The organism is Vibrio sp. 10N.261.46.E11 (assembly GCF_041472735.1).
In the GTDB taxonomy this organism is placed as follows: Bacteria; Pseudomonadota; Gammaproteobacteria; order Enterobacterales; family Vibrionaceae; genus Vibrio.
In genome coordinates this window covers 1-41,771 of record NZ_JBFRQW010000068.1, presented here as the reverse complement: position 1 = coordinate 41,771, position 41,771 = coordinate 1, and the positions used below count along the sequence as shown (strand labels likewise).

General features: G+C 44.6%; 39 protein-coding genes. 30 read left to right on the top strand and 9 right to left on the bottom strand.

Annotation, left to right across the window (positions count from 1 at the left end; genetic code table 11):
* From AB4407_RS19035 to AB4407_RS18975, 13 genes are all read left to right on the top strand, one after another.
* Positions 1–917: chemotaxis protein CheW (locus AB4407_RS19035; protein WP_372121640.1), on the top strand; the 917-nt coding region annotated here is incomplete at its 5' end.
* A 218-nt stretch (positions 918–1,135) separates the two neighbouring features.
* Positions 1,136–1,630, top strand: a complete 495-nt coding sequence (locus tag AB4407_RS19030) for a chemotaxis protein CheW (protein ID WP_009848530.1) — start codon at positions 1,136–1,138, stop codon at positions 1,628–1,630.
* Complete coding sequence (locus AB4407_RS19025) at positions 1,630–2,142, top strand: DUF2802 domain-containing protein (RefSeq protein WP_372121639.1); 513 nt, start codon at positions 1,630–1,632, stop codon at positions 2,140–2,142. Before AB4407_RS19030 ends, AB4407_RS19025 begins: the two co-directional genes overlap by 1 nt.
* 278 nt (positions 2,143–2,420) lie before the next feature.
* Positions 2,421–3,038, top strand: coding sequence for a cytochrome c biogenesis heme-transporting ATPase CcmA (ccmA, locus tag AB4407_RS19020; RefSeq protein ID WP_372121638.1), 618 nt, complete (start codon positions 2,421–2,423; stop codon positions 3,036–3,038).
* Between the two features lies 1 nt (position 3,039).
* A complete protein-coding gene (gene ccmB, locus AB4407_RS19015) occupies positions 3,040–3,708 on the top strand; it encodes a heme exporter protein CcmB (RefSeq protein WP_372121637.1) in 669 nt (222 codons plus the stop codon).
* A gap of 174 nt (positions 3,709–3,882) precedes the next feature.
* Complete coding sequence (locus AB4407_RS19010; protein WP_372121636.1) at positions 3,883–4,623, top strand: heme ABC transporter permease; 741 nt, start codon at positions 3,883–3,885, stop codon at positions 4,621–4,623.
* Positions 4,624–4,637: 14 nt separating this feature from the next.
* Positions 4,638–4,844, top strand: coding sequence for a heme exporter protein CcmD (gene ccmD / locus AB4407_RS19005; RefSeq protein WP_009848525.1), 207 nt, complete (start codon positions 4,638–4,640; stop codon positions 4,842–4,844).
* Complete coding sequence (gene ccmE, locus AB4407_RS19000) at positions 4,841–5,323, top strand: cytochrome c maturation protein CcmE (RefSeq protein WP_372121635.1); 483 nt, start codon at positions 4,841–4,843, stop codon at positions 5,321–5,323. The genes ccmD and ccmE overlap by 4 nt, the downstream gene beginning before the upstream one ends.
* A complete protein-coding gene (locus AB4407_RS18995; protein ID WP_372121634.1) occupies positions 5,320–7,290 on the top strand; it encodes a heme lyase CcmF/NrfE family subunit in 1,971 nt (656 codons plus the stop codon). The genes ccmE and AB4407_RS18995 overlap by 4 nt, the downstream gene beginning before the upstream one ends.
* 5 nt (positions 7,291–7,295) lie before the next feature.
* Positions 7,296–7,847 carry a DsbE family thiol:disulfide interchange protein gene (locus tag AB4407_RS18990; protein WP_009848522.1) on the top strand — a complete coding sequence of 184 codons (552 nt, stop codon included), beginning with the start codon at positions 7,296–7,298 and terminating at the stop codon, positions 7,845–7,847.
* On the top strand, positions 7,844–8,332 hold the full coding sequence (locus AB4407_RS18985; RefSeq protein WP_372121633.1) for a cytochrome c-type biogenesis protein: 489 nt from the start codon (positions 7,844–7,846) through the stop codon (positions 8,330–8,332). The genes AB4407_RS18990 and AB4407_RS18985 overlap by 4 nt, the downstream gene beginning before the upstream one ends.
* Positions 8,332–9,552, top strand: a complete 1,221-nt coding sequence (gene ccmI / locus AB4407_RS18980; protein ID WP_372121632.1) for a c-type cytochrome biogenesis protein CcmI — start codon at positions 8,332–8,334, stop codon at positions 9,550–9,552. Before AB4407_RS18985 ends, ccmI begins: the two co-directional genes overlap by 1 nt.
* A 118-nt stretch (positions 9,553–9,670) precedes the next feature.
* Positions 9,671–10,456 carry a VacJ family lipoprotein gene (locus tag AB4407_RS18975; RefSeq protein WP_372121631.1) on the top strand — a complete coding sequence of 262 codons (786 nt, stop codon included), beginning with the start codon at positions 9,671–9,673 and terminating at the stop codon, positions 10,454–10,456.
* Between the two features lie 106 nt (positions 10,457–10,562).
* Here the strand turns inward: AB4407_RS18975 and AB4407_RS18970 are convergent, their stop codons facing one another.
* From AB4407_RS18970 to AB4407_RS18955, 4 genes are all read right to left on the bottom strand, one after another.
* The gene (locus tag AB4407_RS18970) at positions 10,563–11,825 is read right to left on the bottom strand and encodes an outer membrane protein transport protein (protein WP_372121630.1); all 1,263 of its coding nucleotides are present in this window, start codon (positions 11,823–11,825) and stop codon (positions 10,563–10,565) included.
* A gap of 297 nt (positions 11,826–12,122) precedes the next feature.
* Entirely contained in the window at positions 12,123–13,361 is a 1,239-nt protein-coding gene (locus tag AB4407_RS18965) for an outer membrane protein transport protein (protein WP_372121629.1), read from the bottom strand.
* A 297-nt stretch (positions 13,362–13,658) separates the two neighbouring features.
* Complete coding sequence (locus tag AB4407_RS18960; RefSeq protein WP_372121628.1) at positions 13,659–14,387, bottom strand: DUF3379 domain-containing protein; 729 nt, start codon at positions 14,385–14,387, stop codon at positions 13,659–13,661.
* Positions 14,380–14,928 carry a sigma-70 family RNA polymerase sigma factor gene (locus AB4407_RS18955; protein ID WP_017060646.1) on the bottom strand — a complete coding sequence of 183 codons (549 nt, stop codon included), beginning with the start codon at positions 14,926–14,928 and terminating at the stop codon, positions 14,380–14,382. Before AB4407_RS18955 ends, AB4407_RS18960 begins: the two co-directional genes overlap by 8 nt.
* Positions 14,929–15,478: 550 nt before the next feature.
* Between AB4407_RS18955 and fadI the strand changes: the two genes are divergently transcribed.
* Both fadI and fadJ read left to right on the top strand, forming a co-directional pair.
* Complete coding sequence (fadI, locus tag AB4407_RS18950; RefSeq protein WP_372121627.1) at positions 15,479–16,786, top strand: acetyl-CoA C-acyltransferase FadI; 1,308 nt, start codon at positions 15,479–15,481, stop codon at positions 16,784–16,786.
* Positions 16,786–19,002, top strand: a complete 2,217-nt coding sequence (fadJ, locus tag AB4407_RS18945; protein WP_372121626.1) for a fatty acid oxidation complex subunit alpha FadJ — start codon at positions 16,786–16,788, stop codon at positions 19,000–19,002. Before fadI ends, fadJ begins: the two co-directional genes overlap by 1 nt.
* Positions 19,003–19,212: 210 nt before the next feature.
* Here the strand turns inward: fadJ and AB4407_RS18940 are convergent, their stop codons facing one another.
* Positions 19,213–21,990: an insulinase family protein gene (locus AB4407_RS18940; RefSeq protein WP_372121625.1), complete on the bottom strand. Its 2,778-nt coding sequence runs from the start codon at positions 21,988–21,990 to the stop codon at positions 19,213–19,215.
* Between the two features lie 305 nt (positions 21,991–22,295).
* On the opposite strand from AB4407_RS18940, the gene sixA reads away from it, so the two are divergent.
* Entirely contained in the window at positions 22,296–22,760 is a 465-nt protein-coding gene (gene sixA, locus AB4407_RS18935) for a phosphohistidine phosphatase SixA (RefSeq protein WP_012603460.1), read from the top strand.
* A 135-nt stretch (positions 22,761–22,895) separates the two neighbouring features.
* Here the strand turns inward: sixA and smrB are convergent, their stop codons facing one another.
* On the bottom strand, positions 22,896–23,426 hold the full coding sequence (gene smrB, locus AB4407_RS18930; RefSeq protein ID WP_009848510.1) for an endonuclease SmrB: 531 nt from the start codon (positions 23,424–23,426) through the stop codon (positions 22,896–22,898).
* Positions 23,427–23,488: 62 nt separating this feature from the next.
* On the opposite strand from smrB, the gene prmB reads away from it, so the two are divergent.
* The 10 genes from prmB to hflX all read left to right on the top strand — a co-directional run bounded on the left by prmB (position 23,489) and on the right by hflX (position 35,738).
* Entirely contained in the window at positions 23,489–24,421 is a 933-nt protein-coding gene (gene prmB / locus AB4407_RS18925) for a 50S ribosomal protein L3 N(5)-glutamine methyltransferase (protein ID WP_009848509.1), read from the top strand.
* A gap of 261 nt (positions 24,422–24,682) precedes the next feature.
* The gene (locus AB4407_RS18920) at positions 24,683–25,324 is read left to right on the top strand and encodes a LysE family translocator (protein WP_372121624.1); all 642 of its coding nucleotides are present in this window, start codon (positions 24,683–24,685) and stop codon (positions 25,322–25,324) included.
* Positions 25,325–25,858: 534 nt separating this feature from the next.
* Entirely contained in the window at positions 25,859–27,316 is a 1,458-nt protein-coding gene (locus tag AB4407_RS18915) for a protein adenylyltransferase SelO (protein ID WP_372121623.1), read from the top strand.
* Positions 27,317–27,467: 151 nt separating this feature from the next.
* Positions 27,468–28,196, top strand: a complete 729-nt coding sequence (locus tag AB4407_RS18910; RefSeq protein WP_372121622.1) for a response regulator — start codon at positions 27,468–27,470, stop codon at positions 28,194–28,196.
* A 44-nt stretch (positions 28,197–28,240) separates the two neighbouring features.
* A complete protein-coding gene (locus AB4407_RS18905; protein ID WP_055318372.1) occupies positions 28,241–29,686 on the top strand; it encodes an ATP-binding protein in 1,446 nt (481 codons plus the stop codon).
* 110 nt (positions 29,687–29,796) lie between these two features.
* Entirely contained in the window at positions 29,797–31,044 is a 1,248-nt protein-coding gene (locus tag AB4407_RS18900; RefSeq protein WP_048664276.1) for an ABC transporter substrate-binding protein, read from the top strand.
* Between the two features lie 144 nt (positions 31,045–31,188).
* The gene (locus AB4407_RS18895) at positions 31,189–32,127 is read left to right on the top strand and encodes a carbohydrate ABC transporter permease (RefSeq protein ID WP_009848503.1); all 939 of its coding nucleotides are present in this window, start codon (positions 31,189–31,191) and stop codon (positions 32,125–32,127) included.
* The gene (locus AB4407_RS18890) at positions 32,124–32,981 is read left to right on the top strand and encodes a carbohydrate ABC transporter permease (RefSeq protein ID WP_048661487.1); all 858 of its coding nucleotides are present in this window, start codon (positions 32,124–32,126) and stop codon (positions 32,979–32,981) included. The genes AB4407_RS18895 and AB4407_RS18890 overlap by 4 nt, the downstream gene beginning before the upstream one ends.
* 6 nt (positions 32,982–32,987) lie before the next feature.
* A complete protein-coding gene (locus tag AB4407_RS18885; RefSeq protein WP_132743500.1) occupies positions 32,988–34,100 on the top strand; it encodes an ABC transporter ATP-binding protein in 1,113 nt (370 codons plus the stop codon).
* A gap of 270 nt (positions 34,101–34,370) precedes the next feature.
* Entirely contained in the window at positions 34,371–35,738 is a 1,368-nt protein-coding gene (gene hflX / locus AB4407_RS18880) for a GTPase HflX (protein ID WP_372121621.1), read from the top strand.
* Positions 35,739–35,833: 95 nt separating this feature from the next.
* On the opposite strand, the gene minE is transcribed toward hflX, so the two are convergent.
* The 3 genes from minE to minC are packed head-to-tail and all read right to left on the bottom strand — an operon-like array spanning position 35,834 to position 37,601.
* Positions 35,834–36,097 carry a cell division topological specificity factor MinE gene (gene minE, locus AB4407_RS18875; protein WP_009848499.1) on the bottom strand — a complete coding sequence of 88 codons (264 nt, stop codon included), beginning with the start codon at positions 36,095–36,097 and terminating at the stop codon, positions 35,834–35,836.
* A gap of 6 nt (positions 36,098–36,103) precedes the next feature.
* Positions 36,104–36,916, bottom strand: a complete 813-nt coding sequence (gene minD, locus AB4407_RS18870) for a septum site-determining protein MinD (protein ID WP_009848498.1) — start codon at positions 36,914–36,916, stop codon at positions 36,104–36,106.
* A 22-nt stretch (positions 36,917–36,938) separates the two neighbouring features.
* Complete coding sequence (gene minC, locus AB4407_RS18865) at positions 36,939–37,601, bottom strand: septum site-determining protein MinC (RefSeq protein WP_009848497.1); 663 nt, start codon at positions 37,599–37,601, stop codon at positions 36,939–36,941.
* 219 nt (positions 37,602–37,820) lie between these two features.
* Between minC and AB4407_RS18860 the strand changes: the two genes are divergently transcribed.
* The 4 genes from AB4407_RS18860 (at position 37,821) to AB4407_RS18845 (ending at position 41,618) form a co-directional block, all read left to right on the top strand.
* The gene (locus AB4407_RS18860; RefSeq protein ID WP_009848496.1) at positions 37,821–38,111 is read left to right on the top strand and encodes a YcgL domain-containing protein; all 291 of its coding nucleotides are present in this window, start codon (positions 37,821–37,823) and stop codon (positions 38,109–38,111) included.
* A 30-nt stretch (positions 38,112–38,141) separates the two neighbouring features.
* Positions 38,142–39,140, top strand: coding sequence for a lytic transglycosylase domain-containing protein (locus tag AB4407_RS18855; RefSeq protein ID WP_372121620.1), 999 nt, complete (start codon positions 38,142–38,144; stop codon positions 39,138–39,140).
* A gap of 152 nt (positions 39,141–39,292) precedes the next feature.
* Complete coding sequence (locus tag AB4407_RS18850; protein ID WP_372121673.1) at positions 39,293–40,213, top strand: LysR family transcriptional regulator; 921 nt, start codon at positions 39,293–39,295, stop codon at positions 40,211–40,213.
* Positions 40,214–40,418: 205 nt separating this feature from the next.
* Positions 40,419–41,618, top strand: coding sequence for a NupC/NupG family nucleoside CNT transporter (locus AB4407_RS18845; RefSeq protein ID WP_372121619.1), 1,200 nt, complete (start codon positions 40,419–40,421; stop codon positions 41,616–41,618).
* The last annotated feature ends 153 nt before the right edge of the window (positions 41,619–41,771 follow it).

Sequence of the window (41,771 nt, the reverse complement as noted above, 5' to 3'; positions counted from 1 at the left end):
CAGAGCCAGAGCCAGAGCCACAATTAACGACAAGTCATTATTCAAGCTACGCTGAAATACGCGCCGCAGAATTTGAAGTGCCTAATCTTGAGGATGTTCAGAAACTTCTGAGTCGGTTAGAATCAACGAATGTTGTTGATGAGCTGAATCTAGATGAGTTGATGGATCAGAACACGCAGCAAATTGCTCAGCAGGCAGACATGCAAATGTTTGATGCTGCAGTTGAGTCTGTTCAAGTGACTGTAGACCCTGAAATTCAAGATTGGGATCTTCCTGAACCAGAATTAGCCGTTGAAAGCGAACGGGTCGTCGAAGCTGAAGCGCTTGAAACTGAAGTGCCCGTAACTGAATATTTTGAAGTTAAGGCGGCTGAATTCGATCTTGAATCTCCTCAAATCGATCCAGTTGCCGAACTTGAAACCCAAGCCGGAGGAGCCGGTCAGTTGACATCTTGGGAAACGACGGCTAGAACTGAAGACTTTCAAGTACTGTATTTTGATGTGAACGGTGTGACGTTTGCGGTGCCACTTGATGAACTCGGGGGGATCCATCGCCTTGAAGAGGTAAGTCATATTATTGGTAAACCTGCTTGGTATTTGGGGTTGCAAACTAATCGTGATAGTCAGCTGGATGTGGTCGATACCGCAAAATGGGTAATGCCTGAAAAGCTATTATGTGATGATTATAAAGATAACTATCAATATATAGTCATGCTTGGCGAAAGCTTGTGGGGGCTTGCGAGCACAGAGCTCAAAGGTACCGAACTGCTTAATACAGATAAAGTACGCTGGCGAGAAACGGCAGGGAAACGGCCATGGCTCGCTGGTATGGTAAAAGAAAAAATGTGTGCTTTGATCCATGTTGAAGCATTAACCGCCATGCTAAATGCAGGGCTAGACGTAAAATCATTGGGCTAATACCAATCACAGTAAGTAAGTGCACAAAAATAGTGTAGGAAAAAGGCTTGAGAATAAGGCGGAAATTTTTTGATAAGTAGTTATTCTACTATCAAAAATTCTAACGCTGTTATCGAGCACTTTAACAAGCTAGGATGAACAGTTATTTACTACGATTGATATAACAATAAGCATCAAGTTAATAATAGTGGTCGGTAACGACGGCAAGAGGATTATCTATGTCTCATATGAGTGAAGTTGAAGTAAGAAAAGATCAAACTAATGATGAAGTGCTTCAATGGGTAACATTTCAACTAGAAGAAGAAACTTACGGCATCAATGTAATGCAAGTACGTGAAGTATTGCGTTATAGCGAGATTGCTCCAGTACCGGGCGCTCCAGACTACGTTTTAGGTATTATCAACCTGCGTGGTAACGTTGTTACTGTTATTGACACTCGTTCTCGCTTTGGTTTGATGCAAGGTGAAATCACCGATAACACTCGCATTATCGTTATTGAATCTGAGCGCCAAGTAATTGGCATCCTAGTAGATAGCGTTGCTGAAGTGGTTTACCTGCGTTCTTCTGAAATCGACACAACACCAAGTGTTGGTACTGATGAAAGTGCTAAGTTCATCCAAGGTGTTAGTAACCGTGATGGTAAGCTGCTTATCTTAGTAGATCTAAACAAACTACTAAGCGAAGATGAGTGGGATGAGATGGCTCATCTGTAATGTTTGAAGCGCTTCCTTTAAGCCCTGTCGCTCTGATATCTGGCGTTGGGGTTTTTACGTTATTCATTGTGATTTTGATTAGCAAAGTAAAAAGTGCGATTCAAAAGCAGATAGATAAGTCACGCCTGCAAGTTCGTAACTTAGACAAAGAGCTTCAAAAGTCGAGTAAGCAATTACTCGAGGTTCGCTCTGTTGTGGTTGGTCTTGGCCAGAAAGTGACTGAACAGCAAGATCTGATAAAGCATTTGAATGAACGTATTGTCGAGTTGGAACATGCGGACACCGACGGGCGTCTGTATACGCGTGCAACAAAAATGGTTCAGCTTGGTGCTGGGATAAACGAACTGATCGAAGAGTGTGAACTACCTAAAGCGGAAGCTGAGCTGATGATGTCTCTGCAGAATAAGCTCGCAGGTAAAGAAAAAATTCCTTCGTTAAGAAGTAACCCTTCACCGTATGACGAACAACCTGCACCCCCTCGTGATCGCAGAAACCCGACTCGACGTCGTTAAATTGAGCGCTTACTGCGTAATAAGTAATTGATGTTTATCACGCAACTCTCTTAAAAGAAGCTTCGGCTTCTTTTTTTATGCCTGTTATATCTATATAGAATGATGTTTGTAAGTATTTGTATCTAATGCAATATCTTGTTTGTTTGTGAAAATGTGTAAATTGTGATGCGGTGGTAACAGTTTCTTACGGAGTTTGTTCTTTCAAAAAGGCCTAGTCCTGTTTTGTCACCTTATTGGTGTGCTACTATAGCCCTCTCATTACTCGACTAAATTTACCTATGCTAGAAGTCTCAAATTTAACTGCTATTCGTGACGACAGGGTTCTGTTTGAATCGTTGTCTTTTCAATTGAAACCCGGAGAACTGGTTCAAGTTGAAGGTCGTAACGGTACTGGGAAAACGACACTCCTTAGGATTATCACTGGGCTAGGCGATCGCGATGACGGCACCATCTCTTGGGATGGCGAATCTATTGAGTCGAGTCGAGATGTGTATCACCAAAATTTGCTTTTCTTGGGGCATCAAACCGGTGTGAAGCGTGAGCTTAGTGCCTATGAGAATCTGAGCTTCTATCAATCGATTCACAGTAGCGGAACGAGTAAGGATGAACTTTACAATGCATTGGCTCAAGTAGGGCTTGCTGGTAGAGAAGACGTACCAGCAGGGCAACTTTCAGCGGGGCAACAGCGCCGTGTGGCATTGGCTCGCCTGTGGTTGAGTAAGCAAATGTTATGGATTTTAGACGAACCACTGACTGCAATAGATAAGCAGGGTGTTAAGGTTCTGGAGTCTCTTTTTTCTCAGCATGCAGATAACGGTGGCATTGTGTTATTAACCACACACCAGGATATGTTTGCTGATAGCCCGAAACTAAGAAAAATAAAGTTGGGTGAGTAATATGATCTCTTCAATGATAACGATCATCCGACGTGAGCTATTGATCGCATTTCGTCGCCAAGCCGATATCTTTAACCCTCTGTGGTTTTTTATTATTGTCATCACCCTTTTCCCATTGAGTATCGGCCCTGAGCCAAACCTACTTGCGCGTATTGCTGCGGGTATTGTTTGGGTAGCGGCTTTGCTCTCTGCTTTGCTCTCTTTAGAGCGTTTGTTTCGTGATGATTTTCAAGATGGCGCGCTTGAGCAGATGATGTTGATGCCCATCCCGTTGCAGTTGGTAGTCTTGTCTAAGGTCATAGCACACTGGTTATTGACAGGGTTACCATTAATACTGATCAGTCCGTTGTTAGCGGTACTGCTGTCTTTGGATTTCGATACTTGGCTATCGGTGGTCTTAACGTTATCGGTTGGTACGCCAGCATTAAGCTTTATTGGTGCGATTGGTGTGGCTCTAACGGTTGGATTACAAAAAGGTGGTGTGCTGCTAAGTCTGCTTATTTTGCCGTTGTATATCCCAATTCTTATATTTGCTACATCAGCGATTGATGCCGCAGCACTAGGCGTTGCGTATAACGGACAATTAGCTGTGTTAGGGGCAATGTTAATGGGCGCGATGACGCTCACCCCATTTGCCATCAGTGCAGCACTGAGAGTGAGTGTTAACTAGTTAATTACTTGGTTAAGGTTAACTAAGCACTCACCAGCACTTTGCATGTTCAAAGTGAACGATTTAAAGCCTTCAAACTCCTAGAGTCACTGAAAGCAGCAGTAAGCCAAATAAATTATAATAATTATAGCTGTTATAGCTGTAAGCAATATGAAGTAAGAGTGAGATTACAACATGTGGAAATGGCTCCATCCCTACGCCAAAGCAGAAACCTCTTATCAGCTTGCTGGTAAACTTTTGCCATGGTTTTCGATCCTAGCGCTATTGTGTCTATCCGCCGGTACTGTATGGGGGCTTGCATTTGCCCCTTCGGATTACCAGCAAGGCGATAGTTTCCGAATCATCTATATCCATGTTCCGTCTGCAATTTGGTCTATGGGTGTATACATGTCGATGGCAATTGCTGCCTTTATCGGTTTGGTATGGCAGGTAAGGTTATCAGACATGGCTGCGTTGGCTATGGCGCCTATCGGTGCTGTATTTACCTTTATTGCGTTATTAACTGGCGCAGTTTGGGGTAAACCAATGTGGGGGGCTTGGTGGGTTTGGGATGCACGTTTAACTTCAGAGCTGATTCTTCTATTCTTATATTTAGGTGTGATTGCACTTCACCACGCGTTTGACGACCAAAAAACCGCAGCAAAAGCAGCCGGTATTTTGGCGATCGTTGGTGTAATTAACCTACCTATCATTCACTTTTCAGTAGAGTGGTGGAACACACTCCATCAAGGCGCGACAATTACTAAGTTTGATAAGCCTTCTATTTCAAGTGATATGCTATGGCCGCTTCTTCTTAACATCTTCGGTTTTGCCTTTTTCTTTGGTGCTGTGACTATGGTGCGTTTTAGAAACGAAATCATCAGTAAAGAGAGTCATCGTCCATGGGTTCGCAAACTAGCGGCTAAAAAAGCTTAGTAGGGTAGGTAATTATGTATTTTGAATCTCTGAGTGATTTCTTTGCCATGGGTGGCTACGCCTCATATGTATGGAGTGCATTTGGAATCACATTCCTCGCGATGATCATTTTACTGGTCGTAAGCGTTCGTCGTGGTAAGCAATTATTAAATGAAGTACAAGCTAAGATTGACCGTCAAGCTCGTATTGATGCAGCAAAAAATATGGAGAACACTCTATGAACCCAAGACGCAAAAAGAGGCTAGGCATTATCTTAGCGATCTTTTTTGGTATCAGTGCAACTGTTGGATTGATGGTTTATGCACTTAACCAGAACATGGATCTGTTTTATACACCAACCGAGCTCGTCAACGGCAAAGATGGTAAAAAACCTGAAGTGGGTCAACGCTTACGTATTGGTGGCATGGTTGTAGTTGGCTCTGTAAGCCGTGACAATAAATCATTGCGTGTAAGCTTCGATTTGGCTGATGTAGGCCCTAAAGTGACGATTCTATATGATGGCATCCTTCCTGATCTTTTCCGTGAAGGCCAAGGTATTGTTGCTCAAGGTGTCCTTAAGGATGCCACGACAATTGAAGCGTTTGAGGTGTTGGCAAAGCACGACGAAGAATATATGCCTTCTGAAGTTGCTGAAGCAATGAAGAAAACTCATGAGCCTTTGCAATACACGACTGAACAAAAAGAAGGAAATGCTCAATGATAGCCGAGATCGGCCATTTTGCGATGATCCTGTCTTTGGGACTTGCACTGCTGCTAAGCGTGCTCCCACTGTATGGAGCCGCTCGAAACAACACATTATTGATGAACAGTGCACGACCGCTGTCGTGGGGTATGTTCGGATTCCTAACGATTTCGTTCTTTATATTGTGTTACGCGTTCTACACTAATGATTTTACGATTCAATACGTAGCAAGTAACTCGAATAGCCAACTGCCTTGGTACTACCGAATCACTGCGGTTTGGGGGGCTCATGAAGGCTCACTACTGCTTTGGGTTCTAATCCAAGCGGGTTGGACGGTAGCAGTTGCTACGTTTAGTCGTGGTATGCCTCAAGAGTCTGTGGCTCGCGTACTGGCGATTATGGGTTTGATTACTGTCGGCTTCTTGTTGTTCATTATCGTAACGTCTAACCCGTTCCTACGTACACTGCCTTTCTTCCCTGTTGATGGCCGTGACTTGAACCCACTACTGCAAGATCCGGGTTTGATTATTCACCCGCCAATGCTTTACATGGGGTATGTTGGTTTCTCCGTTGCGTTCTCTTTCGCAATCGCTTCTCTAATGAGCGGTCGTTTAGATACGGCATGGGCTCGTTGGTCTCGTCCTTGGACAATCGCTGCTTGGTTATTTCTAACAGTAGGTATCGCTCTAGGTTCATGGTGGGCATACTACGAACTTGGCTGGGGTGGCTGGTGGTTCTGGGATCCAGTAGAAAACGCTTCATTCATGCCTTGGTTGGCTGGTACTGCTCTGATGCACTCACTAGCGGTAACAGAAAAGCGTGGCACGTTTAAAGCTTGGACAGTATTGCTTGCTATCTCTGCATTCTCACTAAGCTTACTAGGTACGTTCTTAGTTCGTTCGGGCATCTTGGTATCGGTTCACGCGTTCGCGTCGGATCCGGCTCGTGGTATGTTTATTCTAGGTTTCCTAGTGTTCGTTATCGGTGGTTCACTGTTGTTGTTTGCTGTTAAAGGCGCATCGGTTCGTGTCCGTGGTAACTTCGATTTGGTTTCTCGTGAAAACGCGCTACTCGGCAACAACATCCTATTGATTGCTGCACTTGTGGTTGTGTTAGTCGGTACCTTGTTGCCATTAGTTCATAAACAGTTAGGCTTGGGCTCGGTATCTATCGGTGCACCGTTCTTTGATATGTTGTTCTTCTGGTTAATGACCCCGTTCTCGTTCTTACTTGGTATCGGTCCTCTGATCCGTTGGAAGCGTGACAACCTATCTAAGCTCGTTAAACCTATGCTGATCTCGGGTGCATTCTCATTGGGCTTAAGTGTGCTAATGGTGACGATGCTGGCTGACCGTTTCAGCGGTACCGCTTTTGCTGGTTGGGTCATGGCGTTTTGGATCATCTTCATGCATGGCTTTGAGCTTCATGAGCGTGCGACACACCGTCATACATTCCTGAAAGGCCTGACTAAACTACCTCGTAGCCACTGGGCGATGATGTGTGGTCACATTGGTTTGGCTGTGACAGTGATTGGTATTGCGATGGTGCAAAACTACAGCATCGAACGTGACGTACGCTTAGCACCTGGTGAAAGCTACCAACTTGAAGAGTACAGCTTCCTGTTTACAGGGGTTCGTGACAAAGATGGTCCTAACTACGATGGTTACATTGCTGACTTTGAAATTACTAAAGAGGGCAAATACATCAACACGCTTCACGCGGAAAAACGTTTCTACACTACTGCTAAGTCTATGATGACAGAAGCGGCGATTGACCGTGGCGTAACACGCGACCTATACATCGCAATGGGTGAGCGTTTGGACGACAACAAGTCTTGGGCTGTTCGTATCTACTACAAACCGTTTGTACGTTGGATCTGGGCGGGTTCTCTGATCATGTCGATTGGTGGTGTTATTGCTATCAGTGACCGTCGTTACCGTTTCCGTAAGCCAACGAAAAAGTCGGCTAAAGAGCAGGAGGCTTAATTCGAATGAACAAGAAGATTTTATTCATTCCATTGATTGCGTTCATGGTTCTAGCTGGAATCTTTGCGACTCAATTGATGCGTAACCAGTCGGGTGATGACCCGACTAAACTTGAATCTGTATTGATTGGTAAGCCAGTACCTGAGTTTGGTTTAGAAGACTTAGAGCAACCGGGTAAGTTTCATGATCAAGCTATCTTTAAAGGTGAGCCACTGCTTCTTAATGTGTGGGCGACTTGGTGTCCTACTTGTTATGCAGAGCACTCTTATTTGAATAAGTTAGCGGGTCAAGGCGTTAAGATTATTGGCCTTAACTACAAAGATGATCGCAATAAAGCGGTTGGTTGGTTAAAAGAGCTGGGCAATCCATACTTGATCAGTTTGTTCGATGGTAATGGCATGCTAGGTCTTGACCTTGGTGTGTATGGTGCTCCAGAGACTTTCCTTATTGATGCTAACGGCGTGGTTCGTTACCGCCATGTTGGTGACGTGAACCCAACTAACTGGGCATCGACGCTTGAGCCGATGTACCAAGAGTTGTTGGAGGAAGCGAAATGATTAAGAAGGCACTGATTACTCTGTTCGCTACGTTTGCAATCTCAGCGACTGTTTCTGCTGCGCCTATCGAATTTCATGAATTTGATACCGTTGATCAAGAGCAGCAGTTCAAAGAGCTTAGCAACACGCTGCGTTGTCCTAAATGTCAGAACAACACCATTGGTGATTCGAACGCAGAGCTTGCGGTCGATTTACGCCAAAAAGTGTATGAGATGACAAAAGATGGCAAGTCGAAGCAAGACATTATTGATTACATGATTGCTCGCTACGGTAACTTTGTTACTTACAACCCACCACTCACATTAGCAACATCAATCCTTTGGATTGGTCCGTTTGCGGTAGTCGTGTTTGGTTTCGGTTTGATCATTTTACGAAGCCGAAAGTCAAAGTCGAAAGCAGTAGAGTCAGATAAAGGCTGGGATGCAGACAAAGAAGCTCGTTTAAAAGCGTTACTCGATGAAGAGAACGACGGAGATAAGAAGTAATGACTCTATTTTGGATTTCTACCATTATCCTTTCGCTAGCGGCAATTTTCTTAATTGTTCTGCCCTTCATTAATAAGAAGGCGAACAATGATGAAATGCTTCGCGACGAGTTGAACAAAGCATTCTATAAAGATCGTCTCGTTGAGCTAGAAGTAGAAGCAGAAGAGGGCCTTGTTGATAATCAACAAGAGCTGATCGCTGATTTGAAGCAGTCTCTACTTGATGATGTACCTGCGCAGCAAGAGATGAAGAAGACCCAAATCTCAACGTTGGGTGTCGTTGTGCCATCGATTATTTTAGTCGTGGTTGTGACATACGGTATGTACTTTCAGTTTGGTGCGTTGGATAAAGTTCAACATTGGCAAGAAGTGAGTTCGAACCTTCCTGAATTGTCTAAGAAGCTAATGTCATCGGAAGGTGGTGCATTAACGGATGATGAACTAGAAGATTTGACTCTGGCACTTCGTACTCGTCTGCATTATCAACCAAAAGATTCGACAGGTTGGTTACTGTTAGGTCGTATTGCATTGGCTAACCGCGATGCTGAGACTGCGAAAGATTCGATGCAGCGAGCTTACAAGCTTGAGCCAAAAAATGAAGATGTTCAGCTAGGTTATGCACAAGCATTGATGCTTTCACCAGATGAAGCGGATCAAAACCAAGCTCGTCTGATTTTGAGCCGTTTGATTCAAAACGACTATGTTGATCTTCGTGTGTTCTCGTTGCTAGCGTTCGATGCGTTTGAGCGTCAAGATTACCCTGGTGCTGTTAAGTACTGGAGCATCATGCAACAGATGATTGGTCCAAAAGACAGTCGCTACGAAATGTTGTCGCGCAGTATCGAAAGTGCACAGAAAAAAATGGGCAATGCTATGGGCGTGGACCAAGGCAAAACTGTTGCTGTAACGCTTGAGTTATCAGGTGATGTGAATGCGGCCCCTAGTTCAGTGTTAGTGGTATCAGTTCACAGAGCAGACGGTTCACCAATGCCGATTGCTGCGGCTCGTTATCCGCTAGGAACTTTCCCTCGTACTGTCGTTCTTGATGATGGCAATAGCATGTTGGAAGGGCAGAAACTGTCTAGCCTTGAAACTTTGATGGTTAGAGCTAGGCTTGATACGGATGGTAACGTTTCAACTCGAGACGGTGATTGGTACGGTGAAAGTGAAGTGGTTGAGCTCGGTGAGCCCGTCACTATCGATATCAATAAGCAATATTAATCATTACTTTGCATAGGTGTTAGCTATTCCGATTTATTGAAAAACGGTATAGACTTACGCAACCAATTGAGGCCAGCGATTGCTGGCCTTTGTTATTATTCCTTATGGAAAAGGTGCTATGTCTATCAGTGTTTTAAGACTCTCGGGTTTACTTTTCATTGCAAGCTTAACGGTGGGTTGCTCCAGCGTACCAAGTGAAAGCAATACCGGTGATACTCTCGAAACCTCAGAATACGTCGAAGAGTCCCATCCGAATGACCCCTTTGAAAGTTTTAACCGAGCGATGTGGGAGATCAACTACGAGTATCTCGATCCTTATCTAGTTCGTCCTGTTTCCCTCGCTTATGTTGGCTATACTCCTGTACCTGTGCGATCTGGTATTTCCAATTTTCTATCCAACTTAGATGAGCCATCGAGTATGATCAACAATCTCATTATGGGTAATGGTGGGAAAGCACTCGATCATTTCAACCGTTTTTGGATTAACTCTACCTTCGGTCTTTTGGGGCTGATTGATATTGCCAGTGAAGCGGGGATCACCAAGTATGACGAAAAGTCGTTTTCTGATGCGATTGGTCACTATGGGGTAGGGAATGGGCCGTATTTTATGTTACCTGGCTATGGCCCTGTGACGACTCGTCAAGTGACAGAGCAAGTGGATAGTTTATACGTACCTTTGTCTATGTTTACCTTTTGGGCAAAACTAGGAAAGTGGGCATTTGAGGGTATGGAAACACGTGCTCAGTTGGCCTCGCAAGAAGCCTTACTAGATGACTCTCCTGATCCATATGCATTGACTCGTGATATTTACATCCAACGTCAAGATTTCAAAGCTGAGGTTGAGCCTGAAAAGGTTGATCTTGAGGAAGAAGATTTCATTGATGACTATCTCGAAGATTACTAGAGACAAAGTTTAGATAAGCAGATAGAGAAAGACTCGATGTTAATTCAACATCGAGCCTTTTTAATGCTTTTGACTTTATCTACTTTTCGGGAAGTCGGTAAGAAACTTAGAAGCGGTAGTTGGCTTGGATACCGACTAACCAGATGCTGCCTGAAACTTCGCCTTCGAAGCTACCACCAAAGTAATCTGCTTTTGGGTCTTTTTCATGCATTTTCGCATCTTTCGCTAGAATGTAAGTGAAGCCAGCATCCAGAGTTAGCTGCTCAGACCATTGGTAGCCCGCACCAATACTTAACCAAGTGCGGTCTGTTTCTGGGATCGTCGCAGTACGGTGCTCTTCGCTTACCGCTGAAGTATCGTAGGCAATACCAGAACGCAGTACTAGTTTAGGGGTCATTTGGTAAGTAGTACCGATTGCAAAACGGTAGTTGTCTTCCCAGTTCTCTTGCTTGATCTCTACGCTTTTTTCGCCAGGGAAATCAGCAACAAGTTCTTTAAAGCTGCTCCAGTTCGTCCAGTTAATACTTGCGTGAACCGCTACAGTGTCTGTCAGCTGGTGGAAGCTAGCAAGTTCAGCTGTTGCCGGAAGAGCGAGATCCATTGAACCACTTTTGTGTGCTTCTGGTTTTGTTGGGTTGAAACCAAAACCTTTAGCGTAACCTTCTAGAGTCAGGTCAACTTCTGATTTGTAGGTGAAGCCTAGGCGGTTGTCTTCATTAATATCCCAAGCGGTACCAACTTGCCAGCCCCATGCCTTGTCATCACCTTCCATGTATTTCAGAGTTGTTCCCACCGGTAAAGTAGAAGCAGCAGTCGCACCAAAGCTACCTTCAGCCATGATGTAACGTACGCCACCACCAATAGAAACACTCTCTAGCACTTGGTATGCAGCATTCAGGTTCAGCTCCATAGTAGTCACACTTGCTTCGTTACCATGGTTTGCACCGCCGAAGTCTTTACCTAGGTCCGTAGCCATGCCGTAGTTAGTACCAGCAGCAAAGCCTAACGCAAATTTTTCGTTGTACTTATGAGAAACATAAAAGTTTGGAATAAAAGCACTGTGCGCGAAGTCACTAGAGTTAGATGTTGTTTTTCCGCGAGGAGTTGTAGAAGTTCCTTCAATATCAATATTTGGGTCTACGTAGATACCACCAACAGACACCTGAGTGCCTTCTAGGTAAGTTAACATTGCAGGGTTACGCCATTGTGCGTCTGCACCGTCAGCCATTGCTGCTTCACCAGCGTAAGCACGGCCTAAGCCTGTTGCTGAGTATTCTGCTAGTTGAAAACCTGCCGCGTTAGTTACGGTAGAAGTCGAAAGTAATCCAACTGCCACTGCAGAAGAGAGAAGAGTTTTATTCATTTTCATTATTATGTTCGCTGAATCATACGTATTTAGTGGCGTGATTCTACGTTTAGAGTTATTACTTTAAAAATGAAATTCGAATAAAACAGTGTTTTAGGTATTAAATGAGAAAAAATGTTTAATTATTAGAGAAATCATCTAAATGTTTCGGCTGTGTTGCGAGGTTTGAGCGTACACCTGTAGCTGTATATTTGCTCTGCAGGCTACAGTTGTAAGCTTAAATTTAGGTTAGTCAGTGGTTTAGGCAAACAAAAAAGGGTCGCACAACGCGACCCTTATGGGATTATAGCTAACTTTATATTAGAAACTGCGGCTGTACTGAAGACCTAATAGGATTGCATCAGCATGTGTTGTCGCTGTTAGTGGCGTCTTTGAAGAGTTTTCTGAAACCTTCACGTCGTCACCTAACAAGTATGTAAAGCCGAAGTCTACGTTTGAAGCGGTATCAATGTGGTAAGTGAAACCAGCAGAGAACCACTGACGGTCAGAATCTGGAACAGAAATAGACGTCAGTTCGTCTTGTGCACTGGTGTCATACATATAACCGGTACGTAGTGTCCACGTATCGTTTAGGTAGTAGGTACCACCAATTGCGTAGTGCCAGCCATCTTGCCATTTGTATTCTTTATTGTAAGCACCTTTGATCGCACCTTGAGATAGGTTTTGGAATTCGATCTGGTCGAAGTCACCCCAGCCGATCCACTGTACAGAGTAGTGAACTGCGAACTTAGTATCTTCAATTTTGTGGAAACCAGAGAATTCAGCGATGTCTGGTAGTGGCAGCGTGATTTCTTGGCCCTTGTCATCTTTAGCGGTGATTTCAGGGCTGTAACGGTAAGATAGACCAAAACGGTTGTTTTCATCTAGCTCATACACGGTACCCACGTTAAAACCAACAGCCCAACCATCAGCTTTGTCGACGTTTAATAAAGGAGTACCAACTGGAACTCCACCAGCTTGCATACCTACACCAGAGGTGCGCTTCATCGTGCCTTGACCATAAATAAGGTCTAAACCTGCACCGAAGCTCCATTGGTCGTCTAGTCGGTAAGAACCTGCAAGACCAAAGTTAACGCTCTTAACATCCGTTAAGCCGCCGTATTCTGCTGCTGGGTAGTTGTTGTCAAACTCTGTTTTAGTACCGAAGTTTGAGTAGGCATTGATACCCCAAGCAAATTTTTCATTTACCGGAACGATTAAGTGGATGTTAGGTGCGATTGATGTGTCACCTACATCATCAGTATTATTTACCGGCACTTTGCCACCAACGTAGTTAACGTCGTTGACTTCAATCATTGAAGTGATGCTTTCAAAACCAAGAGATAGCTCAGTTTTATCAAATAGTGCCATTGCTGCAGGGTTACGTGCCATTACTGACGCGTTATCTGCGATTACTGCATCACCAGCAAAAGCACGGCCGATGCCGGTTGCTGATTGTGCGTTAAGTTGGAAACCTGCTGCCATCGCTTGCGAAGACGCCAGTGTAATTGTTACTGCTAAAAGAGACTTTTTAAACAGACGCGTGTTGTTGGTAGTCATTCATTTATTCCTTTATATATCCGCCTCTACAGGGCGATTAATTTGAGCAATTGCTCAATGGTGGCTGATCCTATTCGCAAGTATACGATATACAAATCCGACCATTGGAAATTTTGAGTGGAAAATTATGGAAATGACGCCTATCTGGCACGAAAATGGAGAGAAATGCTGTTTTTTAGAGTTTTAACTCTAGAGTTATTAGCTTGGTGAATGTTTGTGCTGTTTATCTATAAATAAAGCCCAGCAATATCAAGAATATAGTTGCTGGGCCTTTTGTGACGGGGCTTTGAGTGCGAATTAGCTCATCGGTTTGATCATTTTTGTCAGCTTTTCGGCGATTTTAGAGACATCCTCGCCATCTTCCCCTACAAGGATCAAACTGCTACCATCGATCGGTGTTACCGAGCCTGACATGCCTTTTTCATCAAAGTCGATAGACTTGTCAGTCGGAATGCCAGTTAAAAACAGCGTGACTTTGCCTTTTTCGCCTTGGAAAACCATGTGCATTGCGTTGGATTTGCCAAAACCACAGTGGTTCAGGTAATAGACGTGGTAAGGGAAGGCTTCATCAAACTGAAAAGCAAACGGGTTCATTTTTGCGTTGATTTGTTGAGATGATACATTTTCATCAAGTGCACTAACGAAGCTCTTTTCATCAACAACATGTTTCATTGCAGTATCCGCCAAGCTTGCTTGAGCTGGAGAGACTAACGCATTTCCCCAGTTAACTTGGCCAACGAGTAAACCGGCAACAAACGCCACAGAAGCAGCCATTGCCATCGCTCGTCGAGCAAAAGTAGGCCTTACTACTTTGCTTTCTTCGCTTGAGGTCTGATTGAACAGAATACGATCTGCGAGATCGTCTGGCACATCCACATTCAATGCTGAATGGATCTGCTTATCAAGCGATAGTACATCGTCTAAGAAATTGCTATTGGTTTCGCTATTCGCAGCTGCATCAATAATGTCTTGTGTACGTTGTTTAGGTTCCGACAATACACGACGACGAAATTCCAAATCATCCATTATGTTGCCCCCTCTCTGCCTCTTCTGTATCCAACAGCTCTTTCAACTGATTTCGAGCTCTGAATAAACGTGTCATCACCGTGTTTTTGTTGAGATCGAGAATATCGGCAATCTCATCACCACTAAAACCACCAATCACTTGTAAGAAGAGAGGTTCACGGTAATCGATTTCAAGTTTCATGATCTGGGCTTGTAACCACTGGTGCTGATGGTGCGGGTCATCACTGACACTAGCATCGTTACCGTGATCGTCGATATCAACCAGATCAAACTGTTTGCGTTCAAAACGTCGAGCGTTCTCGCGTCTCAAGATGGTAATCAGCCAAGATTTCGCGGCTTTTTCATCTTGAAGGCTATCGAGTGACTTCCATGCACGAAGGCAAGTCTCTTGTACTAAGTCTTCGGCAATGCTTTTGTCTTTGCATAGCCAGTAGGCGTAGCGAAAGAGGTCACGATGATAGGCACGCACGAGTGCTTCGTATTTTCTTTGTTTGTCCATATCAGAGTTGACCGGACGCTTGGCTGTTTTCTTTCCAAACATTTTTATTATTGACACACGAGCCTCCATAATTGCTCTGCGTATAGCTGTCTTCTATACGTTGTGCTTCGTTTTTATATTTTTAGAGCTAACGATCGGCAGGAAATCGTAAAATCACATTAAAATTGATCTACTTCAAAATCTAAGGCCTCGAACAAGCTATAGTACACCTTGTCGTCTAGTTAGTCATTCGTGGCTAGCATGTTGAGCAAGACGACACTTCCTTTTGAAGGCTGACTTTACTTTCTCCTAATCAGGAAACTGATTATTTCAATTGGCGTTAAGTTAATTGCTTTATATACATTCCGACCACACAGTTTTGTGTGGTTTTTTTTGCCTTAAGAAAACCATTCCTCACATAGCGATAAGAGCTTTGCTTGCAATAGTTTAGTATCTTACGACAACCTTTCCCTCAAAAAGGTTCGCCTGAATGTGCAGTTAGATTTTCAAGCAGTGGGATACCCGTATCACGTTTATTTAAACGCCCGTTTGATTTAGTTAACAACTTGTTTACAATACTTCAGGTCAGACCTCTTAACTTTAAGGAGAAACCATGGGCAAACAGGAAGTCAAAACGCGTTCTGGAGAACGTGTTGCCGTTGTCGCTGGACTACGAACCCCATTCGCTCGTCAGAGCACAGAATTTAGCCAAGTGCCTGCGGTTGACCTAGGCAAAATGGTGGTGAGCGAAATGCTTGCAAGAACTGATGTCGATCCTGCGCTTATCGAACAAGTCGTGTTCGGCCAAGTAGTGCAAATGCCAGAAGCACCGAACATTGCACGTGAAATCGTATTGGGTACAGGTATGGACATTAATACCGATGCCTACAGTGTGACGCGTGCATGTGCGACTAGCTTCCAAGCTGCAGTCAACGTGACCGAGAGCATTATGGCTGGCACGATTGATGTTGGTATTGCGGGTGGTGCGGATTCGTCTTCTGTATTGCCAATCGGTGTTTCGAAAAAGTTAGCGGCAAATCTATTAGCGCTGAGTAAAACCAAGACCATGGGTCAAAAGCTGAAAATTCTTAAAACGCTTTCAGTCAAAGATCTTATGCCAGTGCCGCCAGCCGTTGCTGAATACTCGACTGGTTTATCCATGGGACAAACGGCTGAGCAGATGGCGAAGACACACGGAATTACTCGCGAAGCTCAAGATGCACTTGCTCACCGTTCTCACTCTTTGGCTTCTCAGGCATGGAAAGAAGGCAAGATCAAAGACGAAGTAATGACGGCGTTCCCGGCGCCTTACAAAAAGTACCTAGCAGAAGACAACAACATTCGCCACGACTCGACGGTTGAAGGTTACGCTAAACTGCGCCCAGCATTCGACAGACAATACGGCAGTGTAACGGCAGCCAATGCCACGCCTCTCACCGATGGCGGTGCCGCAGTGATGTTGATGCGCGAAGGAAAAGCGAAAGAGCTAGGCTTAGAAGTACTTGGTTACATTCGTGGTTACGCGTTCTCAGCGATTGGTGTTGAAACGGATATGCTGATGGGGCCGACGTACGCGACTTCTCAAGTATTGAAGAACACAGGACTAGAATTATCAGACCTAACTCTAATCGAGATGCACGAAGCATTCGCAGCCCAAGTTCTAGCGAACGTCAAAATGTTTGCAAGTGACGAGTTTGCTCAGAAGAATCTTGGCCGTGACAAAGCGATCGGTGAGATTGATATGGAGAAGTTTAACGTGCTGGGTAGCTCAATTGCTTACGGGCACCCGTTTGCTGCGACTGGTGCGCGCATGATGACTCAAACACTGCGTGAACTGAAACGTCGCGGTGGCGGCTTGGCACTGAACACTGCTTGTGCAGCTGGTGGTTTAGGTGCGGCAATGATCTTGGAGGTAGAATAATGTCTACGACTCTTGATGCAACAACAGAAAAAGAAACAGTCGCTCAACCAGATACAACGTCTGCGACTGAATCAACCAAAAAGAAAGCGACAGCATTCTCTTTAAATATCGATGACCAAGATATTGCATGGCTTGCGATCGATGTGCCAAACGAGAAAATGAACACACTACAAGCGGCTTTTGCTGAAGAAATGAAATCCATTTTCGAGCAACTAAAAGAAAAGCAAAGCCGAGTTAAGGGTTTAATCGTTCATTCATTGAAGCCAGATAACTTCATTGCGGGGGCTGATGTTCGAATGCTGGATGCTTGCAAGACAGCAGATGAAGCGCAATCTCTTGCTCGTCAGGGGCAGGAGATGTTCCAAACTCTGTCGGATCTACCCTACCCAGTAGTCGCAGCGATTCACGGTCCATGTTTAGGTGGTGGCTTAGAGCTCGCTCTGGCGTGTGATTACCGCGTATGTACTGATTCAGATAAGACTCGCCTTGGCTTGCCAGAAGTTCAGCTCGGTCTGTTACCCGGCTCTGGTGGGACGCAGCGTCTTCCTCGTCTTATCGGTTTACTGCCATCTCTTGATCTTATTCTTACGGGTAAGCAGTTGCGCGCTAAAAAAGCGAAATCGCTCGGCGTTGTGGATGCTTGTGTGCCAGAAACTATCTTGCTTGAAGTCGCTAAGAGCTTTGTTGAAAAGAATACGGGCAGCAAAAAAGGTAAACGTCTGGCATCTAAAAGCCAAGCTTCGACTAAAGAGAAACTGATCTCACGTAATGGCCTTGGCCGTAAAGTGATTTTTGAACAAGCGTCGAAGAAGACCAATCAGAAAACTCGTGGTAACTACCCAGCAGCCGATGCGATTCTTGATGTGATTCGTTATGGCCTAGAAAACGGCTTTGAAAAAGGCCTTCAGTACGAAGCGAAGCGTTTCTCTGAATTGGTTATGACTTCAGAGTCAAAAGCGCTTCGTTCAATCTTCTTTGCAACGACTGAAATGAAGAAAGAACACGGTGCAGATGCAGAACCGAAAGCGGTTAAGCGCGTTGGTGTGTTGGGTGGTGGTCTTATGGGCGCAGGTATCAGCCATGTCAGCGTAGCTAAAGCAAAAGTACCGGTTCGTATTAAAGATGTATCAAATGATGGTGTCTTGAACGCGCTGAACTACAATTACAAGTTGTTCGATAAGCAGCGTAAGCGTCGTATTCTGAGCCGTGCTGGCCTTGAAAGTAAGATGCTTAAGCTGTCTGGTGGTATCGACTTTACGAGTTTTAACCACACAGATGTAGTGATTGAAGCGGTGTTTGAAGATCTCGACCTTAAGCAGTCGATGGTTGCGGACATTGAAGCCAATGCCAAGCCAGAGACTATCTTTGCGACCAACACGTCTTCACTGCCGATCCATAAGATTGCAGAGAAGGCGCAGCGACCAGAAAATGTGGTCGGTCTTCACTACTTCAGCCCGGCAGAAAAAATGCCGTTAGTTGAAGTGATCCCTCATGAAACAACGTCAGAAGAGACTATTTCGACGGTGGTTGCACTAGCGAAAAAGCAAGGCAAAACACCGATTGTTGTTAAAGATAAGGCAGGTTTCTATGTGAACCGTATTCTTGCTCCATACATGAATGAAGCGGCGCATTTGTTACTGGTAAATGAGCCGATTGAAAAGCTCGACAGCACATTGTTGGACTTTGGTTTCCCGGTTGGCCCAATTACTTTGTTAGACGAGGTCGGCGTTGATATCGGTGCGAAGATTATCCCGATTCTGGTTAATGAATTAGGCGAACGTTTCCAAGGCCCTGATGTGTTCGACATTCTGTTGAATGACAACCGAAAAGGCCGTAAGAGTGGCAAAGGTTTCTACACTTACAAAGGTAAGAAGAAAGAAGTCGATAAGTCAGTTTACAAGCTGCTTAAGCTACAACCTGAACCTAAGCTAAGCGATAACGACATCGCAATGCGCTGTGTGTTACCGATGCTCAACGAAGCGGTTCGTTGTTTGGATGACGGCATTATCCGTAGCCCGCGAGATGGCGATATTGGTGCTATTTTCGGTATCGGTTTCCCTCCATTCCTAGGTGGTCCGTTCCGTTATATGGATCAGATCGGTATTAAGTCATTGGTAGAGATGATGAACGACTTTGCTAAGAAGTACGGTGATCGCTTTGCGCCATGTGATGGCCTACTGACACGTGCTGGCTTGGATGAGTCTTTCTATAAGTAACTCTCTCTATAAGTAACGTCCTAGCACATTAATTATGAAGCCCGTATCAAACAATTGATGCGGGCTTCATTTTTATGGGAGTATGCAAAAGAAAGGCGATTTCCGACTCAGTCGTTCCTCCTTGTCGGGAATGACGGGGAGTTATGTGATTCACCCAATAAAAAAGGTTGATGCTTTCACATCAACCTTATGACTTTTCTAGCGGGTTTATCAGCCAAGTTCGCAGTCTTTAGGACGCAACTGAAACTCATCAATTGAGCCTATCTCAACACCTGCCGACAGCTTCTCTTCGTCCTGATGTGCATTACCGTGAGCGTGCATAATCAGACGATTGGCTGTACGAGGTTTAAGTTGGCTAACCACAAAGCGCATCATGTCTGAGCGAGTCAGACTTTTGAGCTCTTCTAACACACGATCCCTCTGATTGAATTCTAAATCCTTATTGCCTATGGCAACCCATAAGCGCTGAGCACGACCACGCAAGGTGGTATCTGGCGTTGAAATTTGATTCCAGAGGCCGCGTTTACTGCTGTGCCATTGATAGTCGCTAAGCTCTAACAGCACCATATAAAAGGCATTAAGGAACTCGTCTATTGAAGCCAACAGATCGGCTGGGGCTGCATTAGGCGATTGCACATACAACACAATTCCGGGGTGTCGGTTAAGCGGCATATTACCCGTGCCGACCATATAACCTAGCTGCTGCTTAGTACGAATCTCGTGGAAGAAAGTGGCTGACATCAAGTGGTTTGCCAATGAATACAGTGCAATATTTGTAGGTGATATATTTGAACATTGGTAGTAAACCACGATAGCTGAATCATCTTGATTACACACCACTTCGCGTTGGAAACTACCGTTATCACCCAGCATAATTAATGGTCGCAGTGACTCTTCGTAAGCCTGATCTTGAACACGCAATGCATCTTTTAGCGTTTCAGCCATCTTGTTCGCATCGGCTTTTTTCCAGTCACCATACACAAACATTTCGACATGCAGTTCAGCCAAAATAGCTTGAACAAAAGAAGAAAGCTCATCGACTTCTATTGTTTCCAGCGCTTCAATTAAAACGAAATAGGGCGGGTTATTTGGCTGTAAGATTCCCGTCATCGCATTGAACAGCTGAGAAATAGGACGGTCTTGCGATGCGTTATTCCAGTTTCTGAGCAATTGATGCTTAATCGTTTCGAAACGTGTTGGACTAAAGTCGCGTGCTTGGAAGCGTTCAAGAATCATATTGAGCAGCTGTGGCTGTTTCTCGCTAAATCCAGACAGAGTCAGTGTGACACCACCTTGATGGGTATACATGTTGTAACCCATGCCAGCAATTTCAGCTTGATACGTATCTTTTTCAAGTGAGTCTAAGAACATCTCTACACACAAGCGTGTTTTAACAATATTCCTGGGACTAGCGACCGAGTGCGGGCTATCTATAGCGATATACACCACACCTTTGGGCACTCGAAATTGATGATCTTGCAGATGCCACAGTTTAAAACCGTCTAACTCTTCTAATAGTTGCGGGTACTTAGCATCACCTTCGAGTTCCGCTGGATCTAAATCGTAGCAAATAAACGGGTTTTTATTGGGAAGCTCAAACTGCCATCCGGGGTTGATGCATGTAAAGCATTGGATTTGTTCAGCGCTAAAAGGCGTAACGGAGTAGGGGGTAAAGTACCACATCGCTTCTCTGTCATATTCGAACCCTTGAGCAACAATGGTGCTCCGCATATTGTCGACAGATAAGTAGGGAAGCAAAGAGCGTTGTAATTCTTCGTCGAAATGCGACATTTTATAATCTCCATACACCACATCTTGTTTTTGGTAATGCTGCATGTTGATCACGAGATGACTGACGACATCAAGTGGTCTTGAAGGCTCTTGAAAGCGGAAGGCTGATTCCAAAACAGCCCGTTTCTCGAGGTAACGCCACTCTTCAATACCTTGTTGTTCAATCAACTTAATGTACTGGAACACCGCTTGGGTGATGTTATCGGTTTTGGTTAAACCTTCGATGGTCAATGAGCAACTGACTGTGAAATCACGATAGTTACTGCCACTTGCGCCGCCACCTGCGGAGAGTGAAGTAATCCAACCTTTTTCTTTGAGTTGCATCATCAAACTGCCTTCGCCTTCGTAACCGATAAGGTGTGCAAAGAACGATAATGGTTTAATACCGTAGTGTTCATCCATGCTTGGCATGGGGAAGGTTAAGATAAGTTTGCGTACTTCTTTGATCGGTTTAACGTGTACTTGGACGCCAGTACTTAATTCGCCAATAATCGGTACGTTAACCTTCTTGCCTTGTAGTTTGTGATTGGTAATCGAGCTAAAACGCTCCTCAACCCAATTTTGCATTTCGTCCAGTGATTGATTGCCAGACAGTGTCAGCGTCATTAGATCGGCAGAATATTGTTGCTGGTGGAAAGCCAAGATCTCTTGTCGAATCGTCTCGCCGTTTCGGTCACCCAACGTATCGATATTACCGACAGAAAACTTCGAGAATGGGTGATTGTGATTTACCAATTCTTTGGTCACTTGGTACAAGCGTCGCGAGTCGTCGTTGAGTTTCATCTTATACTCTGAATCAACAGCTTGGCGTTCTTTGTCTAATGCTTCTTCGTTGAACAGGGGGGCGGTAAAAAATTGGCTGAAGCGATCGAGTGCATTTTCAAAAGCATTCAATTCAACATCAAAAAAGAAGCAGGTGTGTTCGGTTCCTGTCCAAGCGTTGTTGCTACCGCCATGTTGGCTGATGAAACTTTGGAACTCTCCGACCTTTGGATACTTTTCAGTTCCCAAAAATAGCATATGCTCTAAGTAGTGAGCTAAACCTTCTCTGTTTGTAGGGTCATCAAAATGCCCGACATTTACGGCAAGTGCGGCCGCAGCTTTTTGAGCATTTTGGTCCTGAACTAACAGCACGCGTAGCCCGTTATTTAAGGTTATGTAACGGTATTGATGTTCATCATTAGGGCTTAAATGCACAGAAGCATCTCCAGAGCGGGTGGTTTTTAAATTATGTACGCGATGATTTAAGGTGCAAACCTTGCGATCATATTTTGGGATATGAGGAGCTTTTTGGCGACTTCTAAATCACTTTTATCGATTTTTATCAGTAATTTATTTTCTTTTAACAAGATTGTTAAGAAAGTCGAACTCTTTGGCAAGTGACTTGATATAATTATTTATATTGACTGCGGTTTCTCTGGATTGAGAACCAAACCTAAGTAGCGTTTCGTTGATATATAGGATATATCGATTTTCGACATGTTACGAAGACAGGATTGAACATGAAAATATTCATAATGCGGCACGGTGAAGCAGAACATTTTGCTAACTCGGATGCAGAACGAGCGTTAACTAAGCGCGGTAAAATGGCGTCTCTTGCGGTAGCTCAAGCTGCAAATGAGCAAGGGTTTAGCCAGTTCGATAAAGTGCTTGTGAGCCCATACTTGAGGGCACAAGAAACGTGGTTAGAAATCTCTCAAGCGTTTTCTGGAAAGAAAGTAGAAACCTGTGATGATATTACGCCTTACGGAATGTCTGACGATGTGTTTGATTTGACCATAGCAATGGCTGAAGTAGAAAAGCTAGAGACCATTTTATTTGTTTCTCATTTACCTCTAGTGGGCTATTTAACGGCTGAATTTGCGACGGGCATGGCGCCACCTATGTTCCCAACATCAGGGCTCGCGTGTATTGAATTCGACCTTGAAAAACAAAAAGGCGAGTTGCTTTGGAACATTAATCCATAGCTGAGACCGTTTTCTCAAGATAAATTTAAGGGCATCTCATGATTATTGAGATGCCCTTTGTTGTTTCTAACGGATTATTTCGACCAAACGACAAGGTGCTGGACGTACTTTTTAGAACAAAGAGCAAGTCGATGGCTATTTATCTGGGATAGCAAGTAAAACCAGTAGCGCCCCATGGCCACCGAACTCTAAAGGTGCTTGGTGAAAAGCCATCACATCTGGGTGCTGTGCTAACCACAAAGGCACTTTCTGTTTAAGGATGTGTTTACCAATGCCGTGCTGTACACAGGCACAAGCTACGCTCTCTTTCACGCAGTGCGCAATCATCGCGCCAAGTTCACGTTTGGCTTCTTGCTGCGTCATACCGTGCATATCAAGATACACATCCGGTACATAGACACCACGACGTAAGCGCTTCACCTCATATTTAGAGACATCATCGCGCGCATAACGTGTAGGCCCCTCTTCGCTAAGATGCGGAATGAACTCATCTGAGAAATAAAACTCGCTATCACTGGCTTGTCTTGCCGTTCGAGTAATTTCTTTTTGCTTGGCATTTCTTTTTGGCTGCTGGACTATGGTATCCTGTTGCAACTTTTTAACGCCCTTTACTGCATCGTTGAACAGGGCGAAATCGTCATCGAAGTCGGTGTCTTTTTTGCTCATCAGGTTATGAATTCTAATTAGAAACGTAATTAGCAGTATTGTAGCGCTTTTCGGAGACAATTTTGGATAAGATTTTTGTAGAAGAAGCGGTATCAGAACTACACACGCTTCAAGATGTGATTCGTTGGACTGTTAGTCGCTTTAACGCAGCGGGCCTATTTTATGGTCACGGCACTGATAACGCGTGGGATGAGGCGGTACAACTAATTTTACCTACTCTTTATCTGCCGATTGATGTTCCTTCGCATGTGATGAACTCTCGTCTAACGAGTAGCGAACGTCTGCGTATTGTTGAGCGCGTAATCAAGCGTATCAATGAGCGTACACCAACGGCTTACTTAACCAACAAAGCTTGGTTCTGTGGCCTTGAGTTCTTCGTTGATGAGCGCGTTCTTGTGCCTCGCTCTCCAATTGGTGAGCTGATCGAAGCTCAATTCCAACCTTGGTTAATTGAAGAGCCAACTCGCATCATGGATATGTGTACGGGTAGTGGTTGTATTGCTATTGCTTGTGCTCATGCATTCCCTGACGCAGAAGTAGATGCGATTGATATCTCTACAGACGCACTGCAAGTTGCAGAGCAGAACGTTCAAGATCACGGCATGGAGCAGCAAGTGTTCCCAATTCGTTCAGATCTTTTCCGTGACTTGCCAAAAGAGAAATACAACCTGATCGTATCTAACCCACCTTACGTGGACGAAGAAGATATGAACAGCCTGCCAGATGAGTTTACTCACGAGCCAGAACTTGGCCTAGCAGCGGGTACTGACGGTCTGAAATTGGTTCGTCGCATCTTAGCTAACGCACCAGACTACCTAACTGACGACGGTATTCTGATCTGTGAAGTGGGCAACTCAATGGTTCACATGATGGATCAGTACCCAGAGATTCCATTCACTTGGATTGAATTCTCTAACGGTGGTCATGGCGTATTCATGATCACTCGTGAGCAGCTTGTTGCTTGCGCGGATGAGTTCTCTATCTACAAAGACTAGGTTACTGTTCGTTTTTAGCTTACGGATTTAGCTTAGAGATTAAGCTGGAAACTTAAGGTTAGAACCTGATAAGACGTTCTATTTGAAACGTTTGAATTTAAACGCCATGCAGTGATGCATGGCGTTTTTTATTGCCGAAATTTAAGGGATAAGTAATCAGATCAGAGTGAACGTGCTCAATATTTAGTTGCTTAATATGAATGGTTATTACATATTGGTGTTCAATATTTAGTCGTTTTAGTGAGTTAAGGAGAATTCGCGATGAGCTTTGATACATGGATTTATTATTTATTAGCGGTGTTGATCTTAACGGCATCACCAGGGCCAAGTTCTTTATTGTGCATGACCAAAGGTGTGCAATCGGGTTTTAAATTATCAATATTTACTGCGCTGGGCAGCTTAACGGCGATCACCGGAATCTTAACGTTATCGTTCACCGGTTTAGGGGTGATTATTGCTTCATCAGAAGTGGTGTTTAATATCATTAAGTGGACGGGTGCTGCTTACCTTATTTATCTCGGTTGGAAGTCTTTACGTTCTAACCAGCAAGATTACGACAAGCTATCGAATCAACAAACAGGCTCTCAACCTGTTAAAGAAAGCGCTGCGCAGCATTATGTCAGTGGTTTTATTGTTGGGGCGAGTAACCCAAAAGCTATCCTGTTTTTTACCGCACTTTTCCCACAGTTTATTGACCCATCGATAGCGCTATTTCCTCAATTTGTGGTGTTCGCTTTGACCTTCGTTGTGATGGAATTATCTTGGTTACTGGTTTATGCCTACCTAGGTGCGAAATCATCAAATTGGTTGTTTGCTAAAGGTAGAGCCAAGGTTTTTAATCGTGTGACTGGTGGTGTCTTTATCGGTGCTGGGGCGCTGCTTTCTACGACAAGCAGAGCGTAATTTTTAATTTATCAAAGGCCTGAATAGTTACAGAAAATTATTCAGGCTGTCATAAAAGGTTAATATTAATGTGCTTGCTGATATCGGCATAAAGTCGATATATTGGTGTTACACCATCACATTCTCAGGAGAGATATATGCAGCATCAAGAAATGATTCAACACAGTAATTTTGGCGTAATCAGTCGTACTTGGATTTTCTCTACCCTTTCTCTTCTGGGTATTCTCGCGCTAATGTAGTCAGCTTCATGTCTCTATATTTTCAGTTTTATTATGAACACACTTGTTAAAAAGTCTTCAAAGTTAGAACTCTTGTTCTCTTAAATGTGGCTCTTCTCATCAGGCTAGCCACTTAACCTTTTCTTAGTTGTACCTTCCTCTCAGTAACCTTTTTCTCTGAAGAATCTCTATTCTCTGAATAACCTATTGGCCTGATTAACCCCTTTATCTCAATAGACTCACTGCATAACCTGATCTGAAGTTGTTATCAAACTGTGATAATCTTAAGTTATCTTTTATCTACAGTGTATCTCTCATGTCTGTCTGGGATTCTATTTCATTTAACAATCGATTTACGGCATTACCTCGATTGTTCTATACCCCAATTCAACCTACACCTTTAAATAATGTCCAATGGCTTGCATGGAATCAAAACCTTGCGAGTGAACTTGGCTTTCCGTCATTTGAGGACGTCTCTGATGAGTTGCTTGAAACGCTATCGGGCAACGTTGAACCTGAGCAATTCTCACCAGTCGCAATGAAATACGCAGGCCACCAGTTTGGCTCTTATAACCCTGATTTAGGTGATGGAAGAGGGCTGTTATTAGCTCAAGTTGTCGCTAAAAATGGCGAAACGTTCGATTTACACCTTAAAGGTGCAGGTAAAACCCCCTATTCACGTATGGGCGATGGCCGTGCGGTTATTCGATCAACCGTTCGTGAGTACTTATGTAGCGAAGCGATGGCGGGTCTCAATATCCCAACCACACGTGCGTTGGCGATGATGACCAGCGACACGCCGGTTTATCGTGAGAAGCAAGAGTGGGGCGCATTATTGGTGCGTGCTGCTGAGTCACACATCCGTTTCGGTCACTTTGAACATCTGTTTTATACCAATCAGTTGGCCGAGCATAAATTGCTGGCCGACAAAGTCATCGAATGGCACTTCCCAGAATGCCTCGATGAAGAGAAACCCTACGCTGCTATGTTTAATCAGATTGTTGATCGCACTGCGGAAATGGTCGCGCTGTGGCAAGCGAATGGTTTTGCTCATGGGGTGATGAACACCGATAACATGTCGATCATCGGCCAAACCTTCGATTATGGCCCGTTCGCCTTCCTTGATGAATATGATCCAAGATTGATCTGTAACCATTCGGATTACCAAGGTCGTTACGCGTTCAATCAACAACCTAGAATTGGTATGTGGAATTTATCTGCATTGGCACACTCGTTGTCACCGTTGATAGAGAGGGCTGACTTAGAAGCGGCACTTGAACAATACGAACCACAAATGAATGGTTATTTCAGTCAGATGATGCGTCGTAAGTTGGGGCTGCTTTCGAAACAAGAAGGTGACAGTCGTTTGTTTGAATCTATGTTCGAGCTGATGTCGCAAAACAAAGTCGATTACCCAAGGTTCTTTAGAACGCTGTCGAACCTAGATACCTTGCCTGCGCAGGAAGTGATTGATTTGGTTATCGATCGTGATGCTGCGAAGCTATGGTTGGATAACTATTTGCAACGCTGTGAACTCGAAGAGAGTTCAGTAGCCGAGCGCTGCGAAAAGATGCGACAAGTAAACCCGAAATACATCCTCAGAAACTACCTAGCTCAGCTGGCTATAGATAAAGCTGAGCGCGGTGATAGCAGCGATATTGATGCACTAATGGTGGTGCTGGCAGACCCTTATGCGGAACACCCTGACTACGAACACCTTGCTGCGTTACCACCAGAGTGGGGCAAAGCGATGGAGATAAGCTGCTCGTCGTAAATCGATTCGCTTAATCAAACGAGTAGATGGAGGTCACTTAGTTGTGATCTCTGTCTGTTTGTTCTTCTAATTTTACAAACATATCAATAATCAAACACTCGACCTACCTATACACTATGTGAATGAGTTGTAAATTTAATAGGTTTGGGCGATGCCAACAAATACTCGAATTCTCGTGGTGGATGATGATCAAGAAATCTGCGAGCTGCTGGAAGAGTACCTCACAAAATCGGGTTTCGATGTTTCTTCGGTGGGAGATGGTGTTGAACTCGAAACTCATCTGCAAAACAATGGTTATCCAGACCTGATTCTGCTTGATGTGATGCTCCCCGGTGACGACGGTTTTACCTTGTGTCAGCGAGTCCGAAAACAATCCAATGTGCCTATCATTATGCTGACAGCGGTATCGGATGAAACCGATCAGATTATCGGCTTAGAAATTGGTGCCGATGATTATATTGCCAAGCCATTTAGTCCACGTCAGTTAATGGCGCGTATCAAAGCGTTATTGCGCCGCGTTCAAGTGGTGGATGACAAGCCGAGTGATGCACTGCCAAAGCAGATTATTTTTGGTGATTGGACGCTTGATACGCTTGCACACCGAATTTCCCACAATGAACACTCAGAAGAGATGGACTTGTCGGGCAGTGACTTTTCTCTGTTGATGCTGTTCTTAACTCGTCCTAACGAAGTTCTCGACCGTGACACCATCTCTTTCGCTACCAGAGGCCGCGAAGCGTTGCCTTTTGAACGAGGCATTGATGTGCAGCTTAGTCGTCTGAGAAGCCGATTGGGCGACAGCGGCAAATACCCTCACTACATCAAAACCATGCGTGGCAATGGCTATATTCTCGCTGTGCCTGTTCAGTATGAGCACTGAGCATGATCTAATGTTTATCAAGTAATGCTAATGAAGTATTTCGTATGAAATGGTTAAGTCGATTAAAACCAAATTCCTTGGTCGCAAGAACCTTGTTGTTGACTCTGTTAGCGGTGGTGATTGCTCAAGGTATCGCAACCTCTATTTGGTATAGCGAATCTAAACATAAAGAACTGGAAGGGATTCGCTCGGCCTCATCTAGCATGGCGAACATGTTTGCTTCAACGGTGACTTTCTTTCAGTCTTTACCCGTCAAATATCGCCACATCGTGTTAGACCAAATTCGAAATATGGGTGGCACGCGATTTTTTGTCTCTTTCAATAAAGAGGCTTTGATTGTTGAATCGATCCCCGATACTCGCTTAAAAACCGCCTCGATTGAAGCGATAGAAAGTGTTTTGAGTAGCAAGCTCAATAAAGTGGAATCAGTCCGTGTTGATTTCTCTCGCCCTGAACATCTCCGTTTACTTAAAAATGACATATATTTAAGCGATCTCCCGCGATCGTGGGCACATCATACTTTAACGTTAGAACCTCTTAATCCACCTATTTTGGTCGTTCAGATAGAGCTAGCCAGTCACGAATGGGTGTATATTGCCGCATTGTTACCAGCTCCCTATGTAAAACTTGATGACACCATTCTTGGTCGTGAACAGGTGATCTTCTTGCTCTCTTCAACGCTGATTCTATTGGTGTTGACCTACTTAATGATTCGCCGCCAAGTTCGCCCGCTTAAAAAGCTAGCAAGGGCAGCCAACGAAATGAGCATGGATATTCAGCAGCCTCCACTTAACGAAGAAGGTGCGACAGAACTGGTTACCGCAACCCGAGCATTCAACCGCATGCAGCAGCGGATTCGCCGTTATGTTGCCGACCGTGAGCACCTTTTCTCTGCTATTTCTCATGATTTAAAGACACCAATAACACGTCTTAGATTGCGGGCTGAATTGTTGGAGAGTGAAGTAAAGAAAGACAAATTCAATAAAGACTTGGATGAGCTGGAGATGATGGTCAAAGGTGCATTACAAGCGGTAAGAGATACTGACCTTCACGAAAACAACGCTATTATCGACCTCAATGAGATGATGCTCTCTGTGATTGAATTGCACAACCAACATCAGACCTTGGTTGAGTTTGAGCCCACTGTGGTTGAACCGCTAGTCGCCAAACCATTAGCTATTAAACGTGTGCTAACCAACCTTATCGACAACGCTGTGAAATATGGAACATCAGCTGAGGTTGGTATCAACAGTGATTCGGTGTGGGTTATCGTGACGATTCAAGACCACGGGAAAGGTATCCCTGAAGACAAGTTAGAGTTGGTGTTTGAACCTTACTTTAGGCTTGCCACCGACGACCAAGGACACGGTTTAGGACTCGGGATCTGCCGAAATATCCTGCACGGACACGGCGGAGATCTCATTATTCGTAACTCCCCTCAAGGCGGCTTAGAAGCCAAAGTCTATATCCCTAGAGGCCTAGAAGTGTAATGTAACAATTGTGTTACATTGGGCTTACCTTTTGTTTCAATCTTACAAATCAGAATAAGTAGACTCTGTATTGAACCGGACGTCGAGTCCGCTAAACATGGAAGATAATAATGAAAATCAATAAAACCCTACTTACTCTATCTCTTCTTGCTGCCTCAACATTTTCTCAAGCTGGTGAAGTAGAAGTGCTTCACTGGTGGACTGCTGGTGGCGAAGCAAAATCCGCTGCGGTACTGAAAGAGATGATTGAAGAACAAGGCCATACATGGAAAGACTTTGCAGTGGCTGGTGGCGGCGGTGAAAGTGCGATGACCGTTTTGAAAACGCGAGCAGTATCAGGCAACCCACCATCTGCAGCGCAGATCAAAGGTCATGATATTCAAGAGTGGGGTGGTTTAGGTTTTCTTACGTCTCTCGATGCAACAGCAAAACAAGAACAGTGGGATGAGTTACTGCCAGAGGTTGTGACCAAAGTGATGAAGTGGGACGGAGAATATGTGGCGGTTCCTGTCAACGTTCACCGTGTTAACTGGCTTTGGGCGAATCCTGTTGTTTTAGAAAAATCAGGTGTTACCGTTCCAACCACATTAGATGAGTTCTTTGTGGCGGCAGACAAGATCAAAGCGGCTGGCTTCATTCCACTGGCTCACGGTGGCCAACCTTGGCAAGACGCGACAGTCTTCGAAGCGGTGGCGCTTGATGTACTAGGCAGTGAAGACTACAACAAAGCATTCGTTGATCTTGATATGGACGTTTTATCTGGCGACAAAATGGTGGAAGTATTCACCAAGTTTAAAAAGATGCGTGACTACATCGACAGCAACTCGCCGGGTCGTGATTGGAACGTAGCAACTTCAATGGTTATCAATGGTGAAGCTGCGATGCAGATCATGGGCGACTGGGCGAAAGGTGAGTTTACTGCAGCAGGTAAAGTACCGGGTAAAGACTACATCTGTGCACCAGCTCCGGGTACTGATGGCCAATTCACTTTCAACATCGATAGCTTTGCGTTCTTTGAACTAAGTGACAAAGAGAACCAAAAAGCGCAACAAGACCTAGCAAAAACCATTCTTACTAAAGATTTCCAAGAAGTCTTTAACCTAAACAAAGGTTCTATCCCTGTACGTCTCGATATGGATATGTCTAAGTTCGACCAATGTGCGTTGGACTCTATGGCAACCTTCAAAGCGAGTGCGGAATCTGGCGATCTTGTTCCGAGTATGGCTCACGGCCTAGCGACGACAAGTTACGCGCAAGGCGCGATTTACGACGTGGTAACCAACTTCTTCAATGAGAAAGATGCCGATCCAAAAGAAGCGGCAGCTAAGTTAGCGAAAGCAGTGAAAGCGGCTATCTAATCTAACTTGGTCTAACACCAAACCCCCAGGGTGGGTAGGCTCGTAGGGAGCCTATCTACTCTTCACTCCCAATTCTGATATGCGTGATGCTGATGTGGTGCCGAAAGGTAAGCCATTGGCTCGATTGTGCAACAAGGATAAGTTATGGAGCATGTTTTGACTGAGTCGACTCCAAAGCCCACAAGGAGCCAGCCTGCACCGAAACCGAGTTTTGCTGACAGGTTGCAACATTGGCTACCTAAGATTGTGCTAGCGCCGACCGCGTTAGTGACCGTGGTGTGTATCTACGGCTACATTTTTTGGACGGCAGCGTTGTCGTTCACTAACTCTCGATTTCTACCGAGCTTCAACTTCGTTGGTTTAACCCAATATGAAAAGCTGATGGACAACGATCGCTGGATAACCTCAATCACCAACCTCGGTGTGTTTGGTTTTCTGTTCATGGCGATTGCTATCTTGTTAGGTGTGGGTTTGGCGGTATTGCTTGACCAGAACATTCGCCAAGAAGGCGCGATTCGTACCATCTATTTATACCCAATGGCATTGTCATTCATCGTGACAGGTACGGCGTGGAAGTGGATCCTCAATCCAGGTCTTGGCATTGAAAAGTTGATGCAAGACTGGGGATTTACTGACTTCAAATTTGATTGGCTAGTCGACTCCGAAATGTCGGTATATACCTTGGTTATCGCAGCACTTTGGCAATCATCGGGCTTCGTGATGGCGATGTTCTTAGCGGGTTTGCGTGGTATCGATTCTTCGATCATTAAAGCTGCGCAAATCGATGGGGCAAGCTTACCCACTATCTATCTCAAAATCATTCTGCCTTGCTTGCGCCCTGTGGTTTTCAGTGCGGTGATCATCACGTCACACATTGCGATTAAGAGTTTCGACCTTGTGACCGCAATGACAGCAGGTGGCCCGGGTTATTCATCGGATCTTCCAGCGCTATTTATGTACGCACACTCATTCACTCGTGGGCAAATCGGCCTTGGTGCTGCGAGTGCCATGATGATGCTTGCTGGTATTTTAGCGATTCTCGTGCCTTATCTTTACTCTGAACTTAGGGAGAAAAAGTCATGATGAATAACATCAATTTTGCTCGAATGTTTATCTATTCGGCGCTGCTTTTCTTCTGCTTGGTATACCTAATGCCGCTGTTCGTGATGGTACTGACATCATTTAAAACTCTGCCTGATATTAAGGCGGGAAACTTGATGAGTTTACCAAAAGAGTGGGTATTCGATGCTTGGTATAAAGCGTGGGACACCGCGTGTACGGGCGTAAAATGTGAAGGCATTAAAGGGTACTTCTGGAACTCTTTCCAAATGGTTATTCCTGCGGTTGCGATTTCAACATTGCTCGGTGCATTCAATGGCTACGTGGTAACCAAGTGGCAGTTCAGAGGTTCAAATTTGTTCTTTAGCTTGCTGTTGTTTGGTTGCTTTATTCCATTCCAAGTGGTGCTGCTGCCAATGGCGACCATGCTTGGCAAGATGGGCTTGGCTAACACCACCATCGGCTTGGTGATTGTGCATGTTATCTACGGCATGGCGTTTACGACTCTGTTTTTCCGTAACTTTTACATCTCGATTCCTGATGAATTGATCAAAGCGGCAAAACTGGATGGTGCAGGCTTCTTTACTATCTTCTTCAAGATCTTATTGCCGATCTCAACGCCAATCATCATGGTGACGGTGATCTGGCAGTTCACCGCAATCTGGAATGATTTCTTGTTCGGGGTGGTCTATTCGGGCTCAGAAACTCAGCCGATCACCGTGGCATTAAACAACTTGGTCAACACCAGTACTGGCGTAAAAGAATACAACGTCGACATGGCTGCCGCGATCATCGCCGCACTGCCAACGCTGTTGGTGTATGTCTTTGCAGGAAAATATTTTGTTCGTGGCCTAACGGCAGGATCAGTAAAAGGATAATTACCCATGGCAACATTAGATTTAAAACAGATCCGTAAAACCTATCGCAACGCGGACAACGAAACGTTAAAGGGCATCGACATCAGTATCGATTCGGGGGAATTTTTGATACTTGTCGGCCCTTCGGGGTGTGGAAAATCCACCCTAATGAACACCATCGCTGGGTTAGAGAATATTAGCTCGGGTGAGATTGTGATTGATGGTGTAGACGTAGCGCAGGTTGAACCTAAAGACCGAGACATTGCGATGGTATTCCAGTCGTACGCCTTGTATCCAAACATGACGGTGCGTGGCAATATCGCTTTCGGTTTGAAGATTCGTAAGATGCCGCAGCACGAGATCGATGCTGAAGTCAATCGAGTGGCAGAAATGCTGCAAATTGAACAATTGCTGGATCGCAAACCGTCGCAGCTTTCTGGTGGCCAGCGTCAACGTGTCGCGATGGGACGTGCTCTAGCTCGTCGTCCTAAGCTGTATCTGTTTGATGAGCCGCTTTCTAACTTGGATGCCAAGCTGCGTGTTGAAATGCGCCATCAGATTAAACGTCTGCACCAGAAGCTGAATACCACGATTGTTTATGTAACCCATGATCAGATCGAAGCTATGACGCTCGCTGATAGGATCGCGGTGATGAAAGATGGTGAGCTGCAACAACTAGGAACGCCAAAAGAGATCTACACTCGTCCGAATAATATGTTTGTTGCTGGCTTTATGGGGTCACCATCGATGAACTTCATCAAGACAATGGTGGATCTAGATGTCGAACAGAACCCAATCATTAAGGTGATAGGGACTGAAAACCAAGAGCACCATATTCGCTTACCACAATCGATGCGCGAGCAAGATGGCAAAGAGGTAGTGATCGGATTAAGGCCAGAACATATTACCGATCAAGCAGGGGATGATGTTTCCGCGTCTACCTTGCTTGATCTGAAATTAGAGGTTTTGGAACCCACAGGGCCAGATACTATCGCGATGGTGAAAGTGAACGATCAAGAGGTGGCTTGTCGTTTGTCTCCTGAGTTTGAAGTGACCGTTGGACAAATGGCGCCATTGCATTTTGATTTATCGAAAGCAGTATTCTTTGACGCGCAAACAGAAGCGAGAATTGATTTCTAGTTTTTGAGACAGTAGCCCAATGAGAGGCTAAGCTTAAGCAAAGGCAGTATCACTAATTACTAATAAGTAACGTGATGCTGTCTTTTTTGTTGTTTTAGCCTGTTTTATTTCCTCACGAAAACAGAGGGATAAACGAGATAAATGGATTAACTGCAATAATATCGCCAAATAGCCTCTGTTAGCTCTATAAAGCTGGCCGAGAACAGCGTAGGATCGCGCTACTTTAGACCAAATACTAGGTTGCACTTTGGTGCATAAACAGAAGAATACATGAAACTAACAGCAAAACCCTCAGCTAGTAACGCTTTACTTATTTCTATTACGACACCGGACTTCAAAGGTGACGAAGCAAAAGAGTCTCTTGCCGAACTTGCTCGCTTAGTAACAACCCTAGGGTTTAAAGTGGTTGGTACTCAATCGCAGCACCACAGTTCAGCTCAACGACAAAACGTGTTGGGTGCTGGTAAGCTTGCGGAAATTGCTCATCTAACCGGTTACCAAGGTTCGATTGAAGAAGCAGAAGATGAAGACTTCCTTGATGAATCGGGCCTGTTCGATTCAGAAATCGACGAGCTAGATTTTGATGATCTTCCAACGGGCAATTTCCAATACGGTGCCGCTGATGTTGTGGTCTTTGACTGTGATTTAAGCCCATCTCAACTGCGCACTGTCGAGGCGAGTTTGGGGGTGGAAGTATTTGACCGTACTGGCATCATCATCGAAATCTTCAGCCGCCACGCTCGTACTCGTACTGCTCGTCTGCAAGTTGATATCGCTCGTCTAAACTACTTAGTGCCGCGACTTCGTGAAACGGCTGAGGGTGATAAAGAGCGTCAAATGGGTCAGGGCGCTGGTGAAACTTCACTAGAGCTAGACCGTCGTAACGTACGTGACCAAATTGCTGCGCTTAAGCGTGAGCTAGTAAGCGTACAAGATGAAATGAAGACCCGACGCACAAGGCGCGCGGAGCTTTTCACTGTTGCTTTAGTTGGCTACACCAATGCCGGTAAATCTTCGATGATGCGTGCAATGACCGCAACTGAAGTGGTGGGTGAAGATAAACTGTTCGCAACGCTAGATACGACGGTTCGTGCGCTTCAGCCGATTACTCAGCCGCGTATCTTGGTTTCAGATACCGTTGGTTTCATCAAGAAACTGCCACACGATCTGGTTGCTTCATTCCACTCAACGCTAGCAGAAGCGCACGATGCTTCATTGTTGCTTTATGTGGTTGATGCTTCAGACGTTTCATTCCGAGCTCAGCTTGATGTGGTACACGATGTATTAGCACAAGTTGGCGTTGAAGGTAGCGAAAAACTATTAGTGCTGAATAAGTGCGATAGACTGAGTGAAGAAGATCAGTTAGCGCTGATTGAAGAATTTCCAGATGCGATGCTGACGTCAACTCGTGATCCGTTAGATATCACTAAACTGCACAAATACATCGTTGGTGTTGCAGAAGAAGGCATGATCGAAGAAGAGATCACGATTCCTTATTCTGGCCAAGGCATCATCGGAGAGATTCGCTCAAACATGAGTGTGGTTAAAGAAGAGTACGATTACGAGTGCATTAAGTTGACTGTTCGCTCTAGTGAAATTGACTTAGCTCGACTGAAAAAGCGTATGCAGAATTCTTAATCTTTTATAGCGTTTAGACACAAGTTAAAATACCAAAAAAGAGAGCCTAGGCTCTCTTTTTTATTGAATCGTGATAAGCGCCGCTCGAGCTCTGCTTAGCGGTCTTCTTCTGGAAGTTTGACGTTCAGCTCTAATACTGAGATGTCGTCATCTTTGTGTTCGAAAGTCAGATCAACCATTGATGGATCGACGTCAACGTACTTCGCAATACACTTCAATATGTCTTCTTTTAGTTGCGGCAGATAAGACGGCGCTGGGTCGTCATGGCTGCGTCGCTCGGCAACAATGATCTGCAAACGCTCTTTAGCTAGGTTTGCGGTTGTCTTTTTTTGTGGTCTAAAAAACTCTAGTAATGACATTGCGAATTAGCCCCCGAACAGTCTTTTGAAGATGCCTTTCTTCTGTTCCGTTAAGAAACGGAAGTCCACTTGGCTACCCAGTAGTCGTTCTACAGTATCATTGTAAGCCATACCTGCATCGGTTGCTTCGTCAAAAATAACTGGAACACCCTTGTTCGACGCGTTCAGTACGGCTTGGCTCTCTGGAATCACGCCCAGTAGAGAGATGTGTAGGATCTCTTCAACATCTTCAACACTTAGCATCTCACCTTGAGTTACACGTGCTGGGTTGTAACGAGTCAGTAGAAGGTGCGTTTTCACTGGTTCTAAGCCATCTTCTGAACGACGAGACTTAGAGTCAAGAATACCTAGAATACGGTCTGAATCGCGTACAGAAGAAACTTCTGGGTTAGTCGTTACAATCGCTTCATCAGCGAAATACAACGCCATTAGAGCGCCTTGCTCTATGCCCGCAGGAGAATCACAGATGATGAAATCAAAACCCATTTCATCTAGTTCATCAAATACACGACGAACACCATCTTTTGTTAGTGCATCTTTATCACGAGTTTGAGAAGCCGGAAGAATGAATAGATTCTCTGTGCGCTTGTCTTTGATCATCGCTTGGTTCAGCGTCGCTTCACCATTGATAACGTTAACGAAGTCGTACACAACACGACGCTCACAACCCATGATTAAATCTAGGTTACGCAGACCGATATCAAAGTCGATAACTGCGGTTTTCTTCCCTTTTAAAGCTAAGCCAGAGGCAATAGCTGCACTGGAGGTCGTTTTGCCTACCCCGCCTTTACCTGACGTTACAACGATAATGCGTGCCATTTTGTTTTCCTTTTTATTTCTCTTATATTGCGAGGACATCAACGTGTAATACATCGTTTGCCATACTGAACATGGTTTTCTTCTGCCAGTACTCGCTTTCAATTTGATCGCTGAGCCAGTAATTTCCAGCAATGGAAACCAGCTCGGCTTGTAAATCATTACAAATTATTTTTGCTTCAGTTTGACCACTCGCGCCTGCAATCGCACGACCGCGTAAAGTACCATGGATATGGATGCTGCCATCGGCTATGACTTCTGCGCCAGCACTCACATGGCTGAGGATCAATAGATCGCCATCTTTTGCATACACTTGCTGACCAGAACGAATAGGCGTTCTCACCACTTTTATCGGAGCCATCTTCGCTGGAGCTTGAGAAGGTGATTTACTGGCTGTCATCACTGCAAAACCAGCTTCTTTCGCTAGGTTCTGCATACGTTTATCCGAACAACCAGCCACACCTACTGGGATCATGCCCGCTTGAGATATACCCTCTTTCAGTTGCACAAAATCGATATCACCCGCGACTTTGCTAATATTGATAACAACAGGCGCAGCAGCGAAAAAAGTGGGAGCTTGGTTTACTTTTTCTTGAAGAAAAGACACCGCATTTTCGACTTGATCATCGGATAAGTGCAAAACAGATAGCGTAAAACTGCTACCTTTTAGATCTGGATTACTAGACATCGAAAACTACAGGACCTCAATAGCGGATTGGTACAATTTCTTTATCAATAAAATAAAGGGCGTTGCCTGAAACTTGGTTTATCATGTTATATTCCCAAACCAAGCACAGCAAGTAATCTTGTTGTCAAATGAACGTTTTGTTCCCAATATTTCCCTTAACATAAACTATTGATCTCGTAAGTGAGAGTTTTGTAGTCATAAACAATAAAAAGGTTTGTCATGCTGTGTTCTATATATAAAAGTTCAAAGAAAGAAGGAACATACCTATATATCCCTAAGAAGGACGATTTTTCACAAGTACCTGACGCATTGATGCAAATGTTTGGTAAACCTAGTTTTGTAATGGTAATTAAAATGGATGGCCGTAAACTGGCGCAAGTGAACATCGATAAAGTGAGAGAATCACTGAACACCGATGGTTTCTTTTTGCAGGTCCCGCCACCACCGGTTAATGAACTTGAACTTCATAAAGAGCGTAAAGCTCAGCAAAATGTTCAAGACGAAGAGTGATAGCTACCTTAATTCAGGGAGGAGTGATCGTTGAGAAAATTTTCGAAAACCATATTGGCTGTGTCGGCCTTACTCTTGAGTAATAGTCTGACTATTGGTTCAGTTCAGGCTGAAGAGCTGAGCTTTGAACAATATGTAGAGAAACTAAAACAACAAGGCCGTGCAGAAGGCATTTCTGAAGCGATCATTGATCAGGCCTTTGATGGTGTGACGTTTAAGCCAAGAGCGGTGAAAGCCGATAAGAATCAACCTGAGAAAAAACTGACTCTGGATGAATACATTCCACGCGCGGTTCCAGATTGGAAAGTGAAGCAGGCGAGATCGCTTTATAAGAAGCATTATTCAGCGTTGAAGCGCATTGGTGATGAATATGGTGTTCAACCAAGATTCATTGTCGCGCTATGGGGTGTTGAGAGTAACTTTGGTAAGTTCACGGGTAACTACAGTGTTATTGATGCTCTCACGACTATGGCCTATGAAGGACGTAGAGAAGCCTTCTTCCGTAGCGAAGCGATGGCGGCGTTGAAGATTCTTGATCAAGGCCATATTGCACCACAAGAGATGAAAGGCTCTTGGGCTGGTGCGATGGGACAACCTCAGTTTATGCCAAGCTCATTCTTAGCTTATGCCGCTGACGGTAACGGCGATGGCAAGAAAGATATTTGGGGTACTGAAGAAGATGTATTTGCTTCAGCGGCGAATTATCTCAGCCAATCGGGTTGGGATGACAAATATACTTGGGGCCGTCAAGTTCACGTACCGTCGACTGTGTCTATTGAAATGCAAGGCCGAGGCGAAGACAAAGCGAAATACTTAAAAGAGTGGTCTGAACTCGGTATTAAGCGCTTTGACGATCGCCCACTACCAACGCTTGATGAAGATATTAAAGCTTGGCTAATTATGCCAGACGATGAAACTGGCCGTTCTTACCTCATTTACAACAACTACAATGTGTTAATGAAGTGGAATCGTTCTTACTACTTTGCTTTGGCAGTTAGCCACTTAGCAGACAGAATTAAGTTTGATTAATCGACCTAATTTGATTAACAGATTTAGGTCGCTTTGAATAGCATTTGGTCTACCATAGGCAGAACGAACTAAAGGACTCTTCGGAGTCCTTTTTCTTTTATATTTCAGAGATTTTTAAAGGTGGCCTTGTGCTAACAGATAGAGCCGCACAGATGGTGATATTCCATGCGTTAATCAAGCATGAAGGCTTTACCAGTGCAGCAAAAAGTTTGAATGTGTCGGTGTCTCACATCAGTAAGCAAGTTGCTTTGCTCGAGGATTCGATAGGTATCAAGCTGGTGCAAAGAACCACACGTAGCCTTACGCTCACTGAAGCCGGAGAGGTGTTCTATCAGCACTGCGAGCAACTGTTTAACACAGTCAAAGCGGCTCAACTGGATATGGACAGCCAGCGTGATGATATCTCAGGAATCCTGCGCGTAGGCTTGTCTCAGTCATTTGGCACACTGCACATTATTCCTGCGATCGATCAGCTGAGACAACTATACCCTCAGTTGAGAATCGAGGTACACCTGTTCGATTACAAAGTAGATATGATTGAAGAGCGTTTGGATCTCTGGATCACCAACAATGAAGATTTGCCTGAAGGTTATATTGCGCAGCGCTTAGCCGATAGCCAATTTGTGGTAGCGGCATCACCGGATTATCTGATTAAAGCTGGTACTCCTCATGTGCCATCTGATCTGATTGATCATAACTGCCTTATCTACCGTAGCCGTGAACGGGACTACACATCGTGGGCATTTGATAATGGGCAAGAGAACCTCAGTGTCAAAGTGGCCGGTGATTACTCGGTGGATTTAGCCGAGGCGGTACGAGACGCTGCAGTATCAGGGTGGGGCGTTGCTTACTTGGCGACTTATTTAGTGAAAGAAGAGTTCAGAACGGGCAAGCTCATCCAAGTATTACCAGAGTGGAGAGCGAGCCAGTTGATGCCATTCTATGCCGTTTACCCAAGCCGAAAGAATATGCCGAAGAAGCTTTCAGCGGTGATTGAGTTCATTAAAGATCATATCGGGTCACCGACGTATTGGGACAAAAACCTCAAAACTTGCGTTGAACTGCACCGTTAATTGTTTCCTAATTCATAAATATAATTTCCACATGGAAAAAGTATGCTTTTTGAACAAGTTAATCCATTAAAATTCAATGCTTTAATCTAACCTTGGGCAAGTCGCTGATAATCCCAACATCACATTAACAACCGCACCTTGCCGCAAACGATTTCCTCTATACAATGCGTCGCTTTTCCTACCTACAACTTTTAGGTTGACGCATATGGCTTCCCTACTTGGAATTATCACTATTTTAGTAGCCGCTTGGTTACTATCTACGGACAGAAAAAATATCCCGCTAAGAACGGTTTCTTTAGCTTTCTTACTGCAAATCTCATTCGCGCTATTGGTGCTTTATGTGCCAATGGGCAAAGAAGCACTGAATGCAGCCACGGGTGCGGTGTCTAGCTTGATCAACTACGGTCAAGAGGGGATTAACTTCCTATTTGGTGGCCTAACGAATAACGGATTTGTTTTCGCTATTAACGTTCTCGGCATCATTATCTTTTTCTCGGCATTGATTTCAGGTTTGTATCACATCGGCTTTATGCCAAAGGTGATCAACATAATCGGTGGTGCTTTACAGAAGTTCCTAGGCACAGGTCGTGCGGAGTCACTGTCTGCAACGGCAAACATTTTTGTTGGCATGATCGAAGCGCCATTGGTGGTTAAGCCGTACTTAAAACATATGACGGATTCACAACTGTTTGCCGTAATGGTCTGTGGTTTGGCTTCTGTGGCTGGTGGTACGCTAGTGGGCTATGCATCGCTTGGTGTTGACCTAAACTACCTGATCGCAGCGGCATTTATGTCGGCACCTGCAGGCCTGTTAATGGCTAAAATTTTGGTTCCAGGTAGCCCAGATGATGTTCAAGAAAATATTGAGTCTGGTGTAGAAATTCCACGAGCAACAAACGTAGTTGAGGCAATGGCAGATGGGGCTATGTCTGGACTTCGTATTGCCGTTGCGGTGGGTGCGACACTTCTGGCCTTTATCAGCGTGATTGCTATGCTGAATGGCTTGTTAGGTATTGTTGGTGGTTGGTTTGGCGTAAACCTAAGCTTCGAACTTATCCTAGGTTATGTGTTCGCACCCGTTGCATGGCTGATCGGTGTACCGTGGTCTGAGGCTGTTGTTGCAGGTTCACTGATCGGTAATAAGATTGTTGTGAACGAATTTGTGGCTTTCATCCAGTTAATGGACGTAAAAGATGCCCTAAGTGAGCACTCACAAGCGATCGTGACGTTCGCTCTCTGTGGCTTTGCTAACATCTCTACCATGGCGATTCTGATTGGCGGTTTGGGCAGCTTAGTTCCAGAGCGTCGCTCTTTCATCTCACAATACGGCTTCAAAGCAATTTGTGCCGGTGTGTTTGCTAACTTAATGAGTGCAGCCATTGCTGGTGTGGTACTTTCTCTGTAAGTAGTGCTTGGTGTTATAAGCAATAGCGAACTCAATCACAGCAATATTCGGTTAGCGTGATAATCGCCATTCGACAAATTGTTAGTTGTTCAGTATCAAAAAAGCCGCAACGTTCATCACGTTGCGGCTTTTATTTGGTTCATCGCGGATTAG

Excerpts from the sequence above, each read along its gene's own strand:
- AB4407_RS19030 (WP_009848530.1), top strand. The coding sequence starts at position 1,136 with ATGTCTCATATGAGTGAAGTTGAAGTAAGAAAAGATCAAACTAATGAT.
- AB4407_RS19025 (WP_372121639.1), top strand. The coding sequence starts at position 1,630 with ATGTTTGAAGCGCTTCCTTTAAGCCCTGTCGCTCTGATATCTGGCGTT.
- ccmA (WP_372121638.1), top strand. The coding sequence starts at position 2,421 with ATGCTAGAAGTCTCAAATTTAACTGCTATTCGTGACGACAGGGTTCTG.
- ccmB (WP_372121637.1), top strand. The coding sequence starts at position 3,040 with ATGATCTCTTCAATGATAACGATCATCCGACGTGAGCTATTGATCGCA.
- AB4407_RS19010 (WP_372121636.1), top strand. The coding sequence starts at position 3,883 with ATGTGGAAATGGCTCCATCCCTACGCCAAAGCAGAAACCTCTTATCAG.
- ccmD (WP_009848525.1), top strand. The coding sequence starts at position 4,638 with ATGTATTTTGAATCTCTGAGTGATTTCTTTGCCATGGGTGGCTACGCC.
- ccmE (WP_372121635.1), top strand. The coding sequence starts at position 4,841 with ATGAACCCAAGACGCAAAAAGAGGCTAGGCATTATCTTAGCGATCTTT.
- AB4407_RS18995 (WP_372121634.1), top strand. The coding sequence starts at position 5,320 with ATGATAGCCGAGATCGGCCATTTTGCGATGATCCTGTCTTTGGGACTT.
- AB4407_RS18990 (WP_009848522.1), top strand. The coding sequence starts at position 7,296 with ATGAACAAGAAGATTTTATTCATTCCATTGATTGCGTTCATGGTTCTA.
- AB4407_RS18985 (WP_372121633.1), top strand. The coding sequence starts at position 7,844 with ATGATTAAGAAGGCACTGATTACTCTGTTCGCTACGTTTGCAATCTCA.
- ccmI (WP_372121632.1), top strand. The coding sequence starts at position 8,332 with ATGACTCTATTTTGGATTTCTACCATTATCCTTTCGCTAGCGGCAATT.
- AB4407_RS18975 (WP_372121631.1), top strand. The coding sequence starts at position 9,671 with ATGTCTATCAGTGTTTTAAGACTCTCGGGTTTACTTTTCATTGCAAGC.
- AB4407_RS18970 (WP_372121630.1), bottom strand. The coding sequence starts at position 11,825 with ATGAAAATGAATAAAACTCTTCTCTCTTCTGCAGTGGCAGTTGGATTA.
- AB4407_RS18965 (WP_372121629.1), bottom strand. The coding sequence starts at position 13,361 with ATGACTACCAACAACACGCGTCTGTTTAAAAAGTCTCTTTTAGCAGTA.
- AB4407_RS18960 (WP_372121628.1), bottom strand. The coding sequence starts at position 14,387 with ATGGATGATTTGGAATTTCGTCGTCGTGTATTGTCGGAACCTAAACAA.
- AB4407_RS18955 (WP_017060646.1), bottom strand. The coding sequence starts at position 14,928 with ATGTTTGGAAAGAAAACAGCCAAGCGTCCGGTCAACTCTGATATGGAC.
- fadI (WP_372121627.1), top strand. The coding sequence starts at position 15,479 with ATGGGCAAACAGGAAGTCAAAACGCGTTCTGGAGAACGTGTTGCCGTT.
- fadJ (WP_372121626.1), top strand. The coding sequence starts at position 16,786 with ATGTCTACGACTCTTGATGCAACAACAGAAAAAGAAACAGTCGCTCAA.
- sixA (WP_012603460.1), top strand. The coding sequence starts at position 22,296 with ATGAAAATATTCATAATGCGGCACGGTGAAGCAGAACATTTTGCTAAC.
- smrB (WP_009848510.1), bottom strand. The coding sequence starts at position 23,426 with ATGAGCAAAAAAGACACCGACTTCGATGACGATTTCGCCCTGTTCAAC.
- AB4407_RS18920 (WP_372121624.1), top strand. The coding sequence starts at position 24,683 with ATGAGCTTTGATACATGGATTTATTATTTATTAGCGGTGTTGATCTTA.
- AB4407_RS18915 (WP_372121623.1), top strand. The coding sequence starts at position 25,859 with ATGTCTGTCTGGGATTCTATTTCATTTAACAATCGATTTACGGCATTA.
- AB4407_RS18910 (WP_372121622.1), top strand. The coding sequence starts at position 27,468 with ATGCCAACAAATACTCGAATTCTCGTGGTGGATGATGATCAAGAAATC.
- AB4407_RS18905 (WP_055318372.1), top strand. The coding sequence starts at position 28,241 with ATGAAATGGTTAAGTCGATTAAAACCAAATTCCTTGGTCGCAAGAACC.
- AB4407_RS18900 (WP_048664276.1), top strand. The coding sequence starts at position 29,797 with ATGAAAATCAATAAAACCCTACTTACTCTATCTCTTCTTGCTGCCTCA.
- AB4407_RS18895 (WP_009848503.1), top strand. The coding sequence starts at position 31,189 with ATGGAGCATGTTTTGACTGAGTCGACTCCAAAGCCCACAAGGAGCCAG.
- AB4407_RS18890 (WP_048661487.1), top strand. The coding sequence starts at position 32,124 with ATGATGAATAACATCAATTTTGCTCGAATGTTTATCTATTCGGCGCTG.
- AB4407_RS18885 (WP_132743500.1), top strand. The coding sequence starts at position 32,988 with ATGGCAACATTAGATTTAAAACAGATCCGTAAAACCTATCGCAACGCG.
- hflX (WP_372121621.1), top strand. The coding sequence starts at position 34,371 with ATGAAACTAACAGCAAAACCCTCAGCTAGTAACGCTTTACTTATTTCT.
- minE (WP_009848499.1), bottom strand. The coding sequence starts at position 36,097 with ATGTCATTACTAGAGTTTTTTAGACCACAAAAAAAGACAACCGCAAAC.
- minD (WP_009848498.1), bottom strand. The coding sequence starts at position 36,916 with ATGGCACGCATTATCGTTGTAACGTCAGGTAAAGGCGGGGTAGGCAAA.
- minC (WP_009848497.1), bottom strand. The coding sequence starts at position 37,601 with ATGTCTAGTAATCCAGATCTAAAAGGTAGCAGTTTTACGCTATCTGTT.
- AB4407_RS18860 (WP_009848496.1), top strand. The coding sequence starts at position 37,821 with ATGCTGTGTTCTATATATAAAAGTTCAAAGAAAGAAGGAACATACCTA.
- AB4407_RS18850 (WP_372121673.1), top strand. The coding sequence starts at position 39,293 with ATGGTGATATTCCATGCGTTAATCAAGCATGAAGGCTTTACCAGTGCA.
- AB4407_RS18845 (WP_372121619.1), top strand. The coding sequence starts at position 40,419 with ATGGCTTCCCTACTTGGAATTATCACTATTTTAGTAGCCGCTTGGTTA.